The following is a 56518-nucleotide window of genomic DNA, read 5'->3' on the forward strand; positions in this document are numbered from 1 at the left end:
TGCCTGCCGCGGCGGGCACGTGCGCGTGAACGACCGCCCGGCGAAACCCGCGACGACGGTCGTTCCCGGCGACGAGGTCCGCGCCCGGATCGGGACGACGACCCGCGTGGTCGAGGTCGTGCAGGTGATCCAGAAACGCGTCGGCGCGGCGGTAGCGGCCACCTGCCTCGTCGACCGCACCCCGAAGCCGCCGCCGGAAGCGGCGATCCCGGTCGCCCGCCGCGAGCGCGGCGCGGGCCGCCCGACGAAGCGGGAACGCCGGGTGCTGGACGAATTCCGCCGTCAGCAGGGCTCAGAAGCGCCCTGATCAGGCGTCGGATTTCTCCCGCGACCGGCGTCCCCAGCGGACGTGCTGCTCGTCCCGCATCCGTTCCACCGCGTCCGGATAGTGCAATTCGAAAGCGGGCCGTTCGGAGCGGATGCGCGGCAGCTCGGTGAAATTGTGCCGCGGCGGCGGGCACGACGTGGCCCATTCCAGGGAATTGCCGAATCCCCACGGGTCGTCCACGTCGACCCGTTCGCCGTACCGGTAGCTCTTCACCACATTCCAGACGAACGGCAGCACCGAGGCGCCGAGAATGAACGCGCCGATCGTGGAAATCGTGTTCAGCAAGGTGAATCCGTCGCTGCGCAGGTAGTCCGCGTACCGCCGGGGCATCCCTTGCGCGCCGAGCCAGTGCTGCACCAGGAACGTCGCGTGGAAGCCGATGAACGTGGTCCAGAAGTGCCATTTCGCGAGCGATTCGTCGAGCATCCGGCCGGTCATCTTCGGGAACCAGAAATAGATCCCGGCGAACGTGGCGAACACGATCGTGCCGAACAGCACGTAGTGGAAGTGTGCGACCACGAAATACGTGTCGGTGATGTGGAAATCCAGCGCGGGCGCGGCCAGCAGCACACCGGTCAGGCCGCCGAGCAGGAATGTGACCAGGAATCCGACCGACCACAGCATCGGCGATTCGAACGAAAGCGTCCCTTTCCACATCGTGCCGATCCAGTTGAAGAACTTCAGCCCGGTCGGCACGGCGATCAGGAAGGTCATGATCGAGAAGAACGGAAGCAGCACCGACCCGGTCGCGTACATGTGGTGCGCCCAGACCGTCGCGGACAACCCGGTGATGCCGATCGTCGCGAACACCATCAACCGGTAGCCGTAGAGCGGTTTGCGGCTGAACACCGGAATGATCTCGGTGACGATCCCGAAATACGGCAGCGCGACGATGTACACCTCGGGATGGCCGAAGAACCAGAACAGGTGCTGCCAGAGGATCGCGCCGCCGTTGGCGGGGTCGAAAACGTGCGCGCCGAGCCTGCGGTCGGCCTCCAGCGCGAACAGCGCGGCGGTGAGGATCGGGAACGCGATCAGCACGAGAATCCCGGTGAACAGGATGTTCCAGGTGAAAAGCGGCATCCGGAACATGGTCATTCCTGGCGCGCGCAGGCACAGGATCGTGGTGGTCATGTTGACCGCGCCGAGAATAGTTCCCAGACCGGACACGATGAGGCCCATGATCCACAGATCGCCGCCGGTGCCGGGGCTGTGCACGGCATCCGACAACGGCGTGTAGGCGGTCCAGCCGAAATCCGAGGCGCCGGCCGGCGTGAGGAACGCGCTCAGCACGATCAATCCGCCGAAAAGGTACAGCCAGTAGGAAAACGCGTTCAGCCGGGGAAACGCCACGTCCGGCGAACCGATCTGCAGCGGCAGCACGAAATTGGCGAATCCGAACACATTCGGCGTCGCGTAGAGCAGCAACATGATCGTGCCGTGCATGGTGAACAGCTGGTTGTACTGCTCCTGCGACAGGAATTGCAGCCCAGGCTGGGCCAGTTCGCCGCGCATCAGCAGCGCCATCGCGCCGCCGACGAGGAAGAAGGCGAACGACGTGGCGAGGTAGAGCAGCCCGATCTGCTTGTGGTCGGTGGTGCGCAGGATGCCCAGCAGCACCGAGCCTTTTTTGCCTCGCCGGCGCGCTTCGGCGATCACCACTGGCCGCGGCTTCAGCTGCGTCATGACCGACCTCCCGCACCCGGCGATCGCCGGGCAGCCGAAAGCAGCCCGGCCTCACGCGGGCCGGGTAACCGGCCGCCGCCCACGGCAAACCCCTTTTTCTCAGCGGGACGGCAATTGCCCGCTCGGCAGCGCGGCACCGAACACGACCGCCGCGCCGATCACGAGAAACACCGCCCCCGCAGCGGGTTCGGACGCCCACCACACCACGCCCGAAGCGGACACCAGCCAGGCGCCGACGAGTGCCTCCTTCCGGACCGGCGCCGCCGCCTTGAGCGCGCGCAACCCCGCGCCGCCCAAGGCGAGCACGCCGATCGCCAGCACCGTCAGCACTGGCCAGTACATCTCCTCACTCCCGGAATTCGCCGCTGTGCCTGCGATAGGCGACAGTCACCGAGATGACGGCGAAAATCGCCAGCAGCACGCCGACGATCAGCGAATTCGTGCGGATCGCGTCGCGATGCCCGTCGACCGGGTAGCCGAACGCGAAGGGCGCGGCGATGAGCCAGAACCCGATCGCGACGTTGACCAGTCCCAGCCAGCGCGCCCGTTCCGGCAGGCCGAACCGGACCAGCGCGACCGCCGCCACGGCGATCCCGCACGCCAGGCTGTTCCAGAACCCGGCCGTCGCGGACAACGTGAACGAGTAGCTGTACGCGAAAGCCGCGAACACCAGCCACGCCCCGGCCAGGAACTCGGCGGTGAGCGGCAGCCTGCTTTCCCGCAGCTTCCGGTCCTGCGGCGTCAACGCGGTGAGCGCCGTGCTCATCTTCATCCGTGGTCACCTCCTCGCCGGGCTACTGCCCGGCCTTGATTCCCGGCTCGCCGTGGTCGAACTGGATCGCCTGGTGCAACGGCACCGTCGTGGTCCGGACGGGCCGGGGCGCGCGCACGCCCATCGGCAGGATCACCCGGTGGTGCGCCGCTTCGAGCACCATCGCGCTGCACGCGTACCAGGCCAGCACCGCGGCCGCGAGCAGGAAGTACGCGGCGATCGTGCGCACCACGCCGACGTCGCGGATCAGGCCGATGGCCAGCAGCGTCGCCCCGGCGGCGAGAGCCGCTAGCAGCGTGCAGAGCACCAGGCTTTCCGCCAGCGCGGCGAGCGCGCCGGTCCAGGTGATCGCCGCGAGCCCGACGAACCAGAACCCGATCGCGGCCGCCGCGACCGGGCTCGCCGCCGTCGAAGGCAGTCCGCCGAGGCCGACGAACAGCTGGTAAACGCCGTAGCCGAGCCAGAACGCGCCCCACGCGCCGTGCACGACCGTGGCGAGCGCGTCGCGGGCCCGGTAGGACCACATCCCGGCGAGGAACTGCGCGACGCCGCCGAAAGCGAACGCGAACGGGGCCAGCAGCAGGGGCGTCGTCGTCTCGTCGCCGAACCAGCCGGCCAGGTTCGCCGCGACCATGAACGTCGACACCGCGAACCCGGCGAGGCCCAGGATCGACGGTGCGGCCACCGGGCTCAGGTTGATGTGCGTGTGCTCGCGCCAGAACGAATACTCCGCGCCGTCGCCGCCTGCCGGCATCGCGCGGTCGGCCGTCTTCATTTCGCGGGTCATCTCGGCTCCTTTCCGCACCGAACTCCCCTGTGCGCCGCGCGTACCCCGCCGCCGACCTGCGGAACCCTGCAAGTACTACGCCGAACGAGTGAATTTCGCGCGGTGCGGCGCGACCGGCAGTGTCCATTTCGGACGCGACACTCCCCCGCAAGGACGGCATGCCAGGCGGCTGAGGGTCCGATATGCCAGGGTGTGCGCATGGCGAGCGTCCGCGGTTATCTGTTGTCCTGGACCACTTTGCTGCCGTTGATCTCCCTGGTCCTGCTGGCGCTCACGTGGGGCCGCACGCTCGGTCCGGTGCCGGTCGCGCTGGTGGCGATCGCGCTGGCTGGCACGGTTCTCGCGGCGGTGCACCACGCCGAGGTGGTCGCGCACCGGGTCGGAGAACCGTACGGCTCGCTGGTGCTCGCGGTCGCGGTGACGGTGATCGAGGTCGCGCTGATCGTCACGATGATGGCTTCCGGCGGCGACAACGCCGACACGCTGGCGCGCGACACGGTGTTCGCCGCCGTGATGATCACCACCAACGGCATCGTCGGCCTGTCGCTGTTCGTGGGCGCGCGCCGGTACGGGGAAACCCGGTTCAATCCCGAGGGCAGCGGCGCGGCGCTGGCGACGGTCGGCACGCTGGCGACGCTGAGCCTCGTGCTGCCGACCTTCACCACAAGCACCCCAGGTCCGGGGTTCTCCGCACCGCAGCTGGCTTTCGCGGCCGGTGCGTCGCTGGTCCTGTACGCCACGTTCGTGGCGACACAGACCGTCCGCCACCGCGACTTCTTCCTCCCCGTCGACTCCGAGGGCGAGACCCGCGAGGAAGAGCACGCGGAACCGCCGAGCCTGCAGAAGACTTGGGTGAGCGTCGGCCTGCTGCTGGTCGCACTGGTCACTGTGGTCGGGCTGGCGAAGGTCGAATCCCCGGCGATCGAGGCCGGCGTGCGGGCGGCCGGGCTGCCGCAGTCCTTTGTGGGCGTGGTGATCGCGCTGCTGATCCTGGCCCCGGAAACGCTCGCGGCGGTCCGCGCGGCCCGGCGCGACCGGATGCAGATCAGCCTCAACCTCGCGTACGGGTCCGCGATCGCCAGCATCGGCCTGACGATCCCGGTCATCGCGCTCGCCTCGGTGTGGCTGAAGGGCCCGCTGCTGCTGGGTCTCGGGCCGACGCACATCGTGCTGCTCGCGCTCACCGTGGTGGTCAGTGTGCTGACGGTGGTGCCCGGGCGGGCTACTCGGCTTCAGGGCGGGGTGCATCTGGTGTTGCTGGCGGGTTTCCTGGTGCTGGCGATGAATCCGTGAGGTCGCCGTCCGGCGGCGGGTGTGCTGGCGGTGTTTCCCGACTCTCCTGATTCCGGTCTGGCGACGGGTGTGACGGCGGTGTTTCCCGACGGGCACGGTTCTCCTGGCTCCGGTCTGGCGACGGGTGTGCTGGCGATGGTGCCCGGGCGGGCACGGTTCTCCTAGCTCCGGTCTGGCGACGGATGTGACGGCGGTGTTCCCGGCGGGCACGGTTCTCCTGATTCCGGTCTGGCGGCTGCCCCGGCTCCGAGCCGAGTGCGCCTGGCTCGCGAACGAGATTCTTTCCGGGTCTCGCGAGCAGCCGTCCGGCCGCTGGTCGGACAGCTTTTTCCGCCACCGGCCGAAGCGCGATTCCCCGCGCTGCCGCGGGCCGCGGGAGGAAAGGACGCCGGTTTTGTCGGTGCTCATCCGTATCCTGGCCGGGTGAAGATCCAGCAGTCCCCTACTCCGTCCGCAGCGGCCGGTGAAGCCGCGCGAAGAGCTTCCCCCGGCAGCCGCCCGACAGTCCCCGGCCGTTCGTCGGCCGATGCCCGCTCCGTCCGCGCGGCCGACCTCGCGTCCGTCGCTTTCGCGAGCGCCCGAGGCGACTCCGCCCGGCTCGCGACCCGTGCATTCGTCCGCGCCTCCGTCCGCGAGGTGCACCCATGAGCGGCGTCTCGTCCCCCATTCCGGAGGCCCCCGCGCGGCCGCCCGCCAAGCCCGGGCTGCTGATCGGCGTCCTCGTGCTGTCGGCGTTCGTGATGATCCTCAACGAGACCATCCTGAGCATCGCGCTGCGCGACCTCACCGTCGACCTCTCCGTGCCGACCACCACGATCCAGTGGCTCACCAGCGGGTTCCTGCTCACCATGGCAGTGGTGATCCCGACGACCGGGTTCCTGCTCGAACGGTTCACGCCGCGGCAGGTGTTCGTCTTCTCGCTCGCCTCGTTCAGCCTCGGCACGCTGCTGTGCGGCGTCTCGCCGGGGTTCGGCCTGCTGATGACGGGCCGGGTCGTGCAGGCGTGCGGCACCGCGGTGATGATCCCGCTGCTGATGACCACCGTCATGCGGCTCGTGCCCGCGCAGCGCCGCGGCGCGACGATGGGCACGATCAGCATCGTCATCGCGGTCGCGCCCGCGATCGGCCCGACGATCGGCGGCGCGGTCCTGTCGTCGCTCGGCTGGCGGTGGATGTTCTTCATCGTGCTGCCGCTGTCGCTGGCCGCGCTGGTCACCGGAATGCTGCAGCTGCGGATCGACAGCGAAACCCGCCCGGTTCCGCTCGACGTCCTCTCCGTGATCCTGTCCGCCGTCGGTTTCGGCGGAGTGCTGTACGGCCTGTCGTCAGCGGGCGAATCCGCCGAGACAGCGCTGGTGCCGCCGTGGCTGCCGATCGTCGTCGGCGCGGTCTCGCTGGCGGCGTTCGGCTGGCGGCAGCTCCGCCTGCAGCGACGCGACCGCGCGCTGCTCGATCTGCGGCCGTTCACCCATCGCAGTTTCGTCGTCGCGCTGGCGCTCAGCGCGTTGCTGTTCATGTGCCTGATCGGCGTGGGCGCGATCCTGCTGCCGCTGTATCTGCAGACCGTCCTGCACAAGTCCACGTTCGTCAGCGGACTGGCCGTCCTGCCCGGCGGTCTGGTGCTGGGCTTGCTCGGCCGTCCGGTCGGCGCGCTGTTCGACCGCGTCGGCGCGCGTCCGCTGGTGCTGCCGGGCGCGCTCGCGATGACGGTCTCGATGTGGCTTTTCTCGTTGCTGAGCCCGGATTCGCCGCTGATCGCGGTGATCGGCATCCACATCGTCCTGATGGCCGGCCTCGGCCTGATGATGACGCCGCTGATGACCGAGTCGCTGGCGGTACTGCCCGACCACCTCTACTCGCACGGCAGCGCGATCCTGTCCACGCTCCAGCAGGTCGCCGGCGCGCTGGGTACAGCGGTGTTCGTCAGCGTCGCGACCGTCACCAGCGCCGATCCCGCCGCCGTCGGTCCCGATGCCAACGGCCTGCAGACGGCCTTCGTCGTCGCCGGCTGCATCGGACTGGTCGCGGTGGCCGGGGCGTGGTTCGTCCGGTCAACCCGCCCGGAGCCAGCGGAGACGGAGGCCTGACACCCAGTGGACCCAGAACGGCTGGACGCCGTTGCCCGCACCTACACCGCGTCAATGACCAGCATCCGAGGCCGACGCGTGCACCGGTTAGTGATGCGCTGGCTGGCCGAGTACGACCACGTCCTGCCCACCGCCACTGCCGACGGCACCCCGGCGTTGCTGGCGCTGTCCTCCGACGGCCGAGCCGCCTTCTGCCACACCGACGGCCGCGGCCCGTCCGCGAACGTGGTCACGTGCGGCCCGACGCCCGGGGTCACCGTGACGTCCGCGCACGACCTGACGAAGGATTCACTGCCGGTGCTGCGCTGGACGGTCCGGCATCCGGGGTTGCTGGACGTCGCGGGCCCGCTGACGATCGCTCCTGGCGACGCGGACCAGGACGAGATCGAGGCGGCTCTGCGTCCTCGATAGCTGGGGGGTGCTGGAGTCGCGCGAAAGCGGGCGGCTCGGAGTCTGCGCTGATGACCGCTGCGCGCGGCCAGGCCTCGAGGCGCTCGCTTCGAAGGCGGTTGCTCGACGCAGTTCGGCAGAGACGGCTGAATCCGCGGGCTAGTGCGCCAAGGCGGGTCTGCACTCGCGGTTGGCGACCAGCCACCGGCGGAATCGCCGGACCACGGCCGAGGACGCTCCGCGTGCAAGAACTCCGCCACCTTCCGAGCCGATCCGCCAGACTTCAGCCAGCCTCAGGACGCCCGCCAAACATTCGCGCCGCCGTGGACTATGCCCACCATCGCGGACAAATCCGCAAGGCATGTCCACTGGCCGAACTCGCTGGACATCCTCCGAGACAGGCGAGTGTCCACCGTTCGCGAGCCAGGCACGGGCGCTTTCGCTCAACCCCGCAATCCCGAGCCACCACCCGGGCGTCCCAGCCTCACCGGCCGAACGCGCTGTTCCACCGCTCCACGTCCCGCAGCCTGCCGTCCGGCGCGGACCAGCAGGCTTGGAGCAGGTCGTAGCCGTCGTGGACCAGGGCCGCGTGGGCGGGCCAGCGCTCGGCGGCCCAGCCGGGTTCGTTGTGCACCGAATCCACCCCCGCGCGGGTCGCGCCTTCCAGTTCGAACTGGAGGTCCCGGCGCGCCGCCGCACGCGGAACCGGCGCACCGGCCAGCACCGCGCGGGCAGCGGCACGAACGCGGGATCCGGTCCAGGCCAACGTCTTCCGATGCGCTCGCGGCACCACCGCGTACTGCACGACCACCGCCACCGCGACCCCGATCGCCGTCTGGGCGAAACGGTCCGCCACCGCAGGCCACACCGGGCCCGGCAGGCTCGCCACTCCGGCGGCCAGCAGCGCGAGCGGCGTGATGACCACCGTCGCCACGGCGTAATTCCGCGGCACCACCAGCTCCACACAGAACTGCAACACCGCCAGGATCAAGATCAGCACGACCCCGGACGGGCCGACCGTCATCACCAATCCGAACAGCACCAGCCCGGCCGCGGTCCCGACGAACCGGTGCAGCGCCCGCACATTCGCCCGCCGCCGGTCCAATCCCTGCTGCAGCACCACCAACGCACTCAGCACCGCCCAATGCGGCCATCCAAACCCGACTGCCACCGCCAGTTCCCCAGCGACCACGCAACCCGCGCCGACGCGCAAGGCCGTCAGCGCGGCATGCGAACGCAACGGAACCGCCCGCCGCAACCGATATCCGACGCTCGGTCGCGGCAACGGAGGAACACGTCGACCGCCCGCACCGCACGTTCGACAGCGCTGCGTTCCGGCTTGGTCCGGTCAGCCAGCACCCCGGCCATCGACACCACGACCGACGACCCGACCCCCGCCGCGGCGCACCCCAGCACCACCCACGGCTGGGCTCCCGCCTCGACCGCCGCCTGCGCACCCGCACAAACGAGCGCGAAAAACAACGGCCCCGGCGGCCCGAGCCGCAACGCGTCGACGACGTACGTCGCCAGCACCGCGACCGCTGAAACCACCAGCACCGAGACCGGCCCAGGCGGAACCACAGTCCCCACCGAAGCACCCAACGCCGCCGCCGCGAGCAACCCGGCGCCAGCAGCAGCCACGACGCCCGCCCGAACCCGATACGGCCGCCCCTCGCCGTACAAGACCGCGAACGTCCCGAGCGTGACAAACAACGCCGAGGCCGACGCCCCCGCCAGCACCAGGGCGATCCCGGGGACAGCCACCGCCGCCGCGGCCCGCAACCCAGCCGACCATCGCCGCCCGACCGGCGGCAGGGCGAACATCAGCGCCCGAAACCCCGCCACACGAGGCAACTGCTCAACCGGCTCAGGCGACGATCCCATCCGCCCATCCCAACACGCCGCCACCCGCCCCGAAACCCCGGCCACGCCACCTGGAGACGGCGGGCACACTCCAGGCGCGAACCGTGTCCAGGCCCGCACTCGAATGCCCGGGCAACTGCCGACTCAGCGACTCGAGTCGGCCGCCGAAGCCTGAACGTTCGCCCCTGCGAAAACGGGAAGTGCCCGGGCAACTGCCGACTCAGCGACTCGAGCCGCCCGCCGAAGCCTGAACGTTCGTCCTGGCAATACCGGGAAGTGCCGCTGCCCGCAGAGATGGCGGGGTCGCGGGCGGCGGAGATCGAAGCTGAGTTGCCGCACGCGGCCACCCGGATCCGGAGCGGTCTTTCTGCTCGTGCTCGGCATTCAGACACTGCTCCACAGCCCGCCACAGTCACGCGGGCAACGCCACCCAGCTCACTCCACCCGTCCGGACTCCGCCGCACCGTCTTCCCCGTCCTCCGGCAAGTGCAGGTCCGTCACCGCGACGTTCACCTCCACCACCTCCAACCCGGTCATGTGTTCCACCCCGGTGATCACACCGCGGCGGATCAAGCGGGACACGTCGGCGATCGAGGCTCCGTATTCGACCACTACCTGCAGGTCGACGGCTGCCTGCTTCTCCCCCACCTCGACCGACACGCCCTGCCCTGCGGAGGCCGTCGCGCCGGGGACGCGTTCCCGGATTGCCGAGAACGCGCGTGCGGCGCCGCCGCCGAGGGCGTGGACTCCGGGGACTTCGCGGGTGGCCAGCCCCGCGATCTTCTGGACCACGACGTCCGCGATCGCGGTCTGGCCCTGGTCGGTGGCGAGTCCGGGCTTCGGTAGCGCAGTCGGGTCAGGCATCGTCACTCCCTCGTCGGATGAACCGGTCGTCAGGAGGACACGCGCCGTCCGGGAATCTCACGCGCTATGGATACTCGGCGCGCGCAGCCGCCTCGCCCACGGTCACTGGGTCGAGCGCAGGATGCGCGGCCTCAGCCCGCTCCCACAATGAAGCGGCCTCCCTCGCGATTCCCCGCGCGGCCGCGACATTCCCCAAGCCCAGGTAAGCCCGCGCTGCCTCATGGGTGCTTCCGCAGGACTCCGCGCGGGCCGCGGCCTCCCGGTAAGCCGACTCGGCGCCTGGGTGATCTCCAGAGCGGAACCTCGCCCAGCCCAGGCAGTTCAACCCCATCACGACGTCCAGTTCCAAGCCCAATTCCTCAAACACCGCCAAGGTTTCTTCAACCACCTGCGCGGCTTCGGCGGGGCGATTCAGTGCGGTGAGGACCAGCGCGACACCCCGCGTCGTGATGGCGCCGCTGCGTCGGTTGCCGGTCAGTTCGTAGAAATCGGCCGCCGAGCGCAAGTCCCGCAGAGCTTGTTCGTGGTTGCCCCGGTAGTGCTCCGCCCAGGCGGAATGCGCCAGCGCGGTCGCTTCGCCGTGGCGGTCGCCGAGTTGCCGGTACTCCGCCAAAGCCTGGCTGTAGCAACGGGAAGCCTCGTCCAGATCGCCGCGGTCGACGTACGCGATGCCCAGGTTCGCCGTGGTCGTGGCGGCGGCCCAGCGGTTGCCGACTGACTCGGCAGCGGCGCGCGCCCAGCGGTGCGTCGCGATCCACGGGTCCCACAATTTGGTCAGGTAGAAGAAGCCGCGCAGGAAAAACGCCAACTGCCAGCATCGGTCCGTCTCCCCGGCCCGGCGGCAGAGCGCGACCAGGTTGGGCCATTCCGCGCGGAACCAGGCGATCGCGCTGTCCTGGTCCGGGAACTCCACCTCCGGCAGCCCCGGCGGATAGACCACCTCCGGGCGGTACCGCGGGCCGCTCATCGCCCGGTCGGCGCGTTCGGCGGTGGCGACGGAGAAATCGGCCAGGCGGCGGAAAGCGTCCTCGTCGGCGGCCCCGGAGGCGGCGAAAACCCTTACCAGGTCGTGGAAACCGAACCGGCCCAGTTCCGGCTGGGTGAGCAGGTACGCCTGGTGCAGGCGGTCCAGCAGCCGTTCCGCCTCCACCGGATCCAGGGAGCCCAGCGCCTGCGCGGCGGTGACGTCGAAGTCCGGGCCGGGGTGCAGGGCGAGCAGGCTGAACAGCCGCGCTTCCGGCTGGTCCAATTGGCGTACCGACAACCGGAACGCGGCGGCCAGGCTTCGTTCGCCGTCGTCCAGTTCGCCCAGCCTGCGGGTCTCGTCGGCCAGGCGGCGTTCCAGTTCCGCGACGTCCCACGCGGGGTGGGCGCGCAGGCGAGCGGCGGCGATCCGGATCGCCAGCGGGAGACGGCCGCAGCGGTCGGCGATCCGCAGTGCGGCGTCGGGGGTCGCGCCGGTCAGAGCCGTGACCAACGTGGTGGCGGATGCGGTGGGGAGAACGCCCAGCGAGACGTGCTTCGCTTCGTCCAATGCGGGCAGCCGGGAGCGACTGGTGATCACGACGCGGCATTTCGGCTCGGCGGGCAGCAGCGGGCGGACTTGCCCGGTGCTGCCCGCGTTGTCCAGCACCAGCAGGAAACTCCGGCCGCGCAGGCAGGTCCGGAAGAGCGCGGCGCGGTCGTCGGGATCGGCCGGGATCCGTTCGGCGGGCACCTCCAGGATCCGCAGCAGCCGGTCGTGCGCGTCGGCGGGCGTGACCGGATCGTCGGAGGTGCCGCGCAGGTCCAGAAAGAGGCTGCCGTCGGCGAAGGACGGTTCGAGCCGGTACGCGCAGCGCACCGCCAGCGCCGTTTTCCCCGCCCCGCCCATCCCCGAAATGACGCAAACGCCGCCGTCGGACTCGAGAATCTCGCGTACGGCCCGGGATTCCTCGTCGCGTCCGGTGAAGTCGGCGGTCACCGGCGGGAGGCCGGACGGGCGGACGTCCGGCCGGGTGCGACGTTTTCCGGTTTCCGCGGGAACCAGCGAAGTAAGCGCCCCTGGAGTACCGAATTCGGATTCACATAAGGTTGCGAGTGCGGAATTCGGCGCGGCAAGACCGGTTTCGACTTTGCTCAGGTATCCCTTGCTGTAATGCACCCGTGCGGCCAGGTCGGCGAGCGACAGCCCGGCCGCGGTGCGCAGCCGGCGCAGTTCCGCCCCGAACGTCGCGCGCGCTGTCATCCGCCTCCACCCTCTTCTCGCTCCCAGTATGACGATCCGGCACACGCCGGGCCGCGGTTTCGTCACGGCGCGGTCCGCACCGAGACCGGCGGCGCGACCGGCGCGGGCCCGCCCGGCTGGCCGAGCGCGACCCCGGACACGAGCGCGACCCCGGTCAGCCACAACGCGGCCCGCACCAGCAGAGAAAACGAACAGATGACCTTCACGGCAGCTCCTTCAGCGGATTTCCGCCCGCCTGGTCGGCGGCTTGTCCCGAGAATGCGGGACCCTGCGGCATTCGGGGAAGGAGTTTCCTGTTTCCGCCTTAATCGCGTGAACGGGGAACAGGAGGCAACACGGGCGTCGCATTACCACCTGCAAGCCGCGTCGCCGAGGGCTGGGGCGAAAGGGCATATTCGGCTTCGGCGAGCCGGGAGCCAGCCAGCACAGTAGACCCCGGACGGCCGCCCGCGCAGCTTACGAGATCGAAAGCCGCGCCGGCTGACCGCCCGCCAGCAGCCCGGACGAACCGCCTGCCGCCAATAGGGAGCAGTCACCCGCCGTTCCGGGAAGGCGCCATCCGAGCGAATTTCCGGCGCCGATAAACCCGGCCGTACCAGCCGGACGCGGGAATGGGAAATCATTCCGGTCACAGTCCGTGCGCCGATGCCGGGCAAGGCTGGACATCCCCGGCCGCATTGAGGAACAGTGGCTGCGGGCGGGGAGACGCGAGGGAGGAACGGGTGGAACCGAACGCGGCGGACTTGGTCGCGGAATTGAAAGTTCTCCGGAAGGGGCGCGGCGTATTCACCACTCCGCTCGGGATTCGGGTCGGCCCGGTCCTGCGCGAGGTCTGCGGGATTCCCGACAACGCGGAAAACGTCGAGATCCGCGACCGGCTCGCGCACGTGCTGGAGCCGCTGGCCAAAACGCTCCCGGACGACCTCCGGATCGCCGTGCTCGCGGCGTTCGCGATGCACGAACCGGCGCGCAAGCCGTTCTACCAGGAACGGGTGCACTGGGCCGCGCGCGAGCTGGACCGCGACGACCGCACGATCCGGCGGCGCATCGACGAGGGCATCGAGCACGTGGCGCACCTCGCGCTCGCCGGCCCGCGCGAGGGCGGCGCCCGGCCCGCGCCCGACAGCAGCAGCTGGCACACCGAACTGCTGCGCGTCTCCCTTGCCCTGGACCAAGATCGGCCCGAGGTGTTCGAGTTCCGGCGGATCGTCGCCGACGCCGACGAGATCGCCGAACTGGACCTCGCGCTCACCCTCACCACCACGTCCGCGACCGCCGGGCCGGTGCGGGAAAGCGATCTGGACGTCGACGTCTTCCACGGCGGCACGCTCGTCCGCCGCGCGATGGAGTCGAACGACCGGGTCGGGCTGGCGCTGCAGCTGGCCGATCCCCTGCCGCGCGGGAAAACGCACGACCTCGCGCTGCGGTTCCGCGCGGAATTCCGGCACCCGCACTACGTGTGCGTGCCGCGCCATCCGGTCGACCGGTTCGATCTGCACGTGCGCTTCCCGGCCGCGCCGCCGGCCGAAATCGTGCGGCTGGACCGCGTGTTTCAAGACGACGCACGCGATCCGGGCGCACGCGGCGACGTGGTGAGCCCGGACGGCTCGGGCGAGGTGCACTTGCGCTTCGACCACCTCGCGCCCGGATTCGCCTACGGCATCCGGTGGAACCCGGCCGGCTGAACCTCGCCGGCCGGGCCCCGGCTGAAGTCAGTGCGTGATCATCGCGATTCCCCTTCCCGATCGGGACAGCTCTCCGACCGCACCGGGATCGCCGTCGCGCCCGGACGCGCTACCGCCGCGACGAAGCTGTCCAAGATCTGTCCAGGTCCGCGCGAAACTCGTTGCCGCGCAACGGACAGAAGCTGGACAACACCCGCGCGGGCGCAACATCCGGGGCCGGACGGCCGACTCCCGGATCGAGCGGGCGAGACCACCGCGGCCGCCCGTACGAAAGGACCGACCCCTATGCCCACCGCCACCGTGCCCGAACCGGTCGAAGGCTACGTCCCGCTCGCCGCGCTGCCGCGCCCGTCCGGGCTGGCGCAGCGCCTGGAAACCGTGGTCCGCGCCGCCCGCGACGGCGTCCCCGGCGCGGCTCCGGAACTGCTGGCGCTGCTGAAACCGGTGATCGCGCGCTACTGCCGGGCCCGCATCGGCGGACGCGACCTGTCGTACCTGTCGGCCGACGACGTCGCGCAGGAAGTGTGCATCGCGGTCCTGCAGGCGGTTCCGGGCTACGAGGACCGCGGCGGGTCGTTCCTGCACCTGGTGCGCGCGATCGCGGCGAACAAGGTGGCCGACGCCTTCCGCGCGGTGTCGCGGGACCGTTCGCGGCCGGTGTCCGACGTCCCGGAGAACCCGGATCTGCGCGAGGGCCCGGAATCGCACACGCTGACCGCCGACCTCGGCGCCTCGCTGGGCAGGCTGCTGGCCGGGATGCCGAAGCTGCAACAGGAAATCCTGACGCTGCGGGTCGTCGTCGGCTTGACGTCGGCCGAAACGGCGAAGGCGCTGGGGATCTCGGCGGGCAACGTCCGGGTGACGCAATGCCGCGCGCTGGCGAAGCTGCGCGAGTCGATCCAGGAGCAGGGACTCGCCGAAGCGCTGCTCGCGTGAACTCGCAACATCGCCGAACTGGTATGGACCACTCGCGAAAAAAGTCCGGGAAGTTCACCCGCTCGGGCCACCTCGCCCCTTCGGGCAGGCCCGAAACGCCCGGATCCGAACCGGCTCAGCCCGCGTCGAGCCGCCGTTTCATCCGGCGCAGGAACGCGATCCGGTCGGTCTCCACGCGGACCGCCGTGCGGTCCGGATAGATGTCGAACACCCCGGTCATGCCGGTCTCGGCCAGCCGGCGGCCCGCCTCGCCGGAGGGGTGCGCGAGCAGCCGCAGCACCACGCCCTCGGCGGCCGCGCGGTCCTGGGCGGCCCGCAGGACGTGGACGCCCGCGTCGCTCAGCTGCGTCAGCCCGGTCAGGTCCAGCACCAGCGCCATCGGGCGCTTGGCCAGCGCGAACGTCACCGCGCGCACCACCACCAGCGCGGTGCCGGCGTCGAGTTCCCCCGCCAGCAGCAGCGTGAGCACGTCGAGGTCGTCGTAGCGGTACGACGACTTCAGCCGTGCCGATCCCTGTGAGCCGGCTTCCATCCGCGTGCTGCGCTCCCTGTCCAGGCGGGGCCCGTCGCGCCCGCTCGTCCACCCGACACCATTCTGGACCTGGAGGCACGGTGACCGCGCTCACAGTCCGCCTCCGCACACCGCGACCGGGGGCTGCTCCGCTTGCCCTACGACGAAAGTCGGGAACTGTGTCAGCCCGACCTTCGGCGGGTTCCGTCATTTACCGACATTCACGACGGTGGGTCAGTACCTGACCGCTCACTCCCCGTACCCACCGGAGATGATCACCCGTGCGAATCGCGCGTACCGCCGCAGTCCTGTCCGGCCTGGCTTTCGCCGCCGTCGCCGCGGCCTCCCCGGCCGTGGCCGCTCCCGCCCAGCCCGCCATCATCGACGGCAGCACCGCCGACTCCCTGCACTCCGCCGCCCGCATGTTCGCCGGCGGCCAGGAACTCTGTTCCGCCACGATCGTCGCGCCCGACTGGATCCTCACCGCCCGCCACTGCACCCAGGGCGCGGGCGGCAAGCAGATCACCTTCCACATCGGCAGCCTCGACCAGACCCAGGGCACCGAGGTCTCCGCGACGTCGGTGCACGACTCCTCCGACGCCGACATCTCGCTGGTCCAGATCGACCAGAAGGTGCAGACCGAGTACGCGCCGCTCGGCACCGCGAGCGACGTCAACGTCGGCGACACCGCCCAGGTCTACGGCTGGGGCGCGACCTGCACCGACCAGCCCGAGATCAACTGCCAGTCGCAGGTGCTGAAGGTGGCGAACGTCTCGGTCACCTCGGTCAACTGCCCGGACGGCGCGGCCGGCGTGTCGGTGTGCGCGAACCGCGGCGACGGCATCACCGCGGGCGGCGACTCCGGCGGCCCGATGTACGCGAACGGCAAGCAGGTCGGCGTCGCCTCCACCAGCGACCGCCAGTCCTACACCGCCTACATCAACGTCACCCAGTACCGCGACTGGATCCAGTCGGTCGCGGGCGTGTGACCAGCGGCGGCCCGGACCCGGACGGATCCCCGGGTCCGGGCCGCTTTCCTCATCCCTCCCCTTTTCCCTCCCCCGTCCTGGCCCGCGCGAGCACCTCCTCGAGGCGCAGCGGGCTCGCCGGGTGGTGGCTCAGGCACAGCGGCGTCGACACCCGCCGGAAGCCGAACGCCTCGCCGGACACGTAGAACTGGGCCCGCTCCAGCCGGGCGATGTCCGCCACCGGGCTCCCCTTCGCCCGCGCCATCTCGTTCGCCGCGGCGATCTGCGCCGGGCTGTTGAGCCGCCCGAAGAACTGCGTCGTCGCGTTGCCGGCGATCTGGTTGTGCAGGCCCTTCGGCGCCTGCGTCGCGAACAGCAGCCCCAGCCCGTACTTCCGGGCCTGCGCGGCCAGCACGATCGTGCTGCGCGTGCTCGCGGTGAGCGAACCCGACGCCGCGAGCGTCTGCGCCTCGTCCATCACGAACAGCGCGCCGAGCGGCCGGTCCCCCGCCGGATTCCGCTTGATCCACGCGAACAGCTCCATCTGCAGCTGGTTCACGAAACTCTGCCGCTGCGCTTCGGACGGCAGCCCGGCGAAACTGATCACCGAGATCCGGGCGCGCTTGCCGTCCGCCGGGGTGAGCAGCAACGCCGGATCCACCGGTGTTCCGGTCCCGGCGAACAGCGGATCGTTCACCATCGCGGCCTTGAGCAGCTCCGCGACTTCAGCGGCGATTTTTCGGCCGCCGTTGAGATTCGTGACGCCTTCGGGAAGATCGCCGAGGACGTCGATCAGCTCCGGCAGGCTTCGCGACCCGGTGCGGGCGTGGTGCACGATCGTCTGCCGCAGCACGGCCAAGCCGATGTCCGCCTTCGCGGTGCTGCCGGTGAGGCGGGCCTGCGGCGCGAGGGCGGCTACTGCCACCTCGACCGCTGCGGAGAACTCGTCCTCGTCGTCGAGCACGCCAGCGAAATCCGGCAGCGGCTCGAACCCCAGCGGACGCCCGGTGGCGCGACCCGGTGTCCAGACGACGACGTCGGTGCCTTCGAGGTATCGCTCGGCCAGCTGGGCGTCGTCGGGTCCCCAGCCGCTCGGCGGGCTCGGCCATGCGTCGCCGAGGCGGGCGAGGTCGTTGTTGGGGTCCAGCACGATGGACGACACGCCGAGCAGGGCGCATTCCTCGATGATCCGGCGCAGGAGCACGGTTTTTCCCGATCCGGAACCGGCGAAGACCGCGGCGTGCTTGCGGAGGGCGGAGAGTTCGATGCGAATGGGCTTGCCGGAGCCGGTTTCGGTGCCGAGGGCGAGGGTGCTGTCCGGGGGCGGGTGGGTTCCGTCGGAACGGGGGGCTTGGGTGTTTCCGGTGCGGTGGGAGCGCGGGGTTTGCGCAGGTGAGGGGGTCGGTTGGGGAAAGAGGGACGGTTGGGGCGCGGGCGGCGGGTTCGCAGGCCGCGGGGCCTCCGGCGGTCGGGTCGCTTGCGCGGTGCCGTCGGGACGAGGTGCGGCGTCGGGCAGAACGCCGGACAGCAGCTGGGAACGCCGCGCGGGCCTGCGGTCGATGAGCCACTCGTGGACGTCCGGGCCGCCCTTGACGAACATCTCGTCCAGCGCCCAGAACGTGCGGACGTCCGCTTCGGACATCTTGAGCCGCTTCCCTCCGGCGGCTTCGAACGCCCGGAGCTCGGCTTGGGTCTTCTCTCCTTTGGACCACGAGGAGTTCCGGATCAGGATGAGGTGGCGGTTGTCCGCTCCCTGCCGCAGCCCGGCGGCCGAACGCGCCTTGCGGAACCGGTTGAGCACCGCGACAGCGTGATTCGCGGCGATCGCGCGGAACGCCCAATGCTCCTCGAGATCCGAGGCCTCGTCGATGGTGTGGGTGAGCCAGGCGTGCAGCTCGTCGTCAGCTTTGCGAGTGTCCCACTCCATCTCGTCGTCGCCGACCTCGGTGATCCAGCCGCGCAACGCGGCCGAGAGCAGGCGAGGCATCACCTCGTCCTCCACCTTGTAGTGGAGCAACGCCGACGGATCCGCGTCCGCGCGAAGTTGCTCGAACCAGGCATCGAGTTCGGCGAAACGATCACGCTTGGGCTGTGGTCGCGCAGGCAGCATCAATGGTTCGTCCGGGCCGAAGGAGGTCATCTCCACGACTCGTTCCGCACGGACGCAAGCTTCGATGTGCGCGCCGATCCGCTTCAGCATTTCTCGTGGCGTGTATTCGTCCCACGAGCCGTCGAATGCCGAGGCAGCCACTGGCCAAGTCGAATGGGGCGGAGTGAAATCCATCGTCGCATAGGCGACTCCGAGCCGCCGTTCCACCAGGCGCCGTGCCACTTCGGCGTCCAGCACCCGACCGAGAATGCGCGTTTCCTCGAACCGGTCCGGCACAGTGTCAGCGGCCTTTTCCTTGACCAGCTCCCACGTCGCGGGCAGGCAGGCGAGCACGGTCACTGTCCGACGGGTAACCTCCCGCAGTCCCATCAGCCCGTCGGCGATCTGAGCAACGAGCAGACCGGTTTCCCCGGGCGTCCCGCGTTCCCTCGCCAGTTTGTCCGACTGCGCAACCAATGTGTCGAACTGGTCGACGCTGATCACCAGCGGCCCGGTGAGCGCGAGCAGCCGCGTCATGTCGTGCACTTGCGCCTGTGCGGACTTCGGCTTCATCTGGATGTTCCACTTGCGACGGGTGCCAGACTTCGTCTCCTCGAAACGGCCGAGGTAGTCGTTGGCCACCTCGTTGTGGGTCGAGTCGTCCGAGGCATACAGCACCAGAGCACGAGCTGTGTCCGCGCACTCGATCGCGACCTGCCGATCCAGTTTTCGCAGTCCTGTCAAGAACGCCTCGAGATGCGCCCGATTCAGCTTTTTCCCGCTCAGCAACGCCGCAGTGCTTTCCCAAGGGACGTCGCTGCGCTCGCACACCCGGCGCACGAAGCTGCGCACCTGGGGTTCTCCAGAACCGTCTGCCCGTGACAGCCCCTGCCGCAACGCGTCAGCCGCGTCCTCCCAGAACGCGCTTCCCGCAGTGAGGTTGTCGAGAAAAAAGTAGCCCCCGGCCAGATGCGCTGCTCGCCGGACCATGCCGAGCAGATGCGTCTTGCCGACGCCTTTCATTCCCTGCATCACGAGACCGATCGGGCTCGGGCCATCGCTCGCCGCCGCGCTGCGGATCCTGGCGTCGATCGCGGACATCGCGTCGACATGCAGGCCGTCAACGTGATAGGGCGAATCCCGCCACACGTGGTCGGGAGCGTCGACCCAGTCGAACCGCAATGTCGCCAGAACAGCCAAATGTTCGATCATGACACCTCGATCGAGAGCAGATGATTGTCCTCACCGCCGATGCGCACGGCCGCCTCCCGGTCAGCAGGGGTGAGAGCCTTTCGGTTCGACTCGGGCACCAGGTGCGCCTGCCCAGTACGACTCAGCTGCTTGAGCACTGCGTCGACTTCGGCAGCCGCGGCGTCGCCAAGCAACGGCCGAAGATCAGCGAGACCGACCCAGCCGCGGGGCGCGCGTGCGAGTTTCCGGTACGCCAGCCGGATCATTTCTTCCAGGTCAGCCGCTTGCGGCGCTTCGCTGCCGGTGAACACCTCCTTGAGCGAAACGTTGTGCAAGCGCATGTACTCGAAGAACTTGTTCAGCGCCAGGTAAGCCACCACGGTCAACGTGCTCCGCACCGGCTTCGGCGGCTCCAGCGCGGCCAGTTCGCCCGCGCACCAGTCCCAGCCGTCGTCGGTGAGCTGGTGCACGAACGCGCGGCCGGATTTCCTGCTGCTGACGTACTTCTCGTTGAGCTTCAGCCGGTCCCTCCCGTCGAGCGCGAAGCCTGCCTGCTCGCGCAGCTGCGGGTTCGACATCTCCCGGCCGTGCACCATCAGCGCGATCATCGCCGCGGACTGCTTGTGGCTCAGTCTTTCGTGCATCCGCCGTCCTTCCTCGGGGCATCCCGGCCGCGGTCGCGGGCGGGGCGTTCTGGGGGGCTAGCTGCCGGTGACCCGCACGTCGAGCACTTGCTGGGCCCAGGCCAGTGCTTTCCGGACCTCGCGTGGCGGCGGTACCGCACCGGTGTCGTCGCGGCGCGGGCGCAGCAGCACGGCCAGGTCCGCGCCGAGTTCCTGCGCTCGCGAGCTGTCCCCGGCACCTACCGCAGTCGGCAGTTCGCTGGCGAACTCGCCCACGAGGTCCCACAGTTCCGGGCGCAGCCGGGCGTGTTCTGCCTGCCGCAGCAGGGAAACCAGGTCGGCCTGGCCGGTGTCGACCAGGGCCCGTCCGGCGCCGATTTCGTCGGCGAGGCTGCGCGCGACCTTCGCCGGACCGGACGCCGGGCCCAGGCGCAGGTGCCGGAGGTTGCCGAGGTAACCGGACAGCTCGCGCGAGTCGGTCCCCTCGGTGAGCACCGGGATCAGCCTGCGGTCCTGGCCGAGCGTGCGGTGCAGGAACAACTCGACCTCCGCGAGCTGCCACCGGCTCGCCTTGCCGTCGATCACCAGGCACAGGTGCCGGGCGTCGGTTTCCGCGCGGCCGAGCCACGACCGGTCGCCCGACAGCGACCGTCCCACCCGGATGCCGAGATTCTCCAGCTCCGCCACCAGGTCCCGGGAGACCGCGAGGTTCGACCGCGGCATGCTGACCTGGATGTCGTAGGCGAAGTTCTGCGTGCGGGTGCGCACCGCCGCCACGTAGGCGTCGCGGTTTTCGGCCAGCAGTTCGGTCCGGTCGCAGGAATGCGCGATCACCGCGGCGACGGTCTCGAGCGCGAACCCGATCTGGTCCGCGCCCGGGCTTTTCTCCAGCAGCACCGGCAATTGCTCGCCGAAGGTCCAATACGAGACATAGGGCAAGGTGAGGTGGCGCGCGATCACCTCGGGCGGAACGTCCTGGTCCAGCCAGCTGTCGAACAGGCTCCGCGTTTCCTTGAGGCAGATCTCCCGCCAGCTCTCCGACCGGTCGTACTCCTCGCGCGTGTCGAACCGCGAGAGCACGGGCAGCACGGGGAGTTGCGGACGGTCGTACGGCAGGGCGTTCCGCGCGACGTTCGCCCGGTGCGCGACGTCGACCGCGCCGCGGACGCTCTGCATGTTCGCGGTGTAGAGGACGACCAGCCGGTCCGGAAGGTGCGCGGTGCAGATGCTGCCGACGTCGGAGATTCCGGTGCGGCTGTCGAGCAGGACGTAGTCGTAGTCCGACGTCCAAGCCTCGCGGCAGCGTTCGAGGTACTCGCCGAAATCCTCGTCGTACAGGCGTTCCCAATTGATTCCCTGCACCTGTCCCGGATATGCGGGGCCGTCACCGCCGGCGGGGAGGAAATCCAGCGTGCCGGGGACGTTGTCCAGGCGGACCGGGATGATGTGCCGGTTCGGCCGGACCGTGCCGGCCCGGAAGTCCGCGACGAGATCGACCACGCCGCCTTCCGGATCGCCGTCCAGCTTCGGCCGGAAGTACTCGCGCAGCCCCGGTGCTTCGAGATCCCAATCGACGCACAGGACGCGATGTCCCCACCGGGCCAGCAGGACCGCGATATTGGCCAACGTGAAGCTGCGGCCGACGCCGCCCTTGTAGGAATAGAAGGTGATCACGACACCCGCCATCGCTCAGAGCCTCGGAAACCGGGAGGCGGGCGGGGTGTCCGGCCGAGGAGTCAGCACCGGCCAGTCCGGCTGCCACGCCGGAGCCGCACTGAGCAGTTCCTCGATCTCCGTCGCGATGCCGTTCATCTCGTCGTGGAAATCGATGTACTTGGCCGATACCTGGAATTGCTCGTACGGGTGATTCCACTCGGTCAGGTTCTTCATCCGGCGTTCATGCGCGTACGGCGGGAAGTTTTTCGAATCGCAGTAGATGACCGGATAGATCAGGGTGGCCGGACGGTCGCTTCCGGCCAGTTCTTCGCGGCGGGCCATCGAGGCCCACTCGGCGAGGCACCACTCGTTGTAGAAGTACTTCGGGGAACACACCGGGACGAGAACCCTGGTGTGCCGCAAGGCAGAACGCAGCTCGTCCGGCCACTTCCCGCCGACCCGCACCGACCCGTCGAAGAACACCCGGACGTCCCGGTCGAGGTTTCCGTCGAGCAGTTCGCACAACCGCGGGTGAAAATGGTTGCGCACCCACTTGGAGATGGCTTCGGCTCGCCGTTCGTAACTGATGAAAACGTCGTAGTGGTACACCTGGGCAGCGCTCCCCGTCGATTTCCGCGTCCGGGCGATCCGACCTCGGCCCCCGACGATACCTTTGGCGCGCGCCGCGACAAGGGACAGATTCTGGACACTTTGTGGCCGAAAACCCGCGCCCGCCCGCCGGGTCCGGCGCGCGCCCCGAAACTGGACCGGCCGCTGCCGCCGGAATTCGAGGAGCCCGATGTCCGCCCCCGCCGCACCCCGGATCTTCATCAGCTACGCCCACGACACCGCCGCCGAGCACTACCGGCAGGTCGGGACCTTCGCCACTTTCCTCCGCGCCCGGATCGGGCTCGACGTCCGGCTGGACCAATGGGACGACGCCTCTCGGCTCGACTGGTCGGCCTGGGCGATCCGCAACATCCTCGCCGCCGATTTCGTGCTGGTGGTCGCCTCGCCGAACTACAAACGGCGGGCGGACGGGGAGGCGCCCTTCGACGAGGGCCGCGGCTCCCAGTTCGAGGCGCGGATCATGCGCGACGCGCTCACCCGCGACCTGGAGCGCGAGACCAGCCGCATCCTGCCGGTGGTGCTGCCGGGCGCTTCGGTCGAGGACATTCCGTCCTTTCTCACCCCGTATTCCACGACGCATTTCCGGATTTCGGAATTCACTGACGACGGCGTCGCCGGACTGCTCTCCGCGATCACCGGGCGCAGCCAGAACGAACGCCCGGTGCGCGGGATTTGGCGCGGCGCAACGGATTCCGCGGCCGGACCGGTTCTGGCGACCGAACTGCCGTGGCGGGAGAAGAGCGCGGACATCACCGCGGGCACGGCGCGGATCGACGGGATCGGCTACGAGCACAGTGTCGTTTTCCGCACCGCCGGACCGACTTACGGCGCGTGGGCGTTCGCGGAAATCGATCTCGGCGGTTCCTACGCGCATTTCACCGCGGTCGCCGGCGTGCTCGACGACGCCGCGGACGCGGCTTTCCAGACCGGCCTGTTCTGCGTCCGGCTCGACGGGGAAATCCGCCACCTCGACCATTCCGCGTTCGGCAGCCCGCGGCACACCGAACTCGACGTCACCGGCATCCGGCGGCTGCGGCTGGAGATCCGCCGCCCCGCCGCGGGCGTCTCCCCGGCGGGCCCGGCCGCCGCCGCGACCCGCCCGGCAGCGCTGGCCTGGGGCAATCCGACCCTGCGCTGACTCCCCGGCTCAAGTCCGTGAGGGGAACCCCGAGGGAATCAGAGTCCCTCGGAGTTCCCCTCACGGACATCTATGCGGCAGGTGTTTCCTCCTTTCGAGGAAACAGGAAACCCCTTGTCCGCCCGCGTTCCCGGATCGCATTCTGGGTGCACGCCGCTCGCTCCGGGCGGTTCGCCGAGAATCACGGAAACCCGGAAAACCGCGAATTGACGCTCTTTCGCGGCGGGGATTTTCCGTGCCTGGATCCGGGAGGGAGGTGCGCGGAAATGCAGACGCACGGAATCGTTCTCATCCTCACGCTGCTGGGCCTGATCTGACGGAAGAACCGGCCGGATTCGCCGCGAGGGCGGATCCGGCCGGACCCCGGCACTCGCTCAGCCGCGAGCCCGCAGATGGTCCCGCAACGCCCGCGCGACCCGCGCCATCAAGATCTCCGCCTCCGGCTGGATCGCCGCGGGCACCCGGGATTCGGTCAGCGCCGCGACCGCGAACGACTGGCCGTCCGAATGCTCCACCACCCCGATCTCGTGCCGCAAGTTCACCAGGGTCCCCGTTTTCGACGACCACTTCGCGGAATCCGACGCGAAATCCGGCGCAAGCCGTTGCCGCAGCAGGTTGTCGCCCATCAACTCCCGCACCCGTGCCGACACGTCCGGATCGATCTTCGACGGCGTCCACAACGCGGTCAGCAGGTCGGCGAACGCGCGGGCCGAACCGGAACTCGCCCGCGAAACATCCAGCTGCCGCACCGGATGGCCCTGCCCCTCGGTCACCGCGCCGATGGCGAGCGAGTGCGCGAGATGCACGTCGGCCGCGGCGAATCGTTCCACCGGCGTATCGCTCAGCTCCCGCACCGAATGCCGCACCGAGATGCCGGTGATGCCCCAGTCGCGCACCGTCCGCGTGACCTCCGCGGGCGAGGTGAGCGCGAACAGTTCGTCAGCGGCGGCACTGTCGCTGATCGAGGAAGCCAGGTACATCAGGTCGGCCACCGCCACCCGCGCCGGATGGCGGAAGCGCGACAGCCCGGTCGGCCCCGCAGTGTCGATGCGGTCGGGTTCGATGTCCACCTGGTGCGCGCAGTCCAGTTCGCCGCGCCGGATCCGGTCCTGCGTCACCGCCACGAGCGGGACCTTGACCAGCGACGCGGTCGCGAACTCCAGGTCGGGCTCGATCCCGATCTCGCGGCCGGACCCGAGGTCCCGGACGAGGAACGAGCCGCGCAGCCCGCCTTCGTCGAGTTCGTCCCGCAGCCGCGCCAGCAGCGCCTCAGTGTTCACGGCGTCAGTCTGCCGCAACGCTCGCGCCGAGACACCGGGCGATCGCGGCGCGCAACGGCGTCCGCACCCGGTCGACGTCGTCGCCGAGCCCGGCCGCCACGTCGTACCCGCGCGCGAGCCGGACGCCGCCCACCGGACGCCACGCCAGCCCCAGTTCCCGCGCCTGGTCAGCCGAGCACAGCAGCAGATCCGCGGACCCGATCACGCTCGCCGCGGCCGTCGTCAGCGTCGCCGCGACCTCGACCTGCGCGGGCAGCAGCCCGGCCGCGTCCCGTGCGCGGAACACCCGGTCGCGGACGTGCGGCACGTCGTCCTCCGGCTGCACCCACACCCGGCGGCGCGCACCGGCCGCCCGGCCCGCGCGCAGGGTTTCCAGGTGCACCACGGCTTCGTCCGGCTCGGCCTCGCCGGCCAGCCCGAGCGGCACTGTCCACACCCCGTCCTCCGGCGGCACCGCGACGAGCGCGGCCCGCACTTCCTGCGTCCGCACCAGCTCCGCCCGCTCAGCCGGCCCGGCGACGCGAAACTCCAGGAACACCTCGACCGTCCGCGCCTGCGCCTCGAGTTCGGCCAGATCACGCGTGGTCGATGTATCCGGGACCGCCAGCCGCAACGGCCGCCGACGCGCGCGCTGAGCGTCGTGTTCCATCGCCTCGGCGAGCCGGACCAGACGTTGCGCGGACGGCAGCAGGTCCCGCCCGAACGGCGTGAGCCGCGCGCGCCGCGTCGACCGGTCGAACAGCCGCTCCCCCAGGTGCCGCTCGAGCGCGGCGATCCGGCGGCTCGCCACCGGCTGCGGGATCTGCGCGACCGCCGCGCCGCCGGTGAAGCTCCCCGCTTCGGTCACGCTCACGAACGCTTTGCAGCTGCCGACCAAGTCCACGACCAGAGCTTATGCCAGATTCGCATCATCTCGCACAAAAGTGTCTTGGCCCGCATGAACCGGCCGGGGGCACGCTCTTGAGGAGTTGATCGACTTCGAAGGGAGAACCCCGTGTTCCGCAGGCTGACCCTGGCCGCGTTCGCATTGGTCGCGCTAGCCTCATGTGCCACACCAGCAACACCGGAATCCCCGGCGAGCGCGGCACAGTCCGCCGCGCCGGTCGCGGCCAAGACCGTCGTCCAGCCGGATTTCGCCGCGCTGGAAAAGGCTTTCGACGCCCGGCTCGGCGTCTACGCGGTCGACACCGGCGACGGCCGCGAGGTCGCCTATCACGCCGACGAGCGCTTTGCCTACGCATCAACGCACAAGGTGTTCAACGCGGCAGCCATCCTGCACCGCGGGGACGACCTGAACCGGACGGTCACGATTCGGCAAAGCGATCTCGTGCCCAACTCCCCGATTACGGAGAAGCACATCGGGGAGCAAATGTCGTTACTGAGCGTCCTCGACGCTGCGCTCCGTTACAGCGACAACACGGCGGATAACCTCATGTTCCGCGAAATCGGCGGTCCCGCCGGGCTGGCCGCGGAGGTCCGCAGGCTGGGGGATACGGTCACCCACGTGGACCGCATCGAGCCCGCTCTCAACGAGACGAGCCCTGGTGACGTCCGGGACACGACCACCCCGCGAGTCTGGGCCAAGGACCTGCGCGCCGTCGCGCTCGACTCGGGACTCCCGGCGGACAAGCAGGCCGTGCTCACCAAGATCATGCGCGCCAACACCACCGGCGCGAACGTGATCCGCGCCGGCGTGCCCGCGGACTGGCAGGTCGCGGACAAGACCGGGTCCGCCGATTACGCCACGCGCAACGACATCGCCGTGGTATGGCCGCCGAACCGGGCTCCGATCGTGCTCGCCGTGCTGTCCGACCGCGCGCAGAAAGACGCCAAGACCGACGACAAACTGATCGCGCAGGCCGCTGCCGCGGTCGTGAAGGCCTTGCAGTGACCGGAATCTACCGAGTGATCACCCACGTGCTCGCGGTGCTTTTCGTGCCCGTCGCGTGGGTGGTCGCGCGGGGCCGGGCGCGGCACGTCGCGTGCCAGTGGGCGCTGGGGGCCCGCTACCCGGCCGAAAACCTCGCCGGGCTCACGCCTGACACGTACGCCGCGTTCACCGCGGCGCGCACCGAAGCCTTGTGGCGGCACGGAATCCTGCTCGGCCTGACGTCCGGCCACCGCGACGCCGCCACGCAAGCGGATCTGTTCCACGCCGAAGTGCAGCGCGCCGGTTCGCACGAACTCGCCCTGCACCTGACGCTCCCGCCCGCGCAATCGCAGCACGTGCAAGGCGTCGCGCTCGACGTGCGGCCTTACGAAGGCGCGCAGTGGCTCGAAGTCCACGGTGGACGGTTCGGCCTGTATCGCGTGTACGACAACGAATGGTGGCACTTCGAGTACCACCCGAACGGCCGCCCGCAACGGCTGCCGCACCCCGGTTACGCGACGACCCGCGCGGCCAGCTGAGGCTGATTGGTCCACAGTGGACCCGGAAGTCACGGATACGTGACGAAACCGGGCAAGCGGTAACGAACCTCCGCATCGGGCGATAAGCGGATGTGCCCGGGGGTGTCCTGGGCCTGTCCCGAACGGAAATCGCATGATTCGCCCGGTCTCGAACCGTCTCCTCCTGCGCTACGGCGCCGTCGCGGCCGCCGCCGCGCTCGCGTGCACCGCTTGCTCCGGCTCCGGCTCCGGTGGGAACGCCGCGCAGCCGCCCGCCGCCGCCAGCCCGGCCGCGAGCTCTTCGGCCGCGCCGGCCGCCGCCGCGCCCGACGCCGCGACCGTCGGCGAAACCGTCAAGGCCGCGATGAAGAAGTCGACCGCGGTCCACGTCAAGGGCTCGAAGAGCGAAGACGGCAAGATGAAGGTCGACATGCAGTTCAACAAGGACAGCGTGAGCGGCTCGATCGAGAAGGACGGCGTCGAGGTCCCGGTGCGGCGCGTCGGCGACAAGGTCTGGATGCGGTTCAGCAAGTCGCTGACCAAGGAGGCCGGCCTGCCCGCCGAGGCCGCCGCGATGGTGAACGACAAGTGGGTCTCGCTCGACTCCCAGCTCGGCCAGGGTCTCGGCGAGGCGTTCAAGCTGTTCCTGGACTACGACGTCTTCATCGGTTCCATGGCCGACGACGCCGCCAAGCCCGGCTACTCCGCGGCCGAGCCCGCCGACGTGGCGGGTGCCCCGGCGCTGCGCTACAAGAACGGCAGCCGGACGATCTTCCTCGAGGCCGCCGGCTCGCACCGGTTGCTGCGGCTGGAGTCCCCGTCGGAAGGCACGATGGAGTTCAGCGGCTGGGACCAGCCCGTCCCGGCCCAGGCCCCGCCCGCCGCGGAGATCTACTCCGGCCCCGGCTCCTGATCGGACGGCCTCGCGTTCCCGTGCCGCTCGGGAACGCGAGGCCGCCGTCCACTGTGGATCCGGATCACGGATCCATGACAGCGGCGGACAAGCCGTAACGGACGGGTGGACCAGGCGATAAGCGGATGCGCCCGGGGGTGTCCCGGGCCTGTCCCGAACGGAAATCGCATGATTCGCCCGGTCTCGAACCGTCTCCTCCTGCGCTATGGCGCCGTCGCGGCCGCCGCCGCGCTCGCGTGCACCGCCTGCTCCGGCTCCGGCGGAAACGCCGTCCAGCCGCCCGCCGCCGCGGCCGCGAGCTCGCCCGCCGCGCCCGCTTCGCCGTCCGCCGACCCGCTCGACCCCGCGGCCATCAAGGCCGCGATGAAGAAGGCGACCGCGGTCCACGTCAAAGGCAGCGACGGCGGCACGACGTTCGACATGCAAATCAACAGGGACAGCGTGAGCGGCTCGATCTCGAAGGACGGCGCGGCGGTGCCGCTGGTCCGCGTCGGCGACAAGGTCTGGATCAAGTTCACCCGCGGGATGGCCAAGATCTCCGGGCGGCCCGCCGGGGCCCGCTCGCCGCTGGACGACAAGTGGGTGTCGATGGACTCCCCGATGGCTCAGGGATTCGGCGAGGGGCTCAAGCTCTTCCTGGACTTCGACGTCTTCGTCAGCGGCATGGCCAGCGAAACCGACCAGCCCGGCTTCGGGACGGGTCAGCCCGCCGACGTGGCAGGCACCTTGGCGCTGCGGTACGAGAACGACAGCACCACGATCTTCATCGAGGCCGTCGAACCGCACCGCTTGCTGCGGCTGGAGTCCCCGAAGCAAGGCACGATGGAGTTCAGCGGCTGGGACCAGCCCGTCCCCGCCAAGGCCCCGCCCGCCGCGGAGATCTACTCCGGCCCCGGCTCCTGAAATTCTGCCAGCCGGGCGAACGAGTGCGACACTGCCCGAGATGATCGGTCTGCTGTATCCCACTCGCGATTGCGCCGAAGACGACTTCACCGCCCTGGCCGGATGCCTGGACGCCCGGCCAGGCGTGGAATTCGCCTACGTGCCCTGGGCCCGGCGCGTCGTCGAGCGGGAAAACGTCCAGACCGCCGTGCGCGAACTGAGCGAACCGGACCGGCTGGTCGCGACGGCGGCGAAGTTCACGACGTCGCCGCGCGTGGTCAGCTGGGCGTGCACGAGCTGCAGTTTCCTCGACGGCGTCGCCGTGGCCAAGACGCAGACCGACGCCTTGACGGACGCGCTCGGCGTCCCGGCGAGCAGCACGTCGCTGGCGTTCCTCGCGGCCGCGCACCGGCTCGGTTTGGAGCGGATCGCGCTCGCCTCGGTGTACGCGCCCGAGATCACCGACGCGTTCGCGGCGTTCCTTGCCGAGGAAGACATCGCCACCGTGCACGCCGTGTCGGCCGACGCCGGTTCCGACCGCGACCTGGCGACCTGGGACAGCGCCCAGATCCGCGACCTGGTCGATTCCGCGGCCTCCCCGGACGCCCAAGCCGTCCTGCTTCCGGAGACGGCCCTGCGCACCGCGCCGCTGCTCGCCGAGCTCGAGAAGCTCGCCGGGAAACCCGTGCTCACCGCGACACAGGTGACGCTGTGGCACTGCCTCACCCTGCTCGGCCGCCCGGCCGCCGGACCCGGTCTCGGCACCCTTCTCTCCCACCCGCATTAATTGTCCACTATGGACAGACGAGTACCCGGGCCGGATCGCGGGTAGCCATCGATCATGAGCAGCAACCTGATCGCCGTCACCGTCGACTGCCGGGACGCCGACGCGCTCGCCGAATTCTGGCGGGAAGCGCTGGGCTATCCGAGGGCCGAGCGGTGGCCGGACAGCCAGGGACTCACCTACGTCGAGCTGAAAGCGCCGGGCCGGCCGTCGCTGTTGTTCCAGCCGGTGCCCGAAGGGAAGACCGGCAAGAACCGGCTGCACCTGGACATCGCGCCGGACAAAGGTCGAGCAGCGCGACGAGGTGGCCCGCCTCGTGACGCTCGGTGCGAGAGTCGTGGAAGATCCGGAAAACGACCACTGGATCGTGCTGAAAGACCCGGAAGACAACGAATTCTGCGTGCTGCCCCGGCGATGCTGACCCGCGTCCGGCCGAGGGCTACGATCTTCGCCGTGCCCGACTCCCGAGTGCCCGCGCAACCCGACCTCGGGATGCTCGCCGGGCGGCTGCTGTTCGCGGTGCAGCGGGAACTGTTCACCGCGCTGGCCGCCGAAGGCTTCGGCGATCTGAGCCCGCGCCACGGAGCGGTACTCGCCTACCTCGGCCCGGACGGTGCGCGCGCGACGGAGCTGTCCCGGCTGTCCGGACGGCGCAAGCAGGTCATCGGCACGATGGTCGACGAACTCGAAACGCTCGGCTACGTCGAACGCCGCCCCGACCCGGCCGACCGGCGCGCGAAACTCGTCTGCCCCACTGAGCGCGGGTCGGCCATGATCGGGGCCTCGACCCGCATCCTCGCCGGGATCGAGGACCGGCACGCCCAGCGGCTCGGGCGGGGCGAGTACGCGGAGTTCAAGCGGGCGCTCGCCGAGGTCACCGACCAGCAGCGGCATTTCGCGGGGCAGTGATCACTGGCCCGGCCACCCCTGGTGCGGCGGGCCCTGCGGAGGCCATTGTCCCGGCATCGGCTGCTGCGGATACGGCTGCTGAGGTCGCTGCGGGTACGGGCTGCGGCATTCCCGGAGCGCCGTACTGCGGCGGATACTGCGGCATCCCCGGAACCGGTGCCCCGTAAGGCATCCCGTAGCCCACGGGCGGAGGCGTCTTCGCCGACACCGCGGGCAGCCACAGCACCACCGCCAGGACAGTCATCACGCCGAACGCGACGCTGTCCAACCAGGAATGGGAAAGGAGCACCCCGGCGAGCGAGCACAGCAGCTGCACCGGCGCGCCCCACAGCAGAATCCGGCCGACCGATTGCCGTCGCGCGAAAATCATCCCTACGCCGACGAGCACCACGATCGCCAGCACCAGGGACAACACGAACAGGTAATCGGAAGCGCTGACGCGGCTTCCGCCGCTCACGATTCCCTGACCGACCAGAATCCCCCGCGTACCGCGTAAATCTCCAGCACCACGAGCAACACCGCCACCGCGATGCCGATCCCCGTCACCTTCGGCCGTTCCCTCGGCTGAGTCATCCCCGGTCCCCTCCGTCACCCTCCGGAGGGACAAGCCTGCCAACCGCAGCCACAGTCCACAGTGGAGCAACCGAGGGGACAACGCCCCCGGCCCCCGCGACCGGCCCGGACGCCCTCTACGATCGGCCCGTGACCGCCTACGACGACGTCTTCGACCACCTCGACGCTTCGGCCCTGCCCGAGCGGCAGCAGCACATCCTCGCCACCATCCGGGACTGGGTGGGCCAGCACGGCTACTCGCCGAGCACGCGCGAGATCGGCGAAGCGGTCGGACTGCGGTCGACGTCCTCGGTGTCGAAGCATCTCGCCGCGCTGGAGGACAAGGGATTCCTGCGCCGCAGCTCGACGATGTCGCGGCCGATCGACGTGCGCGCCTTCCTCGGCGACGTCCCCTCGCGCGACGGCGGCGACTCCGTGCCGGTGCCGGTGGTCGGCGACATCGCGGCGGGCACGCCGATCTCCGCGCTGGAGCACGTGGACGACGTCCTGCAGCTGCCGCGCGGGCTCACCGGCCGCGGCACCGTTTTCGGGCTTCGCGTGCGCGGCGATTCGATGGTCGACGCGGCGATCTGCGACGGCGACATCGTGGTGGTGAAACAGCAGCACGAGGCGCATTCCGGGCAGATCGTCGCCGCGATGATCGACGAGGAGGCGACGGTGAAGGTCTACCGCCGCCGCGACGGGCACGTCTACCTCGAGCCCCGCAACCCGGCCTACGACGTGATCGACGGCGACCGGGCCGCGGTGCTCGGCGTGGTCGTCTCGGTGCTCCGCAGCATGTGAGCCGTCGTGAGCGGCGTTGCCGGTGAGAACCGGCAACGCCACTCACCACTCCCCCGGCCCTAGTCGACCGCCACCGGAACCCGGGTGTCGACCAGTTCGTCCTGCTCGGCCGCGTGGCCCTGCCACGGCCGCGCGATCAGCCACAGCACCAGCCCGGACACCACCAGTCCGCCGAACATCACCGTGGCCATCGCGGCCGCGTTGTTGCCCAGCAGGCCGACCACCGGCGAGACCGCCGCGCCGACGCCGAACTGCACCGCGCCCAGCAGCGACGCGGCCGTCCCGGCGTTGTTGCCGTGCGCGTCGAGCGCGACCGCGGGCGCGTTCGGCAGGATCAGCCCGGCGAAGAACAGCACCGCCCACACCGGCACCGCGACGCCGAACATGCCGCCGAATCCGGTCAGCGCGGTCGCCAGCAGCACCGCCGCCGAGGCCGCCGCGGCGAGGCTCGCCACGAGCAGCACCTGGTGCGGTTCGAACCGGTTCATCAGACGGGCGTTGACCTGCGTCGCGGCGATCAGCCACACCGCGCTCGCGCCGAACATCAGGCCGAACTGCTGCTGGTCGAGCCCGTACTGCTGCTGGAACACGAACGACCCGCCGCTGACGAACGCGAACAGCCCGGCCATCGCGAACCCGGCCACCAGCACCAGCCCGACGAACGAGCGGTCGGTGAACAGGCTCCGGTAGGACCGCACGGTCGCCCGGAGCTGGAACGGCTGCCGCCGCGCGGGCGGCAGTGTCTCCGGCAGCGCGAGCGCCGCCGCGATCCCGCTCGCCAGCCCGATCGCGGCGAGCACCACGAACACCCCGCGCCAGTGCGTCCACGCCAGCAGCGCGCTGCCGAGCGTCGGGGCCAGCACCGGGGAAACGCCCATCACCAGGATGAGCTTGGACAGCAGTTTCGCCGCGGCGCGATCGGTGTAGAGGTCGCGCACCACGGCCAGCGCCAGCACCGCGCCCGCCGAGGCGCCCAGCCCCTGCAGCACGCGCGCCGCGCTCAGCAGTTCCACCGTCGGAGCCACCAGGCACAGCAGTGACGCGACCACGTGGATCAAACTTCCCGCGACGAGCGGGATGCGCCGCCCCATCGCGTCCGAAAGCGGGCCGGCGATCAGCTGGCCGAGCCCGAGCCCCAGCACCGTTCCGGTGAGGGTCAGCTGGATGGTCGACTCCGTCGTCGACAGTTCGCGGGTGATGTCCGGCAGCGCCGGCAGATACATGTCGATGGACAGCGGCCCCAGTGCCACCAGAACGCCGAGCACGAGCACCAGCTTCAGCTGGCTCCCCGTGTTCGGCGCTTCGCGTGTTTCGTTCACGCCACTCCCCTTCGTCGTGAGCACTTGGGCACCTACGAAGAAGACGGCCGAGAAATTCCGGAACCCGCGAACAGATCACACCCTGGGAATCCGGCTTGACAAACTCACCCCAGGCCGAGGGCGAAAACGTGGAGGTCCGGATCGGCCGGGAAAGTCACCGTCGCGATCTTCTTGCCGGCCGGGATTTCCAGCGGCGACGTGGCGTAAACCGAGGCGCCGATTCCCTGGCCGCCGGGCTGATTCCGGTGCGCGGTGCGGGCCACGAGCGTATTGCCGAACACTGGTTCGGTATTTCCGCCCGGCAACACCCAGTCACCGAACGAAAGATCGGCGGTCGCGGTCGTGCCGTCGGTGAACGCGACGGTCGCGCTCCCCCGGTGGTCTCCGTTCGTCGCCGAGCCGACGAAAAGCAGGCGGCCGGCTGAAGTTCCACTCAGCTCGAGCTTCTGCCCGGACGCCACGGCGTTGTCCGGACGGCCGGACGGCGCGGCGGGCCAGACGAACGTCGTACCCGCTGCGTGCCCGGTCGAACCCGGAGCGAGACCGGCGTCGGCGAGCGCTTTTCGTGAATAGCTGTTTCCGGCGCCGTCGAAATTCGCTGAACCGCCGTCGCCGTCATCGGAAATTCCGACATTGCCGAAGGCTCCGGCCAGGCTTCCCTTCGGCGCGACCACCACAATTATCGAGGAAGAAACCGAATGTCCGGCCCCGCGCAACGTTACGGGCACTTCGTAGTAACCCGCGCGAGTTCCCGCCGCGACCGCAACGGTCAGATCCGTTTTCCCGCTTCCGGTGCGATCGTCGAGCCACACCGAACGCGGGCCCGACACGGTGATCCCGGCCGGTGCCGACGTCGCGATGTTCAGCGAGCGCAGGTGGCCACCGAGCCGCTGGCCGTTCACCGCGACGGCGCCGGAGCCGCCCGGTTCGACGGCGACCTGGTTGGCCACCGAGGCGACGTACGGCTCCTCACCGTCCCGATAGGACGGTGGTTGCGTGTTCGCGGCCCAGTTCCGGTCCGGCTGCGCGGACAGCGCGAAGTCGAGCCGCCCGCCGCCCCGCGCGAGGTCCTGCGGCAGCGACGTCCGATCCCACCGGTGCCCGTTCAAGGCCAGGCCGTGGACGTACTGTGTGGTCGTCGACGCACCCGGCGCGCGGATGTCGAGGGTGCGACCGCCCGGCAGGGTCAGCACCGCGCGCTCGAACAGCGGGCTGTGCACGGTGAGATCCGGCGTGCCCGGAGTCGACGGGTAGAGCCCGAGCGCGGCCCAGACGTACCACGACGATTGCGCGCCGAGGTCGTCGTTGCCGGGTTCGCCGTCCGGCGTCGCGCTGAACAGCGTGGTCGCGATCCGGCGCACGACTTCCTGCGTCTTCCACGGCTGGCCGACGTGGTTGTACAGCCACGGCACGCCGAAGTCGGGCTCGTTGCCCGCCCACATGTACGGCTCGTTCGGCCCGACGTTGAGCTTCTGGAAGAACGTGTCGAGCCGCGCGGACACCGCCGCCGGGCCGCCCATCGCGGTCACCAGCCCGGCCGTGTCCTGCGGCACGAGCCAGGTGTACTGCGCGGCGTTGCCCTCGTCGAAGCCGTCCTGGCCGAAGGTGCCGGGCGCGGGCGGCTGGTACGCCGGGCCGTCCGGGAAGCGGCCGTCTTGGCCGCGCGGCTGGAGGTAGCCGGTGGCCGGGTTGAACAGGTGCTGCCAGTTCTGCCCGCGTTTGGCGAAGTCGCGGGCGACGCCGCGGTCGCCGATCGCGCCCGCGAACTGCGCGATGGCGAAGTCGTCGATCGCCCATTCCAGCGTGATCGAGGCCCCGACGCGCGCGTGGTCGCCGCGGGAGGCGTCGTTGTTCGGCAGGTAGCCGCGGGCGAGGTAGTCCGCGATCCCCCGGCGTTCCTGGTACGCCCCTGGCGTCTCGTCCACCGACGTCGCGCCCTTGACCAGGTACTTCAGCGCGGTCTTGACGTCGAAGTCGCGCGCGCCGAAGGCGTAGAGGCTGGACAGCAGCGCGACCGAGCTGTCGCCGGTCATCTGCCCGGTGTAGCCGTTGGCCATCGGCCAGCGCGGCCACCAGCCGCCCTGGACCGCGTCGTTGGTCAGCGACTGCGCCATGTCGCTGGCTTCCTTCGGGAACAGCATGCCGTGCAAGGGCGCGAGCGAACGGTAGGTGTCCCAGTCGGAGAAGTTGGCATACTGCGAGTGCCCGGCCGGGAGGGTGCGGATCTGGTTGTCGAAGCCGATGTAGCGGCCGTCGACGTCGTTGAACGTGTTCGGGTGCATCAGGCTGTGGTAAAGGGCGGTGTAGAACGTCTTGAGCTGCGCGGAATCCTTGCCCGCCACGCGGATCCGGCCGAGCGCGTCGCGCCAGGCGTCTTTCGTCTTCTGGCGCATCGCGGAGAAGTCCCAGCCGGGCTCCATGTTCTTCTTCGCGCCCTGAACGTCCACATAGGACATCGACACCTTCGCGTGCACCGTGCCCGCGTCGCCGAAGGTCAGGTACGCCCCGGCTTTCGGCGCGTCGACCTGGTCGCTGCCCGGCTGGACTGTTTTGCCGTCCCAGGTGCCGTGCGCGGTGAACGGACGGTCGAAGGTGATGTCGTAGTAGACGGTGTACTTGTTCGATTTCCCGCAGAAGTGCCCAGTCGTCGCCTGCCCGCTGACCTCGCGGTCGCCGGTGATCCTCAACCCGGCCGCGGAGTTGCCCGCGAGACTCGCGCCGCCCTTCACGAGCACCTGCGCGTTCTGCCCCGCTGGGAAGGTGAACGCCGCCAGCCCCGTGCGCGTGGTCGCCGTCAACTCGGTACGCACGCCGGAATCGGGAAAAGCGACCGCGTAATAGCCGGGTTCCGCCTGCTCACCGTCGTGCGTGAACCGTTCGACGCGATCCCACGGCTTCGCCCCGACGTCACCGGTGACCGGCAGGATCGGAACGTCGCCGAACGCGTTGCAGCCGACCGACGCGTGGTCGAGGCTGAAGCCGCGGATCTTGTCGCTGTGGTACTGGTAGCCGGCGTAGGACCCGTCGGTGTCCGGCGAAAACTGCATCATCCCGAACGGCGCGGCCGGCCCTGGGAAGTTGTTGATCTCGCCGACCGAAGTTCCGCCGCGCCCGGTGCCGACGAGCGGATCGACGTACGCCGCCGGGTCGCTTACGAGCGGGGTCTGCGGCGCGGCCGCCGCGACCGCTCCCGCTCCGACGACCGCCGCCGTCACCAACGCTGCCACGACTGAGTACCGCACGCTGCCTCCCAGACCTCGTGTTGTCCGACCTTTCCGGCTGGCGGGCCGGGAGGTCAACCGAATGACAGAGATCTGGCCGGTTTTGGGCGGACAGACATCCGACAGGTTGCCCGGAAGGCGGGGAAAGCGCTGTACGGCGCCGATACGCTCGACGCCATGGCGAACGGCTTCGAAGCAGCGATGCGCATGATGCGCAGCCGTGATCCGCAACGCGCCGAGGACGGCTTCGGCTTGCTGCGCGACCGAGCCGCCGAGTACCTGTCCGCGTTGATCGAGGAGTTCGAGAATGAGCAAGCCGACCGCGGACTGCGCAGCTGGCTGCTCGAACTGATCGGACTGGCTGAATCCTCCGAAGCGCTGCCGGTACTCGCCGCCCAGCTCAACAGCCAGGATGAAATGCTCCGCGACTGGGCAGTCGCCGGGCTGACGCGACTCGACACCCGCGAGGCGCGAACGGCACTCTGGCGCGCCCGAGCCAACGGCACCATCGCCTAACCGGGACCCCGCCGATTTCGCCCCAGCCCCCGCTCCGGCGGCTAACGTTCACGGACATGACTGAACCCGCAACCCGGGACGTCGAGGGCTACGAAGTCGGCTCCAGCGTCTCCGTCATCCGCGAGTACGCCACCGAGCCCGGCACCGGACCGCGCCTCCACCAGCATCCCTACCGCGAAACCTTCGTCATCCAGCGCGGCCGCGCGTTGTTCACCATCGGCGCCGAGCAGCGCGAAGGCGTCGCCGGGGACGTGCTCATCGCCCCGCCGGACACGCCGCACAAGTTCGTTTCGCTCGGGCCCGAGCCGTACGAGGCCGTGCACATCCACGAGAACGACCGGTTCGTCACCGAGTGGCTGGAGTGAGGTCAAGCCGCATTTGTACGTCCCGTGTATCCCGCTCGGCGATGCTCGGCCCGGACCGACCAGGACCGGGAGGACACGGATGCTCAGGAAACTCGCAGTGCTCACCGCCGGGGCCGCGGCGGCGGCCACGGTCGCCGTCGCCGCTCCGGGCGTAGCCGCGGCACTGCCGGCGGCGAACATGGAAGCCGTGCTGCTCGCGGCCCAGATCGACCCGCAGCGCGCGGACAACACCCAGACGCCGGGCGCGCACGACAGCGTCCTGCTGGTCGAGAAGGCGTTGCAGGCCAAGGGACTGCTGGACGCCAAGTACGTCGACGGCTACTTCGGCACCACCACGATCGACGCCTACTCGAAGTACCAGAAGTCGCTGGGCTACACCGGAATCGACGCGTCCGGCCTGCCCGGCAAGACCTCGCTGGAGAAACTCGGCGCCGGCCAGTACAGCGTGTCCAACGCAGTGTCCGCGGGCAGCCACGTGACCTATCACGGCGTCACGCTGAACACGCGCACCAAGGCGATGCTTCAGGCGGCGGAGAAGCTGTTCGGCAAGGACGTCGGCCTCACCCAGGGGTCGTACAACCCGGGCGGCGTCGGCGCGTCGGCCGGAACGCACGACGGCGGCGGCGCTTTCGACGTCTCGGTGGCGGACATGTCCTCGGCGACCCGCACCGCATTCGCCAAGGATCTCCGGAAAGTCGGGTTCGCGGCCTGGGTGCGCACGCCCTCGCAGGGCGACTGGGGCTACCACATCCACGCGGTCGCGGTGAACGATCCCGACCTGTCCTCGGGCGCGCAGCACCAGGTCGGAGCCTATTACCTCGGGCAGAACGGCCTCGCCAACCACGGCAAGGACGACGGCCCCGCGGTCAACCCGAAGCTGACCTGGGAGCAGTACCAGCGCGGCTGACCCGCCCGGCTGCCGCATTTGCTGGCGCGAGTGCGGCAGCCGTGGTTTTCTGGTGCCATGGCGGGAAAAACTTTTCGGTTCGGGGTTGTCGCGGCGCCGCAAGAGGGCGGGGCGAAATGGCGGGAAACCGCGCGCCGCGCCGAAGACCTCGGATATTCGACCCTGTTGTCGCCGGACAACCTGCATCTCCCGACCCCGACCGCGTCGCTGGCCGTCGCGGCGGCGGTGACGACCGAACTGCGGGTCGGGACGTTCGTTTTCGCCAGCCCGCTGCGCACCCCGCGCGCGGCCGCCTGGGAGGCGCACAGCCTCAGCGTGCTCACCGACCGCCGGTTCGAGATGGGCATCGGCACCGGCATCCCGCCGATGCGCGAAGCCGCCGCTGAGCTGGGCCTGCCGTACGGTACCGGCCCGGAGCGGCTGGCCCAGGTGTCGGACACGATCTCACACCTGCGCCGACTCGACGGAGACGCGCACACGCCGGTCATGGTCGCCGCGGGCGGGCCGAAAGCGCGCCGGCTGGCGGGTGAACGCGCGGATGTCGTCACCCTCGCCCACGGCATCCTCGCGAGCCGGGCGGAGACCGCGGAGTACGCCGCCGAGATCCGCGGCGCGGCCGACGGCCGGGAGGTCGAGCTGGCGATGAACATTTTCGTGGTCGGCGAGGAAATCCCGCCGTGGATCCGCGGCTTCATCGGGCACGACATCGAGACCCTGGTCGAGCACGATTCGCTCACCCTGCTGCGCGGCGGACCGGCCGCGATGGCCGAGGAACTGCAGCGGCGGCGCGAGGAACTCGGGGTGTCGTATTACAGCGTGAACGGCGCTTTCCTCGAGGATTTCGCCCCGGTGGTCGCGCGGCTCAGCGGACGCTGACGAACGCGGCGGGAATAGCCGCGCCCGCCGGTGAATTGCACCGAGGGTGAAAGCTGTGACCTACCGCCAGTTCGGCGGCCCGGAAGTGCTGACGTTGTCCGAACTCGCCGTGCCGGAGCCAGGGCCGGGCGAGGTGCGCGTGCGGATCGCCGTGTCCGCGGTGAACCCGACCGACTGGAAGGCGCGCTCCGGCTCCCGTTTCGGTACCGAGGCGGAGTTGTCCGTGCCCAACCAGGACGGGGCCGGCGTCGTGGACGCGATCGGCGCCGGGGTGGACGGATTCTCCGTGGGCGACCGGGTGTGGCTGCTGCTGGCCGCCGCGCACTCGCCGACGTCCGGGACCGCGCAGGAGTACACCGTGCTCCCGGCGGACCGGCTCGTGCCGCTCCCCGAGGGCGTCGGTTTCGACGAGGGCGCCGCTTTCGCGATCCCGGCGCTCACCGCGCACCGCGCGCTCACTGTCGCGGAGGACGGACCGCAGCGGCTGGCACCGAATGCGTTGGCGGGCAAGACTGTTCTGGTCAGCGGCGGCGCGGGCGCGGTCGGCAACGCCGCGATCCAGCTGGCGCGCTGGGCCGGAGCGACCGTGATCGCCACCGTCAGCACCGAGGACAAGGCGGCCCTCGCGCGCGCCGCCGGTGCGCAGCATGTCGTGCGGTACACCGAAGGGGACGTCGCCGCGGCGATCCGGGAAATCGCGCCGGACGGGGTCGACGTGATCGTGGAGGTCGCCGTCGGCGTGAACGCTCCCCTGCACGCCGCGGTACTCCGCCCGCGCGGCGTGGTCGCGGCCTACGGCGACGACCGCGGCAACGGAACCGTGACTGTCGACTTCGGACAGAACGTTTTCCTCAACAGCCGCTACCAGTTCCTGGTGCTCTACACCGTCGGATTCGACCGGCTGCGTGCCGGCGCGGAAGACCTGAACGCCGCCCTGGTCGACGGCGGACTCCGGCTCGGCCCCGATCACGGCCTGCCCGTGCAGCGGTTCCCGCTGGCGGAAACCGCTCGCGCGCACGAGGCGTCGGAAAAGGGCGTCACCGGAAAGGTGCTGATCGACGTCAGCTGATCGACGGCTCGACCCCGGTCAGTTCCACGCTCGCCGCCCACAACCGGGCGGCGGCTTCAGCGTCCGCATACGGCCCTCGCACCGGCTCCGGCCGGGGCCGTCCTTTGAGGCCGAACACGCGCGGCCCCCAGATCTGACCACTGTGGACATCCGGACCGACCGCCGCCCGCACCGCTGGTCGCGCACCGCCGTCCTTGCCCTGCAAGGCGATTCGCGCGAGGCTCAGCTTTTGTTTCGTGCTGCGCACATGCAGCGGCGGCCGGTCCGGAGTCAGGCTGTCCAGCGCTCCGCCAGGATGCGCGACAACACTCAGCCTGCTGCTTCCCGCCGCCCTCAGCCGACGATCCAACTCCAGCGCGAACAGGGTCTGCGCGAGCTTCGACCGTTCATACGCAGTTTTCGGCTGGTAGTCACGGGTGCTCTGCAGATCCTCGAAATCGAGCTTCGCTGATTTCGCCGCGAAGCTCCCCGTCGTCACAATCCTCGCGCCCGGCTTCAACCGGTCCTGAAGCGCCGCAGTCAGCGCGAAGTGCCCGAGATGATTGACCCCGAACGTCATCTCGTGCCCGTCCTTGGTCTCCCGCCGCTCGGGCCCGTCGAGATACACGCCCGCGTTCAACACGACCGCTTCGAGCTCCCCGACCTCGATCCCCTTCACCGAGGCCAAGTCGGCAAGGTCCAGCCGCGCCCACGACACCCGCGCCCCCGGCACCCGCTCGCGAAGGACCTTCAACGCAACCTCCGCCTTCGCCGCGTCCCGGCTGCCGAGCACCACCTCCACCCCCGCCTCGGCCAGCTGCTCCGCGACGAAGTAGCCGATCCCGGCATTGCCCCCGGTCACCAGCACCGCCATGACACCCTCCTAAACCTGAAGTGATTCTAACTTTAAACCCACTTCAGCTTTAGGTACAGTGGGGGTCATGGTCAACACCGGACGGCGCGAACGCCGCAAGCTCGAAACCCGGCGCAAGCTGGACGAGGTCGCGCTGCGGCTGTTCTTGAAGCACGGCTACGACGGGGTGACCGTCGCGCAGATCGCCGAGGAGGCCGACATCTCCGTCGCGACCCTCTTCGCCCATGTCCCGGACGGCAAAGACGCCCTGATCTTCGACGACGGTTCCGAACGCCGCGCCGGAATCGTCGCCGCGGTCCGCGACCGGGACGAGCCGATTCTCGCGGCCCTGCACCGATTCTTCGCCGCTCGCGGCCCGTACTCCACGGACATCCCGCCGGAACACGCCCCGAAACGCGACCTGATCGTGCACACGCCCGCCCTGCGCGAATACGCGCGGCGGCTGTGGCATTCCTGCGAACCCGACCTGACCGCGGCACTGGCCGACGAGAGCGGCCTGTCGCCGGACGATCCAGCGGTCCGGGCTCTGGCACGGTTCGTGCTGGAAATCCCGGATCTCACTGGTACCGCGCCGGATCCCGCCGCGGCGCTGGCGTCGGTGTTCGCACTGCTGGAATCCGGATGGCCGCCGAGTACCTGACCCCAGCCTCTCCCGGGGCCTGCCTCTATGCCGAGCCGTCAACGAGTCATTTCGAACTGGCGGCGTCTGCCCGTCAGTCCCGCAAATCGTCGGCAGTGAACGAGCGGCGCTCAGTGAGCTGGGCCAGGTGTGCTTCCAGGGTCTCGAGCTGCGCGGGTCCGATTCGGGTCGCCCAGCGGCTGCGCACGTCGTCGAACAGGGCGCCGCCAATGGCCATCAGCTCGTGGCCTCGCGGGGTGACCCGCACCCGCTTGCGGCGTGCGTCGCTCGGGTCGGGCTCGCGGTCGACGTAGCCGAAGTCCTCCAGTGCGGCGATGGTCTGCGCGGCCGCCTGTTTGGTGACCGCCAGCCGGCGGCCGAGTTCGGAGGCGGTGTCCGCGCCCGCGTCCACGGCGCGCAAGGCGAACTCGTGCACGGGGCGGACGCCTTCGTGGCCGCGCTTCGCGAGCTCCGCGTTCACCTCGTCGACCATGGAGTGGAATCCGCCGAGCAGCAGAAGCGCGAGCTCGGCACCGCTGGACTGCGCCATGCGGCCGATCATACGAGGCCCCTCCATATGGACAAGTTACTTGTCCATCCCCTAGGATTCGACAAGTTACTTGTCTATCAACTCGAAGGGGCCACAATGAACCGCCTCGCCGCCACCATCCCCGGTGTCGACCACCACCGAATCAGCCTCAACGGCACGGAATTGCACTACGTCGCCGCCGGCACCGCCGGGTCTCCCGTACTGCTGGTGCACGGCTTTCCCGAAACCTGGTGGGTGTTCCGCAAGCTGATCCCCCTGCTCAGCGAGCACCACCGGGTGTTCGCCGCGGACCTTCGCGGATTCGGCGACTCCGCCACCGCCACGCCCGAGCACGACAGCGCGACCGCGGCGAAAGACCTCGGCGACCTGATCGCCCGCCTGGACGTCGGACCCGTCCACCTCACCGGCCAAGACATCAGCGGCCCCACGACGTTCCGGGTCGCCGCGACCCGCCCGGACCTCGTCCGCAGCTACACCGGAATCGAGACCGCGCTCCCGGGATTCGGCGCCGAGGCACTCGCCGATGTCGCCCACGGCGGCGCCTGGCACATCGGCGTCCTCGCCGCCCCCGGCATCCCGGAGATGCTCCTCGCCGGACGCGAGCGCGAGTTCCTCGCCGACTACGCGATCCCCTCGCTCGCCGCGAACCCCGACGCGTTCACCGACGCCGACATCGACGAGCTCGTCCGCTCCTACGCCCGGCCCGACGCGTTCGCCGGCGCCGCGGGCCTGTACCGGTCGCTGCTCTCCGAGGGCGAAGAACTCCGCGCGCTCGCGGCCCGCAAACTGGACATGCCCGTGCTCGCGGTGGCAGGCCGCTCGACGAACTTCACGCCCGCAACGCTGCGGCAGGTCGCCAGCAGCGTGACCGCCGTGCACATCGAGCGGATCGGCCACTACGTAGCGATGGAGGCCCCCGACCGGCTCGCGGCCGCCCTCCGCTCCTTCTACGCGGACATCGACCGGAAATGACACCTCGATTCGCTGCGGGGCCACGAATCTCGTCGTCGGCCATGGTCGCGGGTTCGAAACACTGACGGCGGTGCGTGCTCGCCGGATCTCGACGCGTTCCGCTTCGCGGCCGCGTCCTCGAATTCCGTCCGCCGAGTCGCGGAGGCATCAGCGAGGTCCCAGCCATTCGCCGCTCCCCCACAGCCCCGAGCCCGCCCCGGAACCCGTACCGCATTGCCCGCCACGGAATCCGCGCCCGCGTCCCTTCCGGCGCGGCTCCCCGGCAGACGCCGGAAACCCCGTTCCCCCCAACGGACCCGCCGGTTCCCCGAACCGGACGCCACCCCCTTCCCCAGCCGTTACCACAGCCCGCGGATCAGGCGAAACCTGACTTTCGCAGGTATCGCCGAGACTCCGGTCACCGGTATACCTGACACCGGTCCAGGAAAGGTCTGGACCACTCTGCGGACGGTAGCGATGTCCGAACGGCCGTCCGCCCGAGTCGTCCTATGTGGAGGCATCATGCACCGGCTGGACGCGGCACAGGATTACGCGCTCGGTTTGTTCCGCATCGTCGTCGGGTTCCTTTTCGCCTGCCACGGCGTGAAATCGCTGTTCGGAGTGCTCGGCGCGCACGGCGCGGCACAGGCGGGCTCGTGGCCGGGGTGGTGGGCCGCGCTCATCCAGCTCGTCGCGGGCGGTCTCGTCCTGCTCGGCGTCGCCACCCGGCTCGCCGCGCTGATCGGGTCCGGGTCGATGGCGTACGCCTACTTCTCCGTCCATGTGTCGCAAGGGCTTTTCCCCATCGAGAACGGCGGCGAAGCGGCCGCGATGTTCTGCTGGGCGCTGCTGCTGCTCGCGTTCACCGGCCCCGGCCGGCTCGCGCTCAGCGGGGCGCTCTCGGGATTGCGGCCGCGCGAATCGCGTGTCGGAGCGGTCCCGCACGCCTGACCCGGAACGAAAACATCCGCTTATCCCCGGGTCGACCCGCGCACTATCAGCTCGTACTCCGCCGGCCCGGGGACAGGCGGTTCAATCCCTTCGACCCGGTCGGCGAGCACCGCGACCGCGATGCGGGCCAGCCGCACCGGCCGGAGGTCGACGGACGTGATCGGCGGGACGGACGACCGGGTGTGCTCGGAATCGGAATCCGCGCCGCAGGCGATGCGCACGTCGCCGGGCACCGCCAGTCCCCGCGCCCGCGCGGCGGCCAGCACCCCGGCGGCGTGCCGTCCGGTCTGGCAGTACACCGCGTCCGGCGGCTCGGCCGTCCCGAACAGTTCCTCCCCCGCCTCGCGTCCGCCCGCTTCCCCGGCGACCTCCGCGCGGCGCACCGCCAGCGGCCGCTGCCCGCGAGCGCGAACCCAGTCCAGGTAAGCCCTTTCGGCGTCCAGGTTCCACTCGTTGCGATCGGTGCCCAGCACCGCCGCGACCCGCGACCCGCCCGCCGCGGCCAGGTGGTCGAGCACCTCGGCGACGATCCGCCCGGTGCCGAGGTCGAGGTAGTCCGGCGACGCGGGCCGCGCCGGGTCCCGCCCGACGCCGAGGAACGGCACGCACTCGCGGGTCAGCATCGTGATCAGCGGATCGTTCTCGACCGGTTCGGTGATCAGGAACCCGTCGCAGGCGAGCCCGACCGCGGGCGCGTCGGCGCGCGTCGGGTCCGGCACCAGCATCAGGCCGTACCCGCGTTCCACCGCGGCCAGCGCGGCCGACCCGGCGAACCGCAGGAAGTAGTCGACGCCTTCCAGGAACGCGGTGTCCAGCGGGTCGAGCGGCCGCACCACCAGCCCGAGCACCCCGAGCCTGCTGGACCGCAGCCCGCGGGCGACTGTGTCCGGCCGGTAGCCCAGCTCGCGCGCCGCCTCCCGCACCCGCTCCGCGGTCTCGGCCGCGACAGTCCCGTTCCCGCTGAAGGCGTGCGACACCGTGGTCGGCGAAACCCCGGCGCGGCGGGCGACGTCCTTGATGGTCGCCCGCGTTCTCTTCCCGGCCATGGCGCAGCAGCCTAACCTCGGCCAAATCGTTTTGGAAACCGCTCCGGCCCGGCCATTGCCCAAATCGATTTGGGTCCTTACCGTGACCCGGGTCGATTCCCCGGTCCGGAGGTTCGCCATGACCGCTCCCGCCACCCCGCCCGCGCCACCCGGCACGTCCGCGCCGCCGCCCGCCCGCTCCGGGCGCGGTCCCCGGGTGGAAGCCCACGGCATCGACGTCATCGGCGACGACGAGCGGCACGGCCGGGCCCGCGACCTGTTCGGGGTGTGGGCCGCGCCCAACGTCAGCTACCTCAGCCTGGTCGTCGGCGGCGCGCTGGTGCTCAGCGGATTGAGCCTGCCGCAGGCGCTCGCGGTGATCGTCGTGGGCAACCTGTGCTGGGCGCTGGTCGGCCTCGTCGCGGTCAGCGGCCCGGCGGCGGGAGCGCCGAGCGAGGTCATCATGCGGGCGATGTTCGGCACGCGCGGCAATCGCTTCGTGATCGGGCTGAACGGCTGGCTCGTTTCGGTCTGCTACGTGGCCTTGAGCTGGTCCGCGGCCTCGGTGACCGCGTTCAGCCTGTGCGCGCGGCTCGGCATCGAGCTGAACACCCTGGGCAAAGTCCTCGTGATCGTCGCGATCGCCGCGGCGACGCTGGTGATCAGCGTGTACGGCCACTCCGTGATCGTGCGCCTCTACCTGCCGCTCGCCATCGTGACGACCGCGGTTTTCCTGGTGCTGGGCGGATTCCTGATCCGGCACACCGCGTGGAGCTACCAGCCCGCGACGCCGCTGCACGGGGCCGCGCTGTGGGCGGCGCTGGCCGGCGGCGTGGCCCTGGTCGCGTCCGCCGCGTTGTCCTACAACACCAGCGCGGACTTCGCGCGCTACCTTCCGCGCGACACCAAACCGTTCGCCGTCGCCGCCTGGACCGCCGCCGGAGCCTTCCTGCCGAGCGTCGCGTTCACCGCGCTCGGCGCGTTCGCCGCGACCACTTTGGACATGAGCGACCCGCAAACCGCGCTGGAATCCGTTCTGCCGTCCTGGTTCACCCCGATCTTCCTGGTCGCGGTGATCCTCGGCGCGATCGCCAACAACGCGATGACCGTCTACAGCTCCGGCCTCGCGCTGCAGGCGATCGGCGTCCGCCTGCGCCGTTCGCGCAGCGTCCTGCTCGACGGCACCGCCGGGGTGCTGCTCACCCTGTACGCCTTGCTCGTGTCGGATTTCCTCAAGGCAGTCAACGACCTGATGCAGCTGATGGTCGTCGTGCTCGGCCCGATGATGGCGATCTACGTGACCGACCTTCTGCTGCGTCGCAACCGCTACGACGGCCACGCGCTCGCCGACGAACGCCGCGGCGGCCCGTTCTGGTACGTCGGCGGCGTGCACTGGCCCGGCATCGCCGCCCTCGTCCTCGGCGCGACCGCGTCCGCGTTCTGTCTCTCCGTTCCCGGCATGTACACCGGATTCGTGGCGCGCGCGGCCGGCGGGATCGACTTCTCGCTGCCAGCGGGAATGCTGATCGCCGCCGCGATCTACCTGCTCGCCGGCCGCCCGCGCGCCACCGCCTGACCTCGATCGCAAGGAACAGAATGCACCTGCTCGTCAACGATTCCGATCCGCACGCCCGCGGCGTTTCGCGCGGCACCCAGCTGCGCGCCGGCCTCGCCGACACGCTGGAGCTGTATCTGCGCTGGTTCGACACCCTCGGCATTCCCGAGCAGCAGATCCGGACCGACGCACTCCGGTTGCTGGACAACGTCGACGCTTGGCGGAGCCGCTACGCCGACGAAATCGCGGGCATCGCCGCAGGTGCCGGGATCGAACTGTGGCAAGCGGCGGCGCTCAACGGACGCACGGAAATCATCGCCGCCGAACCGCGCACCCAGCCGGAATGCTCAACCCTCGTGCGCGTTCCCGGCACCAGTTCGCCGTTCGGAATCCAAACCTGGGACTGGCACACCGAACTTTCGGACTGCTGGCACACGCAGGAAGTACGCGGCACGCGGTATGCCTTCGCCGGGATCACCGAACACGGCATCCTCGGCAAGATCGGTGTCAACAGCGCAGGTCTCGGCCTGTTCTTCACCATCCTCGGCCACCAGGACGATTCCGCCGCCGGTGTCCCGGTCCACGTCTTGGCCGCGGCCGTGCTGGCCGAGGCAGGCAGCACCGCCGAAGCGCTCGACCTGCTGCGAACAGCCCCGATCCGCACGTCCGGAGCTTTCACACTGCTCGATCCCGACACAGCGGTCTGCGCCGAGCTGAGCCCGGCCGGAGTGACCACCCTCGACCCGGAAGCAGGTTTTCTGGTGCACACCAACCACTTTCTCGACCCTGACACCGCCGCCCGCGAGAAACGCGGCCTGTTCGAGCCGGACTCCCAGCTGCGGCACGCCCTGGTGACCACCCGGCTGCGGGACTATCCGACGCCCTCCCATGCCGTCGACCTCGTCGCCTTCCTCCGCTCCGGCCCCGGCGAACCGAAGCTGTGCTGCGTCTCGGAACCGGACGCCGCGTTCGGCGACCGATGGGCGACCCTGGCCACGGTCCTGCTCGAACCAGCCGCCCGGACCGTGCGGGTGCACGCGGGCAACCCGAACACCCTGGCGGGCTGGCGAACCTTCGCGGCGGCGGAAACGGTGGTGGCCCGATGACCCCGGTGCACTACCGCGGCGGCCGGATCTTCACCGCGAGCGCGTCCGGCTGGGCGGAATCCATGGTCGTGCGTGGCGAAACCATTGAATACGTAGGCAGCACCGCGGAGGCCGACCAGATCGAGGCTCAGGTAGTCGAACTGGACGGAGCCTTCGTGCTGCCCGGGTTCGTCGACGCGCACACGCATCTGGTGTCGATGGGCGAAGCCTTGGAGCAAGTCGACCTGTTCTCCGCGACTTCCCCCGAAGACATCCAGCACCGGCTCGCCCGCGCCGCAGCGGACAATCCGGCAGCGCCGCGAATCCTCGGCCGCAGCTGGCTTTTCGACGCACTCGACGGCCGGGCACCGCACCGGAACCTGATCGACGCGGTGGTCCCGGACCGGCCGGTCTACCTCGCCGCGAACGACGTCCACTCCGCGTGGGTCAACAGCGCCGCCCTGCGCGAGCTGGACATCGACCGCGACACGCCCGACCCGCTCGACGGGCACATCGGCCGCGACGAGACCGGCGAGCCGGACGGCATGCTGTACGAAACCGCCGCACTGCAACTGATGCGGCACTTCCTCGACGACCAGACCAGCGACGCCGACCGGGACCGCGCGCTGGCGTCCGCGTTCGCGCAATACCTCGCGGACGGCGTCACGACCGCTGTCGACATGGCGCTCACCGAGGCCGATCTCGCCGCCCTGGAACGGGCCCTCGAAGACGGACGGCTTCCGCTGCGTGTCGCCGGACACTGGCTGATCGAACGCACCGGAAACACCCGGGATGATCTCCGCCAGGTCGAGCGCGCGGCCGAGTTGAGCGCGCGGCTGTCCGGGCCGTGGCTCCGAGTGGCGGGGATCAAGCTGATGGTCGACGGAGTCATCGACACTTGCACTGCGGCCATGAAAAAGCCGTTCGCCGACGGCAGTCACCCTGGGCCGTTGTGGCCGCCGGACGCGCTGGCCCCGGTCGTCGCGGCGGCGGACGCGGCGGGCCTGCAGGTCGCGATGCACGCCATCGGCGACGAAGCGTCGGACATCGCACTGTCGGCGCTGGAGCACGCGATCAAGGTGAATGGACCGCGCGACCGGCGGCATCGGCTCGAACACCTGGAGACCGTGACCTCCGAGAACGTCAAGCGGCTGGCCAAACTCGGTGCCGTCGCGTCGATGCAGCCAGTGCACGCCGACCCGGCGATCCAGGAAAACTGGCGCGCGAAACTGGGCGACGACCGTGTGCGGCGCGGCTTCCCGTGGCCGGAACTGACCGCCGCGGGCGCCGTCCTCGCGTTCGGCTCCGACGCCCCGACCGCGCCGCACCCGCCGCTGCCGAACATGTACATCGCGACGACCCGCCGGTCCGCGCTGAACCCTGACCTGGAACCCAACCTGCCGGAATACGCGCTGCCCCTGGCCGAAGCCCTCGCCCACGGCACCCGCGACGCCGCGTATGCGTGCCGGTGGGACGGGCTGACCGGCCAGCTCGCGCCGGGCCTGGCCGCGGATTTCGCAGTGCTGGACGTCGATCCGTTCGTCGAAGCACCAGACGCACTGCTGCGGGCCCGGGTGCGGCAGACCTTCGTGGCGGGCAAATCCGTTTGACGCGTTCGCCGGGGCTGGGCAGGGTTGGCGGCATGCGTTTCTCGTTCTGCATCCCGAACTTCGGCGACTTCGCCGACCCGCGCGCGGTCGCCAAGGTCGCTTCGGCAGCCGAAGAGGCAGGCTGGGACGGCCTGTTCGTCTGGGACCACGTGGTGCTGGACAAACGTCCCGGCCGCCTGTTCGGCGACCCGTGGATCCTGCTCACCGCCGCCGCGCTCGCCACCAGCCGGATCCGCCTCGGCCCCATGGTCACGCCCGTCGCGCGCCACCGCCCGCAGCAGCTCGCCCGCGTGGTGTCCACTTTGGACAACTTGACTGGCGGCCGGGTCGTGTTCGGCGTCGGGCTGGGCGCGCCGCTGGAGGCGGAGTTCGGCGACTTCGGCGAATCAGCCGACCCGAAGGTGGTCGCCGAGAAGCTGGACGAGGGCGTCGACCTGATCGCCCGGTTGTGGACCGGCGAGCCGGTGACGTTCTCCGGCAAGCACTTCACCGCCCGCGACGTGACGCTCCTCCCGCCGCCGGTGCAGCGCCCGCGCCCGCCGGTCTGGGTGGCGGGCCGGTGGCCCAACCGCCGCCCGATGCGCCGCGCGGCTCGCTGGGACGGCGTGGTGCCGATCTTCGAGTCCGCTGGCACCAAGGGGTTGCCGGAGGTGTCCGAGGTGCGGGACATGATCGCCTACATCCGGAGCGAGCGGGACACCGACGCACCGTTCGACGTGGTGTTCGGCGGAACGAGCCCCACCGACCCAGTCCAGGCGCGAAGTGTCGTCGAACCGTTCGCCGAGGCCGGTGTTACGTGGTGGGAGGAGAGCCTGCCGTTCGGGAGCCCGGAGGAGGACAAGCTGGAGCCCGTGCTGCGGCGGGTCGAGGCTGGGCCGCCCGCGCTTTAGGCCCGCTTCCGCAAGCGTCCGGCGGCTCGCTCGGCGCGGCAGCCAACCGAAGGTTCAGTGCGGCTGCCCGGTCTCCGCCAACGCGTCGATCGCCCCCACCAGCTCGTTCAACGCAGGCACCGCCGCCGCGATCAGGTGTCGCCACGCCGGATGCACCCCGTCCAGCGCCGCGGCCAAGATCGCCGCGTTGTGCCCCTGCCACCGCTCGACCGCGGCCCGGCCGGTATCGGTGAGCTCGAGCGCCACCGTCCGCCGGTCGTCACCACCGCTGGTGCGGGTCACGAGGTCCCGCGAACGCAACCCCGTGACCATCGTGGTCACCGAATTCGGCGCGAGCTTCAGCAACTGCGCGATCCGGCTAGGCCGCGCGCCGGGATTCTCGAAGAGGCACGACAGCAACTCCAGCTGCGCCACCGACAACGTGTTGTCCGGATCCGCGGTGCGCGCGGCCCGCCGCATGGCCCGCCGGAGCCGGGCGACGACGTCGGCGAGCGCGGGTTCGGGCGCGGTCACCGGGCCCGCTCCGGGCGTGCCGCCAGCCCGGTCGCCGCGGCCAGGACGCCGGCCCCGGCCAGCACGGCCAGCGCGGCCGCTTCCCCGCCGGTGTGCAGGCACAGTGTCACGAGCGCCACGCCCAGCGCCGTCCCCAGTCCGCGTGCCATGTTCACCAGTCCTCCTCCGGTGGCCGACATCCGCGCCGGGATCGCGCTCATGACAGCCGAGTTGTTGGCTGGAATGAACACTCCCAGACCGAGCCCGGCCACCACCAGCGACACGCCCACCTCCCAAGGAGCGGACGCCGGTCCCAGCGCCGCGCATCCCGCCGCCGCCACGAGCGCGCCCAGCACGGTGCGTCCGCGGGACCCGAGCCGCTTCGGCAGCACCCGGTCGGCGAGCACCGCCGCGACCGCGAACCCGGCGGGAAGACACGTCAGCACCGCACCGGTCCCACCCGCCGTGCCGAGCACCTGCGGCAGCAACGTCAGCGGCCCGAACAACACGAGGTATCCGCACAACGCACCGGCCAGCCCCAGCGACACCACCGGCGGCCGCAGCACCGACAGCTGCAGGATCGGGCTGCTCGCCGCCTTTTCGCGCAGCACGAACCCGATCGCGGCGAAGACGGCCGCCCCGGCCAGCGCGACGAGCAGCCACCCCGGCATCTCCAGCCCGGACACCCCGGAAATCACCAGCAGCAACGCCGTCGACGCGGTCGCCAGCAGCCCGACCCCCGCCCCGTCGAAGCGACCCAGCGGCGTGCGCTCGCGAGTGCGCGGCAGGAGGTAGCGCCCAGCGATCAGCCCGGCCAGCCCGACCGGCGCGTTGACCAGGAAGACCCACCGCCAGCCGACGGTGTCGACCAACAGCCCGCCGACCGCGGGTCCCAGCGCGAGCCCCAACGCCTGCGCCGCCGCCTGCACCCCGAGCGCGGCGCGCGCCCGGTCCTCGCGGACGCTCCGCACCACCAGCGCGACACTGTTGGCCTGCAACATCGCCGCCCCGATCGCCTGGACGACCCGGAACGCGACCAGCCAGCCGAGCGTCGGCGCGAGCCCGCACGCGACGGACGCGACGGTGAACACACCGAACCCCTGCACGTACGTGAGCTTCCGCCCGACCGCGTCGGCCACCCGCCCGACCGCCGCCAGCAATCCCACGAGCGCGAGCAGATACGCCAGCGACACCCACTGGACGGCGGCCAGCGGAGCCCCGTACTCGTGCTGCAGCGCGGGAAAGGTGAGCGTGACGATGCTGGCGTCGAGCTGCCCCATGAACGCCCCGAAACACACCGCGCCGACGGCGAACCACCCCGCCTTCGGATGATCCCGCACGACCGCCGGCCGAGCCCGCTCCAGGCCGATCGTCACTGCCGCCTCCCGTACGATTAGTTCTGCTACAGAACTACTGTACGGGATATACGTACATATTACAGCCCTGGGATGGTGACGTTTACCTGAGTGGCGGGGTGAGATAGGTCGCCTGACGAGTTAACTGAAGGTGACGGCTAGTATCTCGCGGTCCTGTCGCATGGCGAAGCTTTCTCCGTCACTGCGTGCTCGCCCGATACGCAGAAGCCGACCGTGATCACGCTCGCCCCTTTGCCCCGGGGCCGGCCCTTGGGCAGAACTGCGGCCGATTGGGCCGAAATCTTGTTCCCAGCCAGCGAAGTCGACGGCCAGGCGGCAAGTACGCAGACCCGATCGGCAAGACTGGTCGCCGCCTGACGCAGGCTAGCGCAGCGCCGCAGTCCAGCCCTGGCTCGCGTGCTGGTACATCGTCGACAATGCAGGCGTCGGTCAGGATCACTGGTGTCCCAGATCCGGGCGGTGCAGCCGAAGCCTGCTGAACGATCAGATTCCCTGCGCGGTTGAAAGCCAGGCGAACACGTTGTCGACGCGCTCGCGCGGTACGTTCACCGAGCGCGGAGAGTGCGTGATGTCCAGGAACCGAGCTGTCCTCTCGGTGCGGCCGGGCCATCAGGAGGTGCCACCTGGTGCTTCAGCAACGACCTCGACCGCTCTGCTGCATTCACGCGAGACGCAAGAGCGGCGGGAGCACGGGGTTCAACCATGTTCCACAAGCGGACAACGCGAGCGTCGCTGCCCAGGTGCCAACGGCTGACGGTCCCGGGTCAAGCGACGATGCTGATTGCGGCAGTGCGTGCGGCGAACAGACGAATCCGGGCATGCGCGGAGAGGCGATGTTCCGCAGCCGAGCAGTTCTGTCGTTGCCACCGACCGCGAGGAGGTGCCTGTCGCAGGCTAAACAACCCAGACCTCTTCCGACCGCTCAGTCGCACAGCAAGCTGGGCTGGCCCAGCGTGATGCCGTCGACGGTGGCGGCGTACCGGCGGTGAGCAGGCCGGAGCGGCCGTCTCTCAAGAGCGCCGGCCGATAGGCCTCAAGCGGCAACTGCCCGGCCAGCACGGGATCTGCGTCCACCAGGATATCGGTGTCCCCAGCGGCTTTCTCCGCAAACGAAGCGCCTCGCTGTTCGGCGACCATCTGGTGGATGCACAGCGCGTACACCGCAGCGAACGCCGCGACCAGCAGCAGCATGACCAAAAGCGCGAGAAGCACCCGGAGCCGCCGAGTCCGGCGGAGGGCTGTCGCGTGTTCGCGCTCCGCGGCAGCGATGCTGTCTTCCAGGAACCGCTTTTCTCGCGGCGTGAGCGTGACATCGGTAGTAGCGACCCATTCCCGGGTCAAGGCAAGGCGGGTACCTCGATAGAGGGCACCAGCGTCGTGGTGCAGGGCTTCCCAGCTGTCTACGGCGTCCGTGAGCCGACAACGGATCCGCAGCCCGTCACGATCACGCGTCAGCCAGTCGCGCAACCGCGGCCAACACCAGATCAGACCCCCGTGAGCGAACTCGACTGTCGCCCCGTCCACCGCGAGCAACCGCGCCTGGGTCAGCCGTTCCAGCACTACTGCGGCGTCCGGACAGTCGAGAGCGAGTTCGCAGCGGGAGGCCCGGCGTTTGGTGTCCGCGTTATCCTCCCCCAGCGAGACCAGCCGCAGGAGCAGATCGCGGGCCAGGAGCCGGTGCCGGTCGGCTAACTCAAGGTAAGCAGTCTCCGCGGTGCGGACCAACGCGTGCTCGATCCCGCCGCTGGCCTCGTATCCAGACAACGTGAGAGCGGCGCCGTCACAGCGATGCCACGTTTCCGTCATCACGCGCGACACCCACGGAAGTGCCCCGGCCTGGCCGCCCGCGTCGGCGATCACCGCAGCCAGCAGTGCCGCTTCCACGGTCACCCCGCTCTGCGCGGCAGGCTGGACGATCGCCTGCCGCAACTGCTGGGCACTCATCGGGTCGAGCAGCATCTGCGCGTCCGTGAGCGCATCGGCCAGCAAGGGGTGCTGCGCGCAGTTCACGGAGAAATCGCTGCGGACTCCGAGCACCACCCGAGTCCGGCTCGTCGCCGTCTGGGCCGCGTGCAGCAACGCGGCGATGAACAGATCTCGCTCGTCCCGGTCCTGGCAGGCGGTGAACACCTCCTCGAACTGATCGACGACCACCAGCATCTCCGCGTCGAAGCTCTGGCGGGCCATGAGCTGACGGATCCGCAGATGCAAGTTCACTGGGTCCTCGCTCAGTTCTCCGCGCAACACGGCAGCGGAGTCCTCGGTGAGTTTCGCGAGGTGCACGGCACATTCTTCGAGCGGATGCCGCCCGGGCACTATCAGCATCACCGGCCCGGAAGAGCCCGAGCCGTGCTCAGCCGCCTGAGCCCGGGCGATCAGACCCGCGCGCAGCAAGGAAGATTTCCCCGCTCCGGACCGGCCAACCAATGCAACAAAGCGCTGTTTCCGCACGCGGCCTGTCAATTCCGCAATCGCCGAGTCCCTCCCGCAGAAATACTCCGCGTCCTCCGCGCGAAACACCGCAGCCCCGACATACGGACATCGCCGGTCGTCCTCTCTGCGTTTTCGTTCGTCTACCGGAGAGCTGGGGCCGTTTTCGGCTTTCTGACCAACCGCCAGTTCGCTCCAGTTGCGCTCCCACTCGACCATGTCCCCGCCGCACGCCTTCACGTACGCCAGCGTGACGGGAAGGCTGGGCAGCTTCCGGCCCGCCGCGGCCTCGGACAGGCTGGCCGCGGAATAGTGCGTCTGAGCGCCTAAGTCGCGGTACGTCGGGTTCCCGGCGCTTGCGCGCAGCCGGCGCAGACCGGCCGCGAATCGCAACAGCGGTGTGTCGTCTCCATCCAGCGGGCGCTCCGGACGCGGCATGACATCTCCTCCCCGCCTCTCATTGTTCAGACGTTGTTGTTCAACGTCCAGTGCGGAACCTTGAACAACCCGAACGCACTAGACCTGGACATCGGAACGATTTCATGTGTCACAGAGGAATCGAATGCCCGAAGGCATCGATCCCATGACCAAGGGGGAGATATGCAGTCTGTTGCGGGAACGACCTCTCGTGAGTGTCCGCCAGCAGCGCCTCAACGACAGGCGCGACCGAATGCCAAGCTCGCGCGGCCGGGCTCCGAGCCTCGCACATCCCTGCAGCCACGTCAGATTTCGGCAACTAATCCAACTTCACGTCAGCAGGAACCGTTTCATCGCAAATAGCGGAAGATGCCATCTTCGCCTTTCATGAGCGAGCACCGATTCGAATTCATTGGCCAGATCGCCGCGAGGAAGCCCTTCTCGCAGTGAATCGCCGACCAAGATGAACGCAGTCGCGCCCGCGGAGAGACCCGCTGCCATCGCGGTGATCGACCGCCTCGCGGTCCGCGCGGAGGGGAAGGCGGTTCGTCAGGTCGAACTGAGCGCGTGCTCGCGCGAAGGAGAAAGCATGGTCGCCGTGGCGAGCTGCAAGTGTTGTTGCTGGCTGGAGGCACTTCCCAGAGTCAGCACGCTGACAACGCGAGAAATGGAGGTGTTCACCTTACTGCAGGCAGGCGAATCAAACCAGGCCATTGCCGACGAGTTGTACATCACCGAGCGCACAGTTCGGGCGCATCTGGCGCAGATCATGAGAAAACTCGAGCTCACCAATCGCGTGCACCTCTGCCTGGCATCCTATTTCTACTTTCACGCCGCCCCTGGAGATCTTGTCGCGCACGACAATAGCGGCCGATGCGAGCCAGGGCCACGCTGATTCATGTCATTGAAGCCGCCGGCCGCGGGCCGGCGAGATCCGAAAGGACGTACGCCATGGATGCATTCGATCTCGACGCCAAGGTGACGACTCCGGCCACCGGGGTTTCTTCCAACGCACCGGTGTCGATTACCAGTATTCTCACCAGAGTGGTCTGCCCCAAGACCCCGGCCTGCTCGAAGTCCACTTGCAAGTGCACGACGATCGGTATTTGCACCTCCAGCTGCCGGCGCTGAACTTCGGGCTGAACTGACGGCGGGGGTGGGGGGGGCGCCCCCGGGGGGGGCCCGGCCGCCCCCCCCCCCCCGCC

53 protein-coding genes and 2 pseudogenes (1 of these 55 running past the window's edge) are annotated in these 56518 nt (G+C 69.9%); 30 read left to right on the top strand and 25 right to left on the bottom strand.

Going from position 1 to position 56518, the window contains the following annotated elements; translation table 11 throughout:
• Positions 1-307 carry the 3' portion of an RNA-binding S4 domain-containing protein gene (locus tag ABZX37_RS24990; protein WP_354743345.1) on the top strand. The gene continues 71 nt to the left of window position 1, outside the view, so the window shows 307 of its 378 coding nt (coding positions 72-378); its start codon lies beyond the left edge, outside the window; the stop codon is at positions 305-307.
• Here the strand turns inward: ABZX37_RS24990 and ctaD are convergent, their stop codons facing one another.
• From ctaD to ABZX37_RS25010, 4 genes are all read right to left on the bottom strand, one after another.
• The gene (gene ctaD / locus ABZX37_RS24995; protein WP_354743347.1) at positions 308-2014 is read right to left on the bottom strand and encodes a cytochrome c oxidase subunit I; all 1707 of its coding nucleotides are present in this window, start codon (positions 2012-2014) and stop codon (positions 308-310) included.
• A gap of 99 nt (positions 2015-2113) precedes the next feature.
• The gene (locus tag ABZX37_RS25000; RefSeq protein WP_354743349.1) at positions 2114-2356 is read right to left on the bottom strand and encodes a hypothetical protein; all 243 of its coding nucleotides are present in this window, start codon (positions 2354-2356) and stop codon (positions 2114-2116) included.
• Positions 2357-2360: 4 nt separating this feature from the next.
• Positions 2361-2786 (bottom strand): SPW repeat protein, encoded by a 426-nt coding sequence (locus ABZX37_RS25005; protein WP_354743351.1) that lies wholly within the window; start codon positions 2784-2786, stop codon positions 2361-2363.
• 22 nt (positions 2787-2808) lie between these two features.
• A complete protein-coding gene (locus ABZX37_RS25010) occupies positions 2809-3573 on the bottom strand; it encodes a GPR1/FUN34/YaaH family transporter (RefSeq protein ID WP_354743353.1) in 765 nt (254 codons plus the stop codon).
• A 198-nt stretch (positions 3574-3771) separates the two neighbouring features.
• On the opposite strand from ABZX37_RS25010, the gene ABZX37_RS25015 reads away from it, so the two are divergent.
• The 3 genes from ABZX37_RS25015 (at position 3772) to ABZX37_RS25025 (ending at position 7364) form a co-directional block, all read left to right on the top strand.
• On the top strand, positions 3772-4866 hold the full coding sequence (locus ABZX37_RS25015; protein ID WP_344279455.1) for an ionic transporter y4hA: 1095 nt from the start codon (positions 3772-3774) through the stop codon (positions 4864-4866).
• Between the two features lie 644 nt (positions 4867-5510).
• On the top strand, positions 5511-6953 hold the full coding sequence (locus ABZX37_RS25020; RefSeq protein WP_354743355.1) for an MDR family MFS transporter: 1443 nt from the start codon (positions 5511-5513) through the stop codon (positions 6951-6953).
• A 54-nt stretch (positions 6954-7007) separates the two neighbouring features.
• Positions 7008-7364, top strand: a complete 357-nt coding sequence (locus ABZX37_RS25025; protein ID WP_354743357.1) for a hypothetical protein — start codon at positions 7008-7010, stop codon at positions 7362-7364.
• A 463-nt stretch (positions 7365-7827) separates the two neighbouring features.
• Here ABZX37_RS25025 and ABZX37_RS25030 read toward each other — a convergent pair whose 3' ends face one another.
• From ABZX37_RS25030 to ABZX37_RS25050, 5 genes are all read right to left on the bottom strand, one after another.
• On the bottom strand, positions 7828-8514 hold the full coding sequence (locus ABZX37_RS25030; protein ID WP_354743359.1) for an FUSC family protein: 687 nt from the start codon (positions 8512-8514) through the stop codon (positions 7828-7830).
• Between the two features lie 47 nt (positions 8515-8561).
• Entirely contained in the window at positions 8562-9188 is a 627-nt protein-coding gene (locus tag ABZX37_RS25035; RefSeq protein WP_354743361.1) for a hypothetical protein, read from the bottom strand.
• A gap of 453 nt (positions 9189-9641) precedes the next feature.
• Positions 9642-10070, bottom strand: a complete 429-nt coding sequence (locus ABZX37_RS25040; RefSeq protein WP_354743363.1) for an Asp23/Gls24 family envelope stress response protein — start codon at positions 10068-10070, stop codon at positions 9642-9644.
• A 64-nt stretch (positions 10071-10134) separates the two neighbouring features.
• Positions 10135-12297: a tetratricopeptide repeat protein gene (locus tag ABZX37_RS25045; RefSeq protein WP_354743365.1), complete on the bottom strand. Its 2163-nt coding sequence runs from the start codon at positions 12295-12297 to the stop codon at positions 10135-10137.
• A gap of 62 nt (positions 12298-12359) precedes the next feature.
• Positions 12360-12503 carry a hypothetical protein gene (locus ABZX37_RS25050; RefSeq protein ID WP_354743367.1) on the bottom strand — a complete coding sequence of 48 codons (144 nt, stop codon included), beginning with the start codon at positions 12501-12503 and terminating at the stop codon, positions 12360-12362.
• A gap of 516 nt (positions 12504-13019) precedes the next feature.
• On the opposite strand from ABZX37_RS25050, the gene ABZX37_RS25055 reads away from it, so the two are divergent.
• Together ABZX37_RS25055 and shbA are read left to right on the top strand one after the other, a co-directional pair.
• Complete coding sequence (locus ABZX37_RS25055; protein ID WP_354743369.1) at positions 13020-13982, top strand: hypothetical protein; 963 nt, start codon at positions 13020-13022, stop codon at positions 13980-13982.
• A 285-nt stretch (positions 13983-14267) separates the two neighbouring features.
• Positions 14268-14918, top strand: coding sequence for an RNA polymerase sigma factor ShbA (shbA, locus tag ABZX37_RS25060; protein ID WP_354743371.1), 651 nt, complete (start codon positions 14268-14270; stop codon positions 14916-14918).
• Between the two features lie 115 nt (positions 14919-15033).
• Here shbA and ABZX37_RS25065 read toward each other — a convergent pair whose 3' ends face one another.
• Positions 15034-15450 carry an STAS domain-containing protein gene (locus ABZX37_RS25065; protein WP_344279432.1) on the bottom strand — a complete coding sequence of 139 codons (417 nt, stop codon included), beginning with the start codon at positions 15448-15450 and terminating at the stop codon, positions 15034-15036.
• 260 nt (positions 15451-15710) lie between these two features.
• Here ABZX37_RS25065 and ABZX37_RS25070 point away from each other — a divergent pair, with 260 nt between their 5' ends.
• Positions 15711-16418 carry a trypsin-like serine protease gene (locus ABZX37_RS25070; RefSeq protein ID WP_354743373.1) on the top strand — a complete coding sequence of 236 codons (708 nt, stop codon included), beginning with the start codon at positions 15711-15713 and terminating at the stop codon, positions 16416-16418.
• Between the two features lie 49 nt (positions 16419-16467).
• On the opposite strand, the gene ABZX37_RS25075 is transcribed toward ABZX37_RS25070, so the two are convergent.
• From ABZX37_RS25075 to ABZX37_RS25090, 4 genes are read right to left on the bottom strand one after another with little or no spacing between them, the layout of a single operon-like run.
• Positions 16468-19698, bottom strand: coding sequence for a DUF87 domain-containing protein (locus ABZX37_RS25075; protein ID WP_354743375.1), 3231 nt, complete (start codon positions 19696-19698; stop codon positions 16468-16470).
• Positions 19695-20321, bottom strand: coding sequence for a hypothetical protein (locus ABZX37_RS25080; RefSeq protein ID WP_354743377.1), 627 nt, complete (start codon positions 20319-20321; stop codon positions 19695-19697). The genes ABZX37_RS25075 and ABZX37_RS25080 overlap by 4 nt, the downstream gene beginning before the upstream one ends.
• Before the next feature lie 57 nt (positions 20322-20378).
• Positions 20379-21986, bottom strand: a complete 1608-nt coding sequence (locus ABZX37_RS25085; RefSeq protein WP_354743379.1) for an AAA family ATPase — start codon at positions 21984-21986, stop codon at positions 20379-20381.
• Between the two features lie 3 nt (positions 21987-21989).
• Positions 21990-22565 (bottom strand): TIR domain-containing protein, encoded by a 576-nt coding sequence (locus ABZX37_RS25090; protein WP_354743381.1) that lies wholly within the window; start codon positions 22563-22565, stop codon positions 21990-21992.
• A gap of 190 nt (positions 22566-22755) precedes the next feature.
• On the opposite strand from ABZX37_RS25090, the gene ABZX37_RS25095 reads away from it, so the two are divergent.
• Positions 22756-23724: an SEFIR domain-containing protein gene (locus tag ABZX37_RS25095; protein ID WP_354743383.1), complete on the top strand. Its 969-nt coding sequence runs from the start codon at positions 22756-22758 to the stop codon at positions 23722-23724.
• A 374-nt stretch (positions 23725-24098) separates the two neighbouring features.
• On the opposite strand, the gene ABZX37_RS25100 is transcribed toward ABZX37_RS25095, so the two are convergent.
• On the bottom strand, positions 24099-25004 hold the full coding sequence (locus ABZX37_RS25100; RefSeq protein ID WP_354743384.1) for a serine hydrolase: 906 nt from the start codon (positions 25002-25004) through the stop codon (positions 24099-24101).
• A 4-nt stretch (positions 25005-25008) separates the two neighbouring features.
• A complete protein-coding gene (locus tag ABZX37_RS25105) occupies positions 25009-25887 on the bottom strand; it encodes a LysR family transcriptional regulator (RefSeq protein ID WP_354743386.1) in 879 nt (292 codons plus the stop codon).
• A gap of 111 nt (positions 25888-25998) precedes the next feature.
• Here ABZX37_RS25105 and bla point away from each other — a divergent pair, with 111 nt between their 5' ends.
• The 7 genes and pseudogenes from bla to ABZX37_RS25140 all read left to right on the top strand — a co-directional run.
• Positions 25999-26895: a class A beta-lactamase gene (gene bla / locus ABZX37_RS25110; protein ID WP_354743388.1), complete on the top strand. Its 897-nt coding sequence runs from the start codon at positions 25999-26001 to the stop codon at positions 26893-26895.
• Positions 26892-27413, top strand: coding sequence for a D-alanyl-D-alanine carboxypeptidase family protein (locus ABZX37_RS25115; protein ID WP_354743390.1), 522 nt, complete (start codon positions 26892-26894; stop codon positions 27411-27413). The genes bla and ABZX37_RS25115 overlap by 4 nt, the downstream gene beginning before the upstream one ends.
• Positions 27414-27546: 133 nt before the next feature.
• Positions 27547-28305, top strand: coding sequence for a hypothetical protein (locus ABZX37_RS25120; RefSeq protein WP_354743392.1), 759 nt, complete (start codon positions 27547-27549; stop codon positions 28303-28305).
• Positions 28306-28473: 168 nt separating this feature from the next.
• Positions 28474-29208, top strand: a complete 735-nt coding sequence (locus ABZX37_RS25125) for a hypothetical protein (RefSeq protein WP_354743394.1) — start codon at positions 28474-28476, stop codon at positions 29206-29208.
• A gap of 40 nt (positions 29209-29248) precedes the next feature.
• The gene (locus ABZX37_RS25130; RefSeq protein ID WP_354743396.1) at positions 29249-29974 is read left to right on the top strand and encodes a decarboxylase; all 726 of its coding nucleotides are present in this window, start codon (positions 29249-29251) and stop codon (positions 29972-29974) included.
• Positions 29975-30028: 54 nt separating this feature from the next.
• Positions 30029-30392 (top strand): annotated as a pseudogene (locus ABZX37_RS25135) (VOC family protein).
• Between the two features lie 155 nt (positions 30393-30547).
• A pseudogene (locus ABZX37_RS25140) lies at positions 30548-30880 on the top strand (MarR family transcriptional regulator); the annotation flags it as partial.
• Here the strand turns inward: ABZX37_RS25140 and ABZX37_RS25145 are convergent.
• A complete protein-coding gene (locus tag ABZX37_RS25145) occupies positions 30846-31337 on the bottom strand; it encodes a hypothetical protein (RefSeq protein ID WP_354743398.1) in 492 nt (163 codons plus the stop codon). The pseudogene ABZX37_RS25140 and the gene ABZX37_RS25145 sit on opposite strands and share 35 nt — an antisense overlap.
• 245 nt (positions 31338-31582) lie before the next feature.
• Here ABZX37_RS25145 and lexA point away from each other — a divergent pair, with 245 nt between their 5' ends.
• Complete coding sequence (lexA, locus tag ABZX37_RS25150) at positions 31583-32236, top strand: transcriptional repressor LexA (RefSeq protein WP_344279381.1); 654 nt, start codon at positions 31583-31585, stop codon at positions 32234-32236.
• A gap of 59 nt (positions 32237-32295) precedes the next feature.
• Here the strand turns inward: lexA and ABZX37_RS25155 are convergent, their stop codons facing one another.
• Both ABZX37_RS25155 and ABZX37_RS25160 read right to left on the bottom strand, forming a co-directional pair.
• Positions 32296-33555, bottom strand: coding sequence for a Bcr/CflA family multidrug efflux MFS transporter (locus ABZX37_RS25155; protein WP_354743400.1), 1260 nt, complete (start codon positions 33553-33555; stop codon positions 32296-32298).
• Between the two features lie 104 nt (positions 33556-33659).
• Entirely contained in the window at positions 33660-36797 is a 3138-nt protein-coding gene (locus ABZX37_RS25160; protein WP_354743402.1) for a GH92 family glycosyl hydrolase, read from the bottom strand.
• A gap of 156 nt (positions 36798-36953) precedes the next feature.
• Between ABZX37_RS25160 and ABZX37_RS25165 the strand changes: the two genes are divergently transcribed.
• From ABZX37_RS25165 to ABZX37_RS25185, 5 genes are all read left to right on the top strand, one after another.
• Positions 36954-37292, top strand: coding sequence for a hypothetical protein (locus tag ABZX37_RS25165; RefSeq protein ID WP_354743404.1), 339 nt, complete (start codon positions 36954-36956; stop codon positions 37290-37292).
• Between the two features lie 56 nt (positions 37293-37348).
• Positions 37349-37657 carry a cupin domain-containing protein gene (locus ABZX37_RS25170; RefSeq protein ID WP_354743409.1) on the top strand — a complete coding sequence of 103 codons (309 nt, stop codon included), beginning with the start codon at positions 37349-37351 and terminating at the stop codon, positions 37655-37657.
• A gap of 79 nt (positions 37658-37736) precedes the next feature.
• On the top strand, positions 37737-38564 hold the full coding sequence (locus tag ABZX37_RS25175) for a peptidoglycan-binding protein (RefSeq protein ID WP_354743411.1): 828 nt from the start codon (positions 37737-37739) through the stop codon (positions 38562-38564).
• A gap of 57 nt (positions 38565-38621) precedes the next feature.
• Positions 38622-39440, top strand: coding sequence for an LLM class flavin-dependent oxidoreductase (locus ABZX37_RS25180; protein WP_354743413.1), 819 nt, complete (start codon positions 38622-38624; stop codon positions 39438-39440).
• Positions 39441-39486: 46 nt separating this feature from the next.
• Positions 39487-40509: an NADPH:quinone reductase gene (locus ABZX37_RS25185; protein ID WP_354743415.1), complete on the top strand. Its 1023-nt coding sequence runs from the start codon at positions 39487-39489 to the stop codon at positions 40507-40509.
• Here ABZX37_RS25185 and ABZX37_RS25190 read toward each other — a convergent pair.
• On the bottom strand, positions 40502-41362 hold the full coding sequence (locus ABZX37_RS25190; protein ID WP_354743417.1) for an SDR family NAD(P)-dependent oxidoreductase: 861 nt from the start codon (positions 41360-41362) through the stop codon (positions 40502-40504). The genes ABZX37_RS25185 and ABZX37_RS25190 overlap by 8 nt on opposite strands.
• A 67-nt stretch (positions 41363-41429) precedes the next feature.
• Between ABZX37_RS25190 and ABZX37_RS25195 the strand changes: the two genes are divergently transcribed.
• Positions 41430-42002 carry a TetR/AcrR family transcriptional regulator gene (locus ABZX37_RS25195; protein ID WP_354743419.1) on the top strand — a complete coding sequence of 191 codons (573 nt, stop codon included), beginning with the start codon at positions 41430-41432 and terminating at the stop codon, positions 42000-42002.
• 73 nt (positions 42003-42075) lie between these two features.
• Here the strand turns inward: ABZX37_RS25195 and ABZX37_RS25200 are convergent, their stop codons facing one another.
• Positions 42076-42531, bottom strand: a complete 456-nt coding sequence (locus ABZX37_RS25200) for a MarR family transcriptional regulator (protein ID WP_354743420.1) — start codon at positions 42529-42531, stop codon at positions 42076-42078.
• Between the two features lie 96 nt (positions 42532-42627).
• On the opposite strand from ABZX37_RS25200, the gene ABZX37_RS25205 reads away from it, so the two are divergent.
• Positions 42628-43503, top strand: coding sequence for an alpha/beta hydrolase (locus ABZX37_RS25205; protein WP_354743421.1), 876 nt, complete (start codon positions 42628-42630; stop codon positions 43501-43503).
• 501 nt (positions 43504-44004) lie between these two features.
• Entirely contained in the window at positions 44005-44433 is a 429-nt protein-coding gene (locus ABZX37_RS25210; protein WP_354743423.1) for a DoxX family protein, read from the top strand.
• Between the two features lie 20 nt (positions 44434-44453).
• On the opposite strand, the gene ABZX37_RS25215 is transcribed toward ABZX37_RS25210, so the two are convergent.
• The gene (locus ABZX37_RS25215) at positions 44454-45479 is read right to left on the bottom strand and encodes a LacI family DNA-binding transcriptional regulator (RefSeq protein ID WP_354743425.1); all 1026 of its coding nucleotides are present in this window, start codon (positions 45477-45479) and stop codon (positions 44454-44456) included.
• A 118-nt stretch (positions 45480-45597) separates the two neighbouring features.
• Between ABZX37_RS25215 and ABZX37_RS25220 the strand changes: the two genes are divergently transcribed.
• The 4 genes from ABZX37_RS25220 to ABZX37_RS25235 are packed head-to-tail and all read left to right on the top strand — an operon-like array spanning position 45598 to position 50598.
• Positions 45598-47034, top strand: coding sequence for a cytosine permease (locus ABZX37_RS25220; RefSeq protein WP_354743427.1), 1437 nt, complete (start codon positions 45598-45600; stop codon positions 47032-47034).
• Positions 47035-47054: 20 nt separating this feature from the next.
• Positions 47055-48119 carry a C45 family peptidase gene (locus ABZX37_RS25225; RefSeq protein WP_354743429.1) on the top strand — a complete coding sequence of 355 codons (1065 nt, stop codon included), beginning with the start codon at positions 47055-47057 and terminating at the stop codon, positions 48117-48119.
• Positions 48116-49708, top strand: a complete 1593-nt coding sequence (locus ABZX37_RS25230) for an amidohydrolase (protein WP_354743431.1) — start codon at positions 48116-48118, stop codon at positions 49706-49708. The genes ABZX37_RS25225 and ABZX37_RS25230 overlap by 4 nt, the downstream gene beginning before the upstream one ends.
• A 32-nt stretch (positions 49709-49740) precedes the next feature.
• The gene (locus tag ABZX37_RS25235) at positions 49741-50598 is read left to right on the top strand and encodes an LLM class flavin-dependent oxidoreductase (protein ID WP_354743433.1); all 858 of its coding nucleotides are present in this window, start codon (positions 49741-49743) and stop codon (positions 50596-50598) included.
• 54 nt (positions 50599-50652) lie between these two features.
• On the opposite strand, the gene ABZX37_RS25240 is transcribed toward ABZX37_RS25235, so the two are convergent.
• The 3 genes from ABZX37_RS25240 to ABZX37_RS25250 all read right to left on the bottom strand — a co-directional run bounded on the left by ABZX37_RS25240 (position 50653) and on the right by ABZX37_RS25250 (position 55334).
• Positions 50653-51111, bottom strand: a complete 459-nt coding sequence (locus tag ABZX37_RS25240) for a MarR family transcriptional regulator (protein ID WP_354743435.1) — start codon at positions 51109-51111, stop codon at positions 50653-50655.
• Positions 51108-52466, bottom strand: a complete 1359-nt coding sequence (locus ABZX37_RS25245; RefSeq protein WP_354743437.1) for an MFS transporter — start codon at positions 52464-52466, stop codon at positions 51108-51110. Before ABZX37_RS25245 ends, ABZX37_RS25240 begins: the two co-directional genes overlap by 4 nt.
• Positions 52467-53360: 894 nt before the next feature.
• Positions 53361-55334, bottom strand: a complete 1974-nt coding sequence (locus ABZX37_RS25250; RefSeq protein WP_354743439.1) for an ABC transporter ATP-binding protein — start codon at positions 55332-55334, stop codon at positions 53361-53363.
• A gap of 442 nt (positions 55335-55776) precedes the next feature.
• Here ABZX37_RS25250 and ABZX37_RS25255 point away from each other — a divergent pair, with 442 nt between their 5' ends.
• Both ABZX37_RS25255 and ABZX37_RS25260 read left to right on the top strand, forming a co-directional pair.
• A complete protein-coding gene (locus ABZX37_RS25255; RefSeq protein WP_354743441.1) occupies positions 55777-56208 on the top strand; it encodes a helix-turn-helix transcriptional regulator in 432 nt (143 codons plus the stop codon).
• A gap of 56 nt (positions 56209-56264) precedes the next feature.
• The gene (locus ABZX37_RS25260) at positions 56265-56444 is read left to right on the top strand and encodes an FDLD family class I lanthipeptide (RefSeq protein ID WP_354743443.1); all 180 of its coding nucleotides are present in this window, start codon (positions 56265-56267) and stop codon (positions 56442-56444) included.
• The last annotated feature ends 74 nt before the right edge of the window (positions 56445-56518 follow it).

The sequence above is a fragment of the Amycolatopsis sp. NPDC004079 genome (assembly GCF_040610415.1).
Taxonomy (GTDB): Bacteria; Actinomycetota; Actinomycetes; order Mycobacteriales; family Pseudonocardiaceae; genus Amycolatopsis; species Amycolatopsis halotolerans.

What these genes read in the sequence shown, in the direction of transcription:
- ctaD (WP_354743347.1), bottom strand. Translation starts at nt 2,014, where the DNA reads ATGACGCAGCTGAAGCCGCGGCCAGTGGTGATCGCCGAAGCGCGCCGG.
- ABZX37_RS25000 (WP_354743349.1), bottom strand. Translation starts at nt 2,356, where the DNA reads ATGTACTGGCCAGTGCTGACGGTGCTGGCGATCGGCGTGCTCGCCTTG.
- ABZX37_RS25005 (WP_354743351.1), bottom strand. Translation starts at nt 2,786, where the DNA reads ATGAAGATGAGCACGGCGCTCACCGCGTTGACGCCGCAGGACCGGAAG.
- ABZX37_RS25010 (WP_354743353.1), bottom strand. Translation starts at nt 3,573, where the DNA reads ATGACCCGCGAAATGAAGACGGCCGACCGCGCGATGCCGGCAGGCGGC.
- ABZX37_RS25015 (WP_344279455.1), top strand. Translation starts at nt 3,772, where the DNA reads ATGGCGAGCGTCCGCGGTTATCTGTTGTCCTGGACCACTTTGCTGCCG.
- ABZX37_RS25020 (WP_354743355.1), top strand. Translation starts at nt 5,511, where the DNA reads ATGAGCGGCGTCTCGTCCCCCATTCCGGAGGCCCCCGCGCGGCCGCCC.
- ABZX37_RS25025 (WP_354743357.1), top strand. Translation starts at nt 7,008, where the DNA reads ATGACCAGCATCCGAGGCCGACGCGTGCACCGGTTAGTGATGCGCTGG.
- ABZX37_RS25040 (WP_354743363.1), bottom strand. Translation starts at nt 10,070, where the DNA reads ATGCCTGACCCGACTGCGCTACCGAAGCCCGGACTCGCCACCGACCAG.
- ABZX37_RS25045 (WP_354743365.1), bottom strand. Translation starts at nt 12,297, where the DNA reads ATGACAGCGCGCGCGACGTTCGGGGCGGAACTGCGCCGGCTGCGCACC.
- shbA (WP_354743371.1), top strand. Translation starts at nt 14,268, where the DNA reads ATGCCCACCGCCACCGTGCCCGAACCGGTCGAAGGCTACGTCCCGCTC.
- ABZX37_RS25065 (WP_344279432.1), bottom strand. Translation starts at nt 15,450, where the DNA reads ATGGAAGCCGGCTCACAGGGATCGGCACGGCTGAAGTCGTCGTACCGC.
- ABZX37_RS25075 (WP_354743375.1), bottom strand. Translation starts at nt 19,698, where the DNA reads ATGATCGAACATTTGGCTGTTCTGGCGACATTGCGGTTCGACTGGGTC.
- ABZX37_RS25080 (WP_354743377.1), bottom strand. Translation starts at nt 20,321, where the DNA reads ATGCACGAAAGACTGAGCCACAAGCAGTCCGCGGCGATGATCGCGCTG.
- ABZX37_RS25085 (WP_354743379.1), bottom strand. Translation starts at nt 21,986, where the DNA reads ATGGCGGGTGTCGTGATCACCTTCTATTCCTACAAGGGCGGCGTCGGC.
- ABZX37_RS25095 (WP_354743383.1), top strand. Translation starts at nt 22,756, where the DNA reads ATGTCCGCCCCCGCCGCACCCCGGATCTTCATCAGCTACGCCCACGAC.
- ABZX37_RS25120 (WP_354743392.1), top strand. Translation starts at nt 27,547, where the DNA reads ATGATTCGCCCGGTCTCGAACCGTCTCCTCCTGCGCTACGGCGCCGTC.
- ABZX37_RS25125 (WP_354743394.1), top strand. Translation starts at nt 28,474, where the DNA reads ATGATTCGCCCGGTCTCGAACCGTCTCCTCCTGCGCTATGGCGCCGTC.
- ABZX37_RS25130 (WP_354743396.1), top strand. Translation starts at nt 29,249, where the DNA reads ATGATCGGTCTGCTGTATCCCACTCGCGATTGCGCCGAAGACGACTTC.
- ABZX37_RS25165 (WP_354743404.1), top strand. Translation starts at nt 36,954, where the DNA reads ATGGCGAACGGCTTCGAAGCAGCGATGCGCATGATGCGCAGCCGTGAT.
- ABZX37_RS25170 (WP_354743409.1), top strand. Translation starts at nt 37,349, where the DNA reads ATGACTGAACCCGCAACCCGGGACGTCGAGGGCTACGAAGTCGGCTCC.
- ABZX37_RS25175 (WP_354743411.1), top strand. Translation starts at nt 37,737, where the DNA reads ATGCTCAGGAAACTCGCAGTGCTCACCGCCGGGGCCGCGGCGGCGGCC.
- ABZX37_RS25180 (WP_354743413.1), top strand. Translation starts at nt 38,622, where the DNA reads ATGGCGGGAAAAACTTTTCGGTTCGGGGTTGTCGCGGCGCCGCAAGAG.
- ABZX37_RS25190 (WP_354743417.1), bottom strand. Translation starts at nt 41,362, where the DNA reads ATGGCGGTGCTGGTGACCGGGGGCAATGCCGGGATCGGCTACTTCGTC.
- ABZX37_RS25195 (WP_354743419.1), top strand. Translation starts at nt 41,430, where the DNA reads ATGGTCAACACCGGACGGCGCGAACGCCGCAAGCTCGAAACCCGGCGC.
- ABZX37_RS25200 (WP_354743420.1), bottom strand. Translation starts at nt 42,531, where the DNA reads ATGGCGCAGTCCAGCGGTGCCGAGCTCGCGCTTCTGCTGCTCGGCGGA.
- ABZX37_RS25205 (WP_354743421.1), top strand. Translation starts at nt 42,628, where the DNA reads ATGAACCGCCTCGCCGCCACCATCCCCGGTGTCGACCACCACCGAATC.
- ABZX37_RS25210 (WP_354743423.1), top strand. Translation starts at nt 44,005, where the DNA reads ATGCACCGGCTGGACGCGGCACAGGATTACGCGCTCGGTTTGTTCCGC.
- ABZX37_RS25215 (WP_354743425.1), bottom strand. Translation starts at nt 45,479, where the DNA reads ATGGCCGGGAAGAGAACGCGGGCGACCATCAAGGACGTCGCCCGCCGC.
- ABZX37_RS25220 (WP_354743427.1), top strand. Translation starts at nt 45,598, where the DNA reads ATGACCGCTCCCGCCACCCCGCCCGCGCCACCCGGCACGTCCGCGCCG.
- ABZX37_RS25225 (WP_354743429.1), top strand. Translation starts at nt 47,055, where the DNA reads ATGCACCTGCTCGTCAACGATTCCGATCCGCACGCCCGCGGCGTTTCG.
- ABZX37_RS25230 (WP_354743431.1), top strand. Translation starts at nt 48,116, where the DNA reads ATGACCCCGGTGCACTACCGCGGCGGCCGGATCTTCACCGCGAGCGCG.
- ABZX37_RS25235 (WP_354743433.1), top strand. Translation starts at nt 49,741, where the DNA reads ATGCGTTTCTCGTTCTGCATCCCGAACTTCGGCGACTTCGCCGACCCG.
- ABZX37_RS25250 (WP_354743439.1), bottom strand. Translation starts at nt 55,334, where the DNA reads ATGCCGCGTCCGGAGCGCCCGCTGGATGGAGACGACACACCGCTGTTG.
- ABZX37_RS25255 (WP_354743441.1), top strand. Translation starts at nt 55,777, where the DNA reads ATGAACGCAGTCGCGCCCGCGGAGAGACCCGCTGCCATCGCGGTGATC.
- ABZX37_RS25260 (WP_354743443.1), top strand. Translation starts at nt 56,265, where the DNA reads ATGGATGCATTCGATCTCGACGCCAAGGTGACGACTCCGGCCACCGGG.